The following is a 56,205-nucleotide window of genomic DNA, read 5'->3' on the forward strand; positions in this document are numbered from 1 at the left end:
CCCGGCGGGGGCGGGGGGCCCCCCCCGCCGATGACCCATTGATCCGGGCGGGGGGCCGATCTTCACGGATCGGCCCCCGGCCGTGATCTCGTTACCCCGACCCCTCAGACACGCTCGTCCCCCTGGAGCACTCGAACAAGTGGCCAGCACAGAGGCAGAATTCAAGACGGGCGGCCCGGCGGTGTCCGGCCCGTCGATCGTCCCGCCCGGCCCGGCCCGGCTCGCGCTGATCGCGATCACGGTGGCGGTGCTGGCGCAGACCCTGCGCTTCTCGCTCCCGCAGCTCGACAACTTCGCCGACAGCGCCGGCATGGGCGTCGCCGGCGTCGCGGTGCTGATCGTCTACCTGGCCGGATTCGCCGCGCCGCTGATCCGCCGCGCCGCCGGGCCGCGCGGCCTGCTGCTCACCGGAGTCGGCGGGCTGCTCGCCGTCCGGCTCCTCGCGCAGCTCATCGACCCGCGCACCTGGCTGGTGTTCATCGGCGCCGCGATCGGCATGATCGCGGTGGCGGCGCTCTACGAGGGCGCCCGCGGCCTGTCCGGGGTCGGGTTCGCCACCGCGACCGTCGCCGGGCTGTCGGCCGACGCGGCCGTCCGGATGTGCTTCGCCACCTGGGACCCGGTGTGGCGGTCCGGGATCGGCCCCTGGATCGCGTGCCTGACGTTCGTCGGGCTCGGCGCGGCCGCCCTGTACCGGGAACTGCGGTCCGGGCCGGTGACGGCCCCCGGCATCTCCTGGCGGGACGCCCTGGGCGCCGCGGCGTTCGGGCCGTTCCTCGCGCTGCAGGTGCTCGTGCTGTCCAGCCCCGCGTTCGTCGCGTCGTCCGGCTGGCGGTCCCTGACGGCGGCGCACGTCACGATCGTCGTCGGGCAGGGCCTCGCGCTCGCGTTCCTCGCCTCCGGCCTCGCGGTGCGGGCGGTGCCGGGCGGCGTGTGCGTGCTCGGCGGGACGGTGCTGGGCGTCGGCGCGGGCGCCGTCGCCGGCACGTACGCGATCTCCGGGATCGAGGTCGTCCCGATCGTGATCCTCGGCCAGGTGCTGTCGGCCTGGCTGCTGGCCGTCGCGTGCCGGGCGCCGCTGCGCCGCGCCGGGACGGGCGGCTCGGTGCTGCGGATCGACGTCGGCGCGGCCCTCGGCGGCTTCCTCATCGCGGTGATCCTCGTCCCGTACCAGGTCAGCGCGCTGCTGCCGATGCCGTTCCCGAACAACCTGCTGCCCGGCGTCGCCGGGATCGCGCTGGGCGCGCTCGCGGCGATCACCGCCGCCCGCGGCGGCCCGCTGCCCGCGCGCGCCCCGCTGCGGGCGCTCACCGCCGGGGCCGCGTCCCTCGCGCTGCTGGCCGGCACGGTCGTCTTCACGGTCGCCGTCCCGGACGGGACGGCGCAGGCGGCGCCCGGCGAGGGCCGGGTCCGGATCATGAGCTACAACGTGCACGATGCGGTCAACCAGGACGGCCGGCTCGACCCCGAGGGCATCGCCCGCACCATCGAGCAGCAGAAGCCGCAGGTCGTCCTGCTGCAGGAGGCCGGGCGGGGCTCGCTGCTGTCCGGCACCGCCGACGTCGGGGTGTGGCTGTCGCGGCGCCTCGGCATGAAGCTGATCTGGGGGCCCGCCGCCGACGGCCAGTTCGGCAACGCGATCCTCACGTCGCTGCCGGTCGTCAGCTCCGGGACCGCCCGCATGCCGAAGGGCGACTGGTCGCAGATCCGCGGGTACGTGTGGGCGCGGCTCGGCGTCGGCGAGACCACGATCGACGTGTGGTCCACGCACCTCGAGGGCGGCGACGACAACGGCGACGTGCGCGAGCTGCAGATCGCGGCGCTGCTGCGCGCGTGGGGCGGCGCGCCCCGCACGGTGATCGGCGGCGACTTCAACACCGGCCCCGGCAGCCCCGAGCTGTCGCGGATGACGCGCGGCACCGACCTGCGCACGGCCGTGATCGGCGCCGACCCGGCCCCGACCACCCCGGACGGGGACCGGCACGACTGGATCTTCGGTTCGGACGGCATCCTGTTCTCCGACTACGACGTGCCGAAGTCCGACGCGTCCGACCACTACCCGGTCGCGGTGACCGTCCGGATCCAGCGGTAGCGGCGGGGGCGGGCCGCTAGGGTCGTGCGCATGAGCGACGCGACGGCCGTCATCGAGGCGGCCGGCCCCCCGGACGCCGGGGAGATCCTGACCGTCCAGCGGGCCGCCTACCTGACCGAGGCGCAGCTGTACGGCGACCCGTTCATCCCGCCGCTCGTGGAGTCGCTCGACCAGATCCGCGCGGCCCTGCGGGACGCCGACGGGCTGGTGCTGAAGGCGGTGCTGGACGGACGTCTCGCCGGTGCCGTCCGCGCCCGGTTCAACGACCGGACGTGCCTGGTCGGGCGCCTCGTCGTGGCGCCCGACCTGCAGGGCCGCGGGATCGGCGGGCGGCTCCTGCGGGCGGTCGAGGACGCGGCGGCGGGCCGCGCCGACGCGTGCGCGCTCGCCACCGGCCACCTCAGCGACGGGAACCTGCGGCTGTACCGGCGGGTCGGCTACCGGGAGACGCGCCGGGAGCGGGTCGCCGCGCACCTCACGTACGTGCACATGCGCAAGCCCCTCGAACCCGTGGAGGCCGCGCCGCCCGCGGCGGGCGGGACCGCCGCCCCGGCCGCGCCGGCCGGGGCCTAGGGTTCGTTCCATGCTGAAAGTGGGACTCACCGGCGGAATCGGGTCGGGCAAGAGCGAGGTGTCGGCGCGGCTGAGCGGTCACGGCGCGGTGGTGATCGACGCCGACCGGATCGCGCGGGAGGTCGTGGAGCCCGGCACGCCCGGCCTGGCCGCGGTCGTCCGCGAGTTCGGCGACGGCGTGCTGCTGCCGTCGGGCGGGCTCGACCGCGCGAAGGTCGGGTCGATCGTGTTCCACGACGCCGACCGCCTCGCCGCGCTCAACGCGATCGTCCACCCCCTGGTGGGGGAGCGGATGCAGGAGCTCATGGACGCCGCCCCCGCCGACGCCGTGGTGGTCTACGACGTCCCGCTGCTGGTCGAGAACGGGCTCAAGGGCATGTACGACGTCGTCGTGGTGGTCGACGCCCCCGAGGAGGCGCAGCTCGACCGGCTGACGTCCCGCCGCGGCATGACGGAGGCCGACGCGCGCGCCCGCATGGCGAACCAGGCGTCGCGGGACGAGCGCCGCGCCGTCGCCGACCACGTCATCGACAACTCGGGCGATCTCGAGAAGCTGCACGCGCAGGTCGACGCCCTCTGGGAGACCCTCGCCGCCCGCGCCGCGCGGGCCTGAGCCGCCGCCGCGGCGGAGGTCTTGCGGCGGAGGTCCGTGCCCCTTTTCCGCCCGAGGCGCACGGTCCGGCGGGCGGCCGGTCCGGGCGATCTGTCGCCTTCGTCACGGGCGGCCGGTGGCATGCGGCGCGCCGCTATAGGCTCGTCGCTATGCACCCCGGGGGATGGTGGCGGACGGCGTGGGCGACGCGGCGTTCGCGCGCGCTCGACGTCGTCATCGCCGTGTCGGCGGCCGCCGCCGACGCCGTGCTCCTGTGGTTCACGCCCCAGCAGGACTTCTGGCTCCCGCCGTGGGCGGTCTCGGCGGCGAGCGTCGTCGTGGGGCTCGCGCTGATCGTCCGGCGGCTGCATCCGGTCGGGCTGGCGGTGTTCGTGGTGGCGTTCAGCACGGTCACCGGCGGCGGCGCGCTCGGCTTCCTCATCATGCTCTACTCGCTGGCCGCCTACGCGATCTCCCGGCGGACGATCGTGTCGGTCGCGGTCGTCGGGTACGTCCTGTCGGTCGTGTTCCCCGCCCCGGCGACCGGCACCGACTCCATCGGCGTCCGCGCGATCTACGCGGTCGCGTTCATCGCCGTCCCGGTCCTGCTGGGCCTGTACATGGGGGCGCGCAAGCAGCTGCTGGCGTCGCTGCAGGAGCGGGCGGCTCGGCTGGAGCGCGAACGCCACCTTCTCGCAGAGCGCGCGCGGGGCGAGGAGCGCACCCGTATCGCGCGGGAGATGCACGACGTGGTGGCCAACCGGATCAGCGTCATGGTGGTGCACGCCGGGGCGCTGCGGGCGATCGCCGCCCGCGACCCCGCCCGCGCCGCCGAGACCGCCACCGTGATCGGGGACATGGGCCGGCAGGCCCTGGACGAGCTGCGGCACGTCATCGGGGTCCTGCGGCAGGGCGAGGAGGTCCTCCCGCAGGAGAACACGACGCTGGAGCACGTCCGGGAGCTGGTGGGGCAGTCGGGCGCCGCGGGGCTGCGGGTGGACCTGGCCGTGCAGGGCGAGGAGCGGCCGATGCCGCCCGCCGTGGGACGCACGGTGTACCGGCTCGTCCAGGAGGCGCTGACGAACGTCCACAAGCACGCGGGCGCCGCCGACACCCGGGTGGCGCTCGTCCTGCAGCCCGAGGCCGTCGAGGTGGAGGTCGTCAACGGCGTCCCGACGGCGGCGCCCCAGCACGCGCTGCCGAGCGGCGGGAACGGCCTGGTGGGGATGCGGGAGCGGGTCACGGCCCTCGGCGGCGGGTTCGAGGCCGGGCCGCTGGACGGCGGCTGGGCGGTCCGCGCGCGGCTGCCGCTGCCCGCGTCCTAGCGGCCGGGCTCCGGCGGCGGCGCCGTGGGAGCGCGCCCAGGGAACGGCGTGCGACCTGGGGCCCGGCCGCTCGGATACCGAATGTCGGACCCCCTGAATACAGTGGGGAAGAGACCAGGGGAGGGGACGAATGCGGCCTGTCACGGATCTGCGGCGCCGTGTGGCGCCGTTCGAGGTCGTCACCGAGATGACGCCGTCGGGCGACCAGCCGCAGGCGATCGCCGAGCTCGCCGCACGCGTCGACCGCGGCGACAAGGACGCGGTGCTGCTCGGCGCGACCGGCACCGGCAAGACCGCCACGATCGCGTGGCTGATCGAGAAGCTGCAGCGGCCCGTGCTCGTCATGCAGCCGAACAAGACCCTCGCCGCCCAGTTCGCCAACGAGCTGCGCGAGATGCTGCCCGGCAACGCCGTCGAGTACTTCGTGTCGTACTACGACTACTACCAGCCCGAGGCGTACATCCCGCAGACCGACACCTACATCGAGAAGGACTCCTCGATCAACGACGAGGTCGACCGGCTGCGGCACTCGGCGACGAACTCGCTGCTGACGCGGCGCGACACCGTCGTCGTCGCGTCCGTGTCGTGCATCTACGGCCTCGGCACCCCGCAGGAGTACGTCGACCGGATGGTGCGGCTGCACGTCGGGCAGGAGATCGACCGGGACGAGCTGCTGCGCAGGCTCGTGGAGATGCAGTACTCGCGCAACGACCTCGCGTTCACCCGGGGCACGTTCCGGGTGCGGGGCGACACCATCGAGATCATCCCGCAGTACGAGGAGCTCGCCGTCCGGATCGAGATGTTCGGCGACGAGATCGAGAAGCTCGCCACCCTGCACCCGCTGACCGGCGAGGTGATCACCGAGGACGAGGAACTGTACGTCTTCCCCGCCTCCCACTACGTCGCCGGCCCGGAGCGGATGGAGCGGGCGATCCGCGACATCGAGGCCGAGCTCGAGACGACCCTCGCCGAGATGGAGCGGCGGGGCAAGATGCTCGAGGCGCAGCGGCTGCGGATGCGCACCAACTACGACATCGAGATGATGCGGCAGGTCGGCACCTGCTCCGGCATCGAGAACTACTCGCGGCACATCGACGGCCGCGGCGCCGGGACGGCGCCCAACACCCTCCTCGACTACTTCCCCGAGGACTTCCTGCTCGTCATCGACGAGTCGCACCAGACCGTCCCGCAGATCGGCGCGATGTACGAGGGCGACGCGTCCCGCAAGCGGATGCTGGTCGAGCACGGGTTCCGGCTGCCGTCCGCGATGGACAACCGCCCGCTGAAGTGGGAGGAGTTCCTCGAGCGGATCGGGCAGACGGTGTACCTGTCGGCGACGCCCGGCCCGTACGAGATGGGACGCGTGCAGGGCGACGTCGTCGAGCAGGTCATCCGGCCCACCGGGCTGATCGACCCCGAGATCGTCGTGAAGCCGACGAAGGGGCAGATCGACGACCTCGTCCACGAAATCCGGGAGCGGACCGAACGCGACGAGCGCGTCCTGGTCACCACGCTCACCAAGAAGATGGCCGAGGACCTCACCGACTACCTGCTCGAACTCGGCATCCAGGTCCGGTACCTGCACAGCGAGGTCGACACCCTCCGCCGCATCGAGCTGCTCCGCGAGCTGCGCGCCGGCGACTTCGACGTGCTGGTCGGCATCAACCTGCTCCGTGAGGGCCTCGACCTGCCGGAGGTGTCGCTCGTCGCGATCCTCGACGCCGACAAGGAGGGCTTCCTCCGCTCGGACACGTCCCTCATCCAGACGATCGGCCGCGCCGCGCGGAACGTGTCCGGGCAGGTCCACATGTACGCCGACACGGTCACCCCGTCGATGGAACGGGCGATCGACGAGACCAACCGGCGGCGCGCCAAGCAGCAGGCGTACAACACCGAGCACGGCATCGAGCCGCGGGCGCTGCGCAAGCGGATCGCCGACATCCTCGACTCTCTCGCCCGCGAGGACGCCGACACCGAGACGCTCATCGGCGGCGCGGGTCGGCAGCAGTCCCGCGGCAAGGCGCCCGTCCCCGGGCTGGCGTCCCGCACCGCGGAGGTCGGCCGGCACGCCGCCGACCTGGTGGGGGAGCGGCCCCGCGAGGAGCTCGAGGGCCTCATCGAGCAGATGACCGAGCAGATGCACCAGGCCGCCGCCGACCTGCAGTTCGAGCTCGCCGCCCGGCTCCGCGACGAGATCAAGGAGCTCAAGCGGGAGCTCCGCGAGATGAAGGAGGCCGGCGTCAGCTGACCCGGCCCGGACGGGCCCGCACGCCGCGGGCCCGTCCGGTGCGCGTCACATGTGGGTGCCGCCGTCGATGCGCAGCTCGGTGCCGGTGACGAACGCGCCGTCGTCGGACGCCAGCATCGCGACCACGCCCGCGACCGTCTCGGGCCCCGCGAAGCCCTTGCCGATGGCCGGCGCCAGCTTCACGAACAGGCTCATGTCGGCGTCGTCCGGCAGCCCGGGGCCGCGCCCGGTCGTCATGCCGCTGCTGATCGAGCCGGGCGCCACCGCCACGGCCCGCAGCCCCTGCTTGGCGTACTCGCTCGCCAGCACGTGCGTGAACGACTGGATCCCGCCCTTGGACGCCGCGTACGCCGCCATGTAGGGGTGCGCGAAGCTCGCGGACGTCGAGCTGAAGTTCACCACCACGCCCCGGCCGGACTCCAGCAGCGCGGGCAGCGCCTCCCGCGTCACCAGGAACGTCCCGGTGAGGTTCACCCGCAGGACGGTGTTCCAGAACTCGAGCGTCGTCTCGTGCGTGTGCGCCGAGCGCAGGATCCCGGCGGCGTTGACGAGCGCGTCCAGGCCGCCCAGCTCCCGCACGGCGTCCCCGACGCCCGCCCGCACCGCGTCCTCGTCCGCGACGTCCATGCGCGCCGTCGTGAGCCGGTCCGCGTGCCCGGCCGAACCGGCGCGCTTCGCCGTCTCGGCGAGCCCCTCCTCGTTCACGTCGAACGCCGCGACGCGCCCGCCCTCGGCGAGGATCCGCAGCACGGTGGCCTGCCCGATGCCCGAGCCCGCACCCGTGATGATCACCCGGCGGCCGTCGAACCGCTCCATGTCGTCCTCCCTCTGCATGGAATGTCTACATGGCACAACGTGCCACACTGAGACTTTATGCCTAGAGTGGGGATGTGAACCTCACCGAGCGTCGCAAGGCCGCCACCGAGCTGGAGATCGCGCGCGCCGCCGCGTCCCTGTTCGCCGAGCGCGGCTCGGGCGGGACGACCGTCGAGGCCATCGCCGACCGCGCCGGCCTCTCGCTGCGCACCTTCTACCGCTACTTCCCCACGAAGCAGGACGCCGTCGCGCCGCTGCTGTCCATCGGCGCCCAGCGCTGGCTGGACCTGCTCGCCGCGACGCCGCCCGACATCCCCACCGTCCGCGCCCTCGAGGGCGCGGCCGAACGGGCGCTCACCACCGCCGACGCCACGACCGCCGAGTCCTACGGCTGGACGCGCGGCCTGCTGCGCGCCGCCGACGGCGACCCCGCGCTCCGCGCGGTGTGGCTCCGCGTGAACGACGAGTCCGAGCGGCGCCTCGTCCGGATCCTCGCCGACCGCGCGGACGGCGCCGACCCCCTCGAGGCGCGCGTCGCCGCCGCTGCCGCGACCGCCGCCATCCGCATCGCGGTCGAGACCTGGGCGCGCGGCGACGCCCCGCCCACCGGCCCCGGCTCCCCCGCCGCCCTCGCCGTCCGCTGCATGCGAGAACTCACCGCCGGCCTCCGCCCGACCCCCCGACCCTGAACCCCCGCAGACCACGGGACGTCGGCGCGAGGTGCGAGCCCGAGCCGTGAGCGGCGGGGAGCCCGGCCCCAGCCGCGGGACGTCGGGCGCGGGGCGTGAGTCGCGTGTCGCGCCGTGGGGCGAGGGGGTTGCGGGCGGGTGGGTCAGGCGGGGGTGAAGGTCATGATCGTGCGGTCTTCGACGGGGCGGTAGCCGAGGCGGCGGTAGATGGCGTTGCTCGTCGGGTTGGCGAGGTCGGTGAACAGGACGACCTCGCGCGCGCCGGTGTCGAGGGCGGAGCGGGTCACGGCGGCGGTGACGGCGGCGCCGTAGCCGTTGCGGCGGTGCTCCGGGGGCGTGTAGACGGGCGCGACGCGGGCCATCCCGGCGACGATCCGGGTGCGCGCGGCCATCGACACCGGCGTCCCGCCGCGTTCCCACAGGGCGAGGCCGCCGGTGGCGATGCGGTCGTCGAGGGCGGCGAGGTTCGCCGGGCCGTGCTCCTCGTCCTCCTCGCTGAACGCGACGAACCACGCGCCGGCGACGTCGCGGTCGGCGGCGGTCGCGATCCGGGCCGTGCCGGGCGGCGCCGGGTCGGGGGCGGCGAGCGTGCCGAGCCGGTAGAGGCGCTGCCGCATGGTGACGCGGGCCGAGCCGCCCGTCCGGCGCCGCCAGGCGTCCGTGAACGCCTCGGCGGTCTCCGGGTTGGCGTGCACGCCGCCGACGGGCTCCGGCAGGACGCCCGCGAGTTCGCGGGCCGCGTCCGGCGGGCAGCCGAGCAGCGGCGGGCGCGGCGGCGTCCACAGCGCGATGCCCTCGACGCGGCCGTCGCGGGTCCAGGAGGCGAACAGGACGTCCTCGCGGTCGCCCGGTTCCTGGGCGCGCATGGTGGCGGTGACCGTGAGCGCCACCGTGTGGACGGCCGGGTCGGCGTGCATGAACGGTCCGGCGTCGGCGAGGAAGGTGTCGAGATCGCGCGTCAGCGTCCAGCCCATCGCCCCAGTCTGGACGACGCCGTACCGCTCGTGCACCCGGATATCCGATCGTCCCCCGGGACCCCGGCGCCCTACGATCGCGCCATGGACTTCGAGGTGCGGACGGCGCGCGACGCGGACCTGGCGGCCCTCCCGGAGATCGAGCGGGGCGCGGACGGGGTGTTCGGGCAGGTCGGCATCGTGTTCCCGCCGGGCCCCACCGTGATCGAGGAGCTGATCGGGACGGACGCCGACATCATCGTCGCGGGCGACCCGCCGGTGGGCTTCGCCGCGGTCCGGGACGTCGACGGCGCGGCCCACCTGGAACAGATCGCGGTCCGCGCCGACCTCACCGGCCGGGGCATCGGCGTGCCGCTGCTGCGGGCCGTCCTCGCGCGCGCGGCGGACGCCGGGGCGCCGGGTGTCGGCCTGCTGACGTTCCGGGACGTCCCGTGGAACATGCCCTGGTATGAGCGGCACGGGTTCGCCGAGCTGCCCGCGGAGCGCTGGGGGCCGGGCCTGCGGGCGCACTGGGACGCCGAGATCGAGGCGGGCCTGCACCGGCTGGGCCCGCGCGTGGTCATGTGGGCGCCGGTCCGCTGACGCGCCGCCGCCTCCGCCGCAGCAGCCGGTAGCCCGTCCACACTGTCAGCAGCAGCAGGAGCAGCGCGACGATCGGGGCGAGGATCGCCAGCAGGCTCATGCCCAGCGACGCGGTGTCCTCCGCCGTGCTGACGACGGGCGCGCCGAAGCCGAACGTGCCGCCGTCGATCACCGGGCGCACCGACGCCTTGACCGCGTGCACCGCCAGCGCCGCCACGATGCCGAGCACCCAGCCGAGCCAGGCGTGCTCCTGCATGAACGACGACGTCTCGATCCGCGCGTCCACCCGCTCCGCCGCGTCCGTGGCGGCGAACACCGCCCCGCCCGCCGCCGGACGGACGAGCGTCTGCACGGCGTCGTTGACCGTGTCGACCGCCGGGATCTTGTCCAGGACGACCTCGGCGGCGAGCAGCACCGCGAGCCCCGCGAGGATCCAGCCGTTCGTCAGCCACCCGAACTCGGCGGGCAGCCGGACCAGGTCGGTGAAGCGGGCCAGGAGCCCGACGACGAGCATCGGGATGTAGGCGTTCAACCCGGCGGCGGTCGACAGGCCGAGGCCGGTCAGGGTCGCGAGCATCGTCCAAGGCTCCCCGTATCGTTGTGGTCCTAGGACGTGGGCGCCCCCATCCGGGTTCCGGGCGGAGGCGTCCGGCACAAGAGGACAGGGGGGACGATGACGAGCCCGGGGGCGTGGCTGCGAGGTCTGCGAGGACGGCTCGGCGATCGGACGCTCTCCGCGGTGGCGCTGGTCGCGCTGCTGGCCCTGGCGGTCGTCCCGCTGGTGGCGCTGCCGGCGGTGCGGTGCGAGGTGTTCGGGAGCGGCTGCCGCGAGCCCGCACCGGACGTCCGCGCGGACCCGGTCGTCGCGGAGAAGCCGTCCGTCACCCCCGTCCAGGCGGCCGTGCGGGGCGGGTACGTTGCGCTCGGCGACTCCTACTCGTCCGGCCTCGGCGCCGAGGGCACCGTCGCCGACCGCAACCCGCTGAACCGCTGCCAGCGGACGTCCGAGGCGTACTACCACGGGGTCGCGGCGGCGTTCGAGTTCGCCGGGGGCAGCGCGTTCTGGGCCTGTTCCGGGGCGACCACCGACGACGTCCTGGACGGCAAGGGCGGCGAGCCCCCGCAGATCGGCCGGATCGGCGCCGGCACCAGCCTGATCACGCTCAGCATCGGCGGGAACGACGTCGGCTTCTCCAAGATCCTCGCGGGCTGCGTGGTCAAGCTGCCGTGGAGCGACGCCTGCACCGAGCAGGGCGTCGACATCGCCGCGCGGATGGCCGGGCTGCGGCAGGAGCTGCCCGCCCTGATCGACCGGCTGCGGGAGCGGGCGCCGCGGGCCCGGATCGTCCTGATGGGCTACCCGAAGGCGTTCTCGGAGGTGGCGGGCGCGGCCGGCGACAACATCACGGTCGGAGACCAGCGGTGGCTGAACGCCCGCACCTACGAGCTGGGGAAGCTGATCGAGAAGACGGCCGCCGAGGCCGACGCGGAGATCGCGGCGACGGGCGCGCCCGGCAGCGTCGAGTTCGTGGACGCCTACAGCGCGTTCGCCGGCCACGAGGCGGGCAGCCGCGACCCGTACATGAACGGGCTGACCGTCGACCTGGCCGCGTTCAAGGCCGAGCCGCGCAGCTTCCACCCGACCGCGAAGGGCCACGACGCCCTCGCGCGGCTGTTCGTCGAGCAGATCAAGAAGGGGCCCGGCCGCCCCCTCACCTGAGCCGGGTCGCCGAGTCGTCCGGCGACGCCCAGGTCACCCGGTTCGCGTGAACCGTGTGACGGTCCCCGGCGGAACGGGCATGTAGGGACCGAACGGGAGGTTCCGATGTCCGTCACGCTGGCCCTCGCCGGAGATACGATGCTGGGGCGGGGCGTCGCCGAACGCGTCGCCGCCGACCCGGACGGCCTGTTCTCCGGCGGGGTGCGCGACGCCGTCGCCGGGGCCGACCTCGCCGTCCTGAACCTCGAATGCTGCGTCTCCGACCGCGGGCGGCGATGGGACCCGGCGCACAAGGCGTTCCACTTCCGCGCGCCGCCGGCCGCCGCCGAGGTCCTCGCCGGCCTCGGCGTCGACTGCGTCACGCTCGCGAACAACCACGCCCTCGACTACGGCCCCGACGCCCTGTCCGACACCCTCGGCCACCTCACCGCCGCGGGCGTCCGGACCGTCGGCGCCGGACGGACCCGGGACGAGGCGCGCACACCGGCCGTCCTGGAGTGCGGCGGCCTGCGCCTGGCGGTCGTCGGCGTCACCGACCATCCCGCCGACTTCGCCGCCGCGCCCGACCGGCCGGGCGTCGCCCACGCCGACCTCGAATCCGGCGCGCCCGCGTGGCTTCTCGACCTCGTCCGGGATCTCCGCGCCTACCACGACGCCGTCCTCGTCACCCCGCACTGGGGCCCGAACATGACGTCCGAGCCGCTCCCGTACGTACGGCGGGCCGCCGCGGAGCTCCTGGAGGCGGGCGCCACGCTGGTCGCCGGGCACTCCGCCCACGTGTTCCACGGCGTCGCCGGCCCGGTCCTGTTCGACCTCGGCGACTTCATCGACGACTACGCCGTGAACGGATTCCTCCGCAACGACCTGGGGCTGCTCTTCCGCGTCACCCTGGACGAACGCGGCCCGTCCGGCATCGAGGCGATCCCGCTCAGCCTCGACTACGCCGGCACCCGCCTCGCCGACGGCGCCGACCGCGCCTGGATCGCGGGCCGCCTCACCGAGGCCTGCGCGGCGTTCGGCACCGAGGTCGCGGCCCGCGGCGCGCGGGGGCCGCTGACCATCGCGCCCTGAGGGCCGCGCGACGTCCCGCTCACGGCCGGAGGACGATCGAGCGCGCGGGACGCCTTTGCCGACGGCGTCCGCTTCGTGGGGCTGTCCGGGCTGACCGAGCCGTCGCTGCCGGCGCAGTCGGTCTGCGACGCGCTCGGCGTCGACGAGGGCGCCGAGCCCGCGGCGGCCCGGCTCGCCGACCATCTGGCGGACCGGTCGCTGCTGCTCGTCCTCGACACCTGCGAGCACCTGGTGGACGAGTGCGCGATGCTGGCCGAGGCGCTGCTGGCGGCCGCGCCCGGGCCGCGCGTCCTGGCGACCGGCCGGCAGCCGCTGGACGTCATGGGCGAGTGCGCCTTCCCGGTCGCGCCGCTGGCCCGGCCGAAGACGGCCGCGATCGCCCCGGCGGGACCGGCGGCCCGCGAAACCGAAGCGCCGCCGCGGTCTCAGCGCAGGTCGCCGGCCTCGTGCAGCCGGTCGAAGATGATCTGGTCGACGGGGGAGACCCGGTCGCGGTCGCGGTACGACAGCCAGCCGACCTCTTCGATCTCGTTGCGCGGGACGGGCGTGCCGCGGTGGTCGGCGGTGTAGCAGGTCATCCGGACGGTGACGCCGCACGCGTGCCCGTGCGCCTGCGCCCGGAACGTCCCGAAGTGCCGGACGGTGTCGGGCTCGATGGCGACGGCGAGCTCCTCCTCGATCTCGCGGACGAGGGTGTCGAGGTCGGTCTCGCCGGGCTCGCGCTTGCCGCCCGGGAGGTAGTACACGTCCTTGCCGCGCGATCGGGTGCTGAGGATCCTCCCGTCCTCCAGATGAATCCACGCGATCTTGTCGATGGTCTTGATCAACCCGGTTCCCCCGTCGGTCGCCGTCGTTCGTCCCCCGCCTCCATCATCGCAATTCTCACGACCCGGCGCCGTCGGGTTCCGGGCCGCGGCCGCCCCGAATCGCGCCGGGAGCGGACGTCCCGCACGGCGACGGCCGTGCCGGGGCGGGGCCGCCGGCCTCCGCGCCTTACTCCCGCGCTGTCGTTTTGACTCTTCCGGTTAACGTAACCTGACCGCAAAGCAACCCCCTGACCAGCGCAAACCCCTGCTCGGCAGATGGACGGCGCCGCTGAGCAACTCCCCGGCAGACCCCTTGACGGAGGCCCCCTTGTGCGACTTCGACGAGCCTGACCTCTTCACGGACGAGTCCCTCATCGACGACCCCCACCCCCACTACGACCGCCTGCGGGGGAAGTGCCCGGTCCGGATCGAGCCCCACCACGGCGTGGCCGCGGTGACCGGCTACGACGAGGCCGTCGCGGTCTTCCGGGACCACGCGGGCTACTCGTCCGTCAACGCCGTGACCGGGCCGTTCCCGCCCCTGCCGTTCGAGCCGGAGGGCGACGACATCGGCGCGCTGATCGAGAAGTACCGCGACCACTTCCCGATGAACGAGCACCTGGTGACCCTGGACCGTCCGCAGCACACCGCGCACCGGGCGCTGCTGCGCAAGCTGCTGACCCCGCGGCGGCTGCAGGAGAACGAGGCGTTCATGCGGCGCCTGGCCGACCGCCAGATCGACGAGTTCCTCGACCGGGGCCGGTGCGAGCTGATGGGCGACTACGCCAAGCCGTTCTCGCTGCTCGTCATCGCGGACCTGCTGGGCGTGCCGGAGGAGGACCACCGGAGCTTCCGGGCGCAACTCGCGAGCGGGTCGGCGCCGCTGGAGAACGGCGAGGTGCCCATCGCCAACCCGCTGGAGTTCCTGGAGGAGCGCTTCACCTCCTACGTCGAGGACCGCCGCCGCGAACCCCGCGAGGACGTGCTGACCTCGCTGGCCACCGCCCGCTTCCCCGACGGCACGCTGCCGGAGGTGGCCGACGTGGTCCGGGTCGCCTGCTTCCTGTTCGCGGCCGGGCAGGACACCACGGCCCGGCTGCTCACCTCCGCGTTCCGGATCATCGCCGACCGGCCCGACCTGCAGCGGCTGCTGCGGGACGAGCGCGACCGCGTGCCCGCGTTCGTCGAGGAGACGCTGCGGATGGAGAGCCCGGTCAAGAGCGGCTTCCGGCTCGCCCGGACGCCCATGACGCTCGGCGGCGTCGACGTCGCCCCCGGGACCACGGTGATGGTGCTCAACGGCGCGGTGAACCGCGACCCCGCCCGGTTCGAGTGCCCGCACGAGTTCCGCGTCGACCGCCCCAACGTGCGCGAGCACCTGGCGTTCGGGCGCGGCGTCCACTCCTGCCCGGGCGGTCCCCTCGCCCGCATCGAGGCCCGCGTCAGCATCGAGCGGTTCCTGGACCGCACGTCCGGCATCGCCGTCGTCGAGGCCGAGCACGGCCCGCCCGGCGACCGCCGCTACTCCTACGAGCCGACCTACATCCTGCGCGGCCTCAACGAGCTGCACCTCGAGTTCGCGCCGGTCACGGCGCCGTGAGCGCGGGGCCGGACGGGCCCGGGCGGGCGCGGCCGGTCAGCCCTCGGTGATCCGGTTGAGGCGGTCCACGGCGTCGGCGAACTCCTGCACCATGTCGTAGACCACCTGGCGGGCGGGCTTGACGGTGTTCATCAGCCCGACGCACTGGCCGACGAAGTAGTTCGCGAGCTGCCGGGCCCCCGGGTTGCCGGACTCGGCGACCTTGTTGATCTGCCGCATGGCGCCCTCGGCGACGATCATCTGCAGCGGCATGCCGAGGGCGCCGGGGCTCGCGGGGCCCTCCCACTCGTCCGTCCAGGCCGACCGGAGTTGCCGGGCGGGCTTGCCGGTGCGGGACCGGGAGCGGATCGTGTCGCGGGACGTCGCGGCGAGCATCTTCTCCTTGACCGGGGGCGGGGTCTCGGCCTCCTCGGTGGTGAGCCACACCGAGCCGCACCAGACGCCGGACGCGCCGAGGGCCAGGGACGCGGCCATCTGCCGTCCCGTCGCGATCCCGCCCGCCGCGAGGACGGGCACCGGCGCGACCTCGTCGACGATCTCGGGGACCAGCACCATCGTGGAGATCTCGCCGGTGTGCCCGCCGGCCTCGCCGCCCTGCGCGACGATGAGCTCGGCGCCCGCGGCGACCTGCCGGCGGGCGTGCTCGGCGGTGCCGACTAGCGCGGCGACCGGGACGCCCGCCGCGCGGGCCTTCTCCACCATGAGCGGCGGGGGAGTGCCGAGCGCGCTGGCGATGAGCCCGATGGGATGGGCGAGGGACACGTCGATCAGCTCGGACGCGCCCTTCTTCGTCACCTGCGTGCCGCCGCGGGCGTTCGCGCGCTTCGCCTTCTCGAAGTCCGGCAGCGGGACGTCGTACTTCTCGAACAGGCCCGCGAGGAAGGTCCAGTGCTCCTCGGGGATCGCGGCGAGCATGTCGTCCAGCCCGCCGCCCCGCTCGGCCGATGCGTCGATCTTGCCGGGGACGAGGACGTCCACGCCGTACGGCCGTCCGCCGACGTGGTCGTCGATCCAGCGGAGCTCCTCCTCGAGCCGGTCGGGCGTGTAGGCCACCGCGCCGAGGACGCCGAAGCCGCCCGCGTTGGTGACGGCGGCGACGACGTCGCGGCAGTGGCTGAAGGCGAACAGCGGGAACTCGATGCCGAACCGGCGGCAGACCTCGGTGTCCATGCCGGGCACGCTAGCGGACCGAATGTTATTCGGTCTAGGGGCGGAACAGCATGTAGGACTCGCCCTCGCCGGGGGCCGTGAACTCCGCGCGCAGCGGCAGTCCCGCGCGCAGCTCCGCGCGGTCGACGCCGTCCAGCCGGGCGTGCAGCCACGGCCCCTCGGCCAGCTCCACCAGCGCCAGGAACGCCGGGGGCGGGACGCTGCCGTCCGCGGCGGGGCGCCCGTGCGTGACGGTCCACGTGACGAGCGACGCGTCGCCGCTCGCCTCCGCCCAGTTCAGCTCGTCCGTCCCGCAGCCGGGGCAGTCGCCCGCGTCGGGGGGCAGCCAGCGGTCGCAGGCCGCGCAGTGCTTGATCACGAGCCGGCCGGCGGCGGCGCCGTCGAAGAACGGGTCGGTGCGGCCGTCGCGCCGCAGAACGCCGATGTCCATCGGGTCAGGCTCCCTTCGGGTGCGGGCTGACGATCAGCGTGGAGTGGTGGTCGAGGATGCCGCCGTTGCCGCTGACGAGGATGACGTCGTTGGCGGGCGCCTGCCGTTCGCCGCCGTCCCCCCGGGCCTGGATCACGGCCTCCGACAGCGGCGTCATGCCCCACATGTAGTACGCCGACAGCTGCCCGCCGCCGGTGTTGGTCGGCAGCGACCCGCCCGGGCCGAGGGCGCCGGACGCGGCGAACGCGCCGCCCTCGCCCTTCGCGCAGAAGCCGTAGTCCTCGAGCGACACCAGGACCGTGTACGTGTAGCAGTCGTACAGCTCGCACACGGTGACGTCCGACGGGGTGATCCCGGCCATCTTCATCGCGGTGGCGCCGGACGCGGCGGCGCCGGTGGTCAGCCCCCACTCGCTGCCGCGCTCCTTGCGGTGCCCCGGGTGGCCCTGCCCCCATCCCCACAGGTGGACGGGCGGACGGGCGAGATCGCGCGCCCGTTCGGCGGACGTGACGATCACCGCGATCGCGCCGTTGGAAACCAGGCAGCAGTCGAGCAGGTGCAGCGGCTCGGCGACCCAGCGGGAGCGCTGGTGGTCGTCGAGGGTGATCGGGTCGCGCATCTGCGCGAGCGGGTTGCGGGTCGCCCACTCCCGCGTCGCGACGGCGATCGCGCCGAGCTGCTCGCTGGTGGTGCCGTAGCGATCCATGTGCCGCTGCGCCGCGAGCGCGTAGAACGCGTTCACGCTGCGCAGGCCGAGCGCGGCCGTCATCCCGCCGAACCCGTACCACTCGCGCGCGTCGCGGTGGTACGCCGCGCCGGACGACTGCTTCGGCTTGAGCGGCGCGTCCGCGAAGACGCACGCCACCGCGGACGCGGCGCCGCTGCGCACCGACATCGCCGCGTAGGAGATCATCGCCCCGGCGGTCGCGCCGAACGCGTTCATCTGCGTCAGCAGCCGCAGGTCGCGCAGCCCCAGCGTCTCGGCCAGCTCGATGCCGGGGGAGCCCCCCAGCCCGTGGCTGACGATCAGCCCGTCCACCTCGCCCGGCGCGAGGCCCGCGTCGGCCGCGGCGAGCCGCACCGCGTCCGCGGCGAGCCGGCGGGGGCTGCGTCCGTACACCTTGCCCAGCTCGGTCATGCCGAGCCCTGCGATCGCCGTGCCGTCACCCATCGGTCGTGCATCCCTCCCGCGTGTCCATCCGGCCACGGTACCGAATCGCGTTCGGTGCGGGATCGGCCGGGGCGGCGCGGAAGGTGCTCCGGTACGCCTGCGGGGACGCGCCCACGGCGCGCGCGAAGTGGGCCCGCAGCGTCACCGCCGACCCGTACCCGCACTCGGCCGCGACCCGCTCGACCGGCAGGTCCGTCGTCTCCAGCAGCTGCTGGGCCCGCCGCACCCGCGCCCGCGCGAGCCACCGCAGCGGCGTCGTCCCCGCCTGCTCCCGGAACCGGCGGCTGAGCGTCCGCACGCTGACGGACGTGTGCCGCGCGATGTCGTCCAGCGTCAGCGGCCGGTGCAGATTCGCCTCCAGCCACGCCAGGACGGGCTGCAGCGCCGTGCCGGCGTCCGCCGGGTCCGCGTGCCGGATGAACTGCGCCTGCCCGCCGTCCCGTTGCGGCGGCATGATGATCCGGCGGGCGGTGCGGGCGGCGGCCGCCGCGCCGTGGTCCCGGCGGACGACGTGCAGGCACAGATCGATCCCCGCCGCGACGCCGGCCGAGGTCAGCACCGCGCCCTCGTCGATGAACAGCACGGCCGGGTCGACCTCGACCTCCGGGTACCGCCGGGCCAGCCGCCGCGCGTACATCCAGTGGGTCGTCGCGCGCCGCCCGTCCAGCAGGCCGGCGGCGGCCAGGACGAACGCGCCGACGCAGATGCTCGCGACGCGCGCGCCCCGGGCCGACGCGTCCCGCAGCGCGTCGAGCACCTCGCCCGGCGGATCGTACGGGTCGTCGTGGCCCGGCACGACGATCGTGTCGGCGCCCGCGAGCGCGTCGAGCCCGAACGGGGCCTCCACCCGCATCCGGCCGAGCACGCCCGACGTCGCCGCGCCGTCCGGCCCGGCGCACACGCGCACCTCGTACAGCGGGACGCCCAGGTCGGTGGTGGTCGACCCGAACACCTGCCCCGGGACGGCCAGGTCGAACGGGACGACCCCGTCCAGGGCGAGGACGGCGACGATGTGCGCTCTCGGGGGCGTCATGGCCAGAACGTAGCGCACATCGGCAAGATGGCCACTGTCGGGAGGACGGTCGCCCGGCGGACGATCGGCGGTGTCCACCGACACCCGACCGAGGAGCCGCCATGGCCGACTTCTTCTCCGAGTTCGACGCCCCCGACACCGACCTGACCCGCAAGGCGTACGACCACGTCTTCTCGACCGGGACCGAGACCATCGCCGCGCACAGCGTCCGCACCTACCTGTTCGGGCGGGCGCACGGGGAACGGCGAGGGCTGCGCCCGGGCGCCGACTACGACGACGAGGCGCTGCTCCTCGCGTGCCTGCTGCACGACGCCGGCCTGACGGCGGAGGCGGACGCGCGCACCCGCTTCGACGTGGACGGAGCCGACCTCGCCGCGTCGTTCCTGCGGAAGAACGGGCTCGCGGAGGAGCGCGTCCGGCTCGTGTGGGAGGCGATCGCGCTGCACACCAGCGCGGGCATCGCGCACCGGATGCGTCCCGAGATCGCGCTCACCCACCTTGGCGCCGGCACCGACGTCGCCATGCTCGGCGCGGACGCCCTCCCCGACGGGCTCGCCGACCGGGCGCACGCGGCGTTCCCCCGGCTGGGCGGGAGCATGGAGCTCCTCGACGCGATCGTCGGCCAGGTCGCCCGCCACCCGGGCAAGGCGCCGCAGGGCTCGTTCCCCGCCGAGCTCGCCCGGCAGGGCGGCGTCGAGGCGGCCGAGCCGAGATTCACCGACGTCGCCGCGCAGGCGTGGCCGGGAGTCGCCTGACCCGACGCCGTCCCATGCGCGGGCGCTTCCCGCATCGGACGTCCGCCCGCGCCCCCGAAGCCGGGGGACGCGGGCGGACGTGACGTGAGGCAGGTGTCGGGAGGCGGGCGTCAGGAGGCCAGGACGGCCTGCAGGAAGTCCCGCGTGCGCTGCTCGGTGGGCTCGCCGAAGATCTGGTCCGGCGGGCCCTCCTCGACGATCTGGCCCTGGTCGAACATCAGGACCCGGTCCGAGATGTCCCTGGCGAAGTGCATCTCGTGCGTGACGCACAGCATCGTCAGGTCGCTCTCGCGGGCGATGTCCCGCAGCAGGTCCTGGACGCCGACGACCAGTTCGGGGTCGAGCGCCGACGTGACCTCGTCCAGCAGCAGGACCTTGGGCTGCATGGCGAGGGCGCGCGCGATCGCGACCCGCTGCTGCTGGCCGCCCGACAGCCTGCTCGGGTGGGCGTTCTCCTTGTCGGCCAGCCCGACCAGGTCCAGCAGGCCGCGGGCCCGCTCGACGGCCTCGTCCTTGGACACGCCCAGCACGCGCACGGGCCCCTCGGTGAGGTTGCGCAGCACGTTCATGTTGGGGAACAGGTTGAACTGCTGGAACACCATGCCGACCTGCTTGCGCATCTCGTGCAGGTGCTTCTCGTTGGCCGGGACGAGCTTGCCCCCCTTGTCCATGTGCCAGAGGGTGTTGTCGCCGATCCAGATGACGCCCTCGTCGAGCTTCTCGAGCGTCATCAGCAGCCGCAGGATCGTGGTCTTGCCCGACCCGGACGGCCCGATGAGCGTTACGCGCTCGCCTGGCCGCACGGTGAAGTCGAGTTCGCGGAGCACGACGTTGCCGCCGAACCGCTTGACCACCTTCTCGAAGCGGATGCCGGGCGCGTCGGACGCCTTGCCGGCGGCCGTGCCCGGGGCCTCGCCCTTCTGCGCGGAGACGCCCTCGGTCTCGTCGGGATTCGGGGCTTCCGGTGCGGTGTCAGTTGGTGGCATAACGCGTCTCCAGGCGGCGGACGATGATCGAGGAGATCACGCTGACCAGGACGAAGATCAGTCCGGCGACGGTCAGCGGCTCCAGGTACTTCAGGGTCTTGGCCCCCTCGTCGAACGCGACGAAGAGCACCTCGTGGACGCTGATCGCCAGCAGCATCGGGGTGTCCTTGAACGTCGCGATCAAATAGTTCCCGAGGGTCGGGATGACCCGCCGGACCGCCTGCGGCAGGATCACGTCCAGCCACACCCGCGACCTCGGCAGGTTGAGCGCGGTGCACGCCTCCCACTGGCCCTTCGGGATGTCGGCGATGCCCGCCCGGTACACCTCCGCCGTGTAGGTGGAGTAGTGCACGCCCAGCGTGATGATCCCGGCGGTGAGCGACTCGAGCGTCAGGCCCCAGTCCGGGAAGACGAAGTAGACGAAGAACAGCTGCGGGATCAGCGGCGTCGACCGGATGAACTCGGTCACCCACCGGACCGTCTGCCGGACGACCACGTTCGGCGCCCGCCGCAGCAGCGTCCACACCAGCCCGAGGACGAGGGCGATCGCGTACGCGATCAGCGTCGCCAGGACCGTGACCCGCAGTCCTTCGAGCAGCGCCGGGAAGACGTCCACGGCGTACCCGGTGTCCCACTGCATCAGCCGGTCACCCCCGCCCCGGGGGCGCCCGCCGCGACGGACTTCAGCGACGGCTCGTTGCCGCCGCTGCGGCCGAGCATCCGGTCGACGCGGCGTTCCGCGAAGCGGACGAACAGCTGCAGGAGCTGCGCGATCACGAAGTAGAACACGAGGACGACGGAGAAGACCGTGATGGTGTCACCCAGGCTGCTCTGCAGGTTCTTCGACACCCGCGTCAGGTCGACCAGGCCGATCAGGGAGACGATGGCCGTCGCCTTCATCAGCTCGATGAGCAGGTTGCCGAACGGCGGCAGCATGAGCGCGACGCCCTGCGGCAGCAGGACGCGCACCATCCGCTGGAAGGGCGTGAAGTTCAGCGCGATCGCGGCCTCGTACTGGGCCTTGGGCACCGCGTTGAGCGCGCCGCGCACCACCTCCGCGCCGTACGCGCCGACGTTCAGGCCGAGCGCGAGCACCGCCGCGAGCATCGGGGTGAACCGGAAACCGACGAGGGGCAGCGCGTAGAAGAACCAGTACAGCAGCACCAGCGCCGGCGTCCCGCGGAAGAACTCCACGTAGACGCGGTTGAGCACCCGCACCCACGTGTGGCGCGAGGTGCCCGCCAGGCCGAAGGCCAGGGCGAGCACCAGCGCCAGCAGGGCGCCCAGGACGGTGAGCTGGACGGTCGTGACGGCGCCCTCGAGCCACTGGTCGTTGCTGAGGACCTCGGACACGGGTCAGCCCTTGCAGAACTTGGCGGCGGTGTCGCCCGCGGCGGGCATCTCCGCCTCGGTGAAGCCGAACGGCTGGAGGATCGGCAGCAGCTTGCCGCCGTCCTTCAGCTTCTTCAGCTCCCCGTTGAAGGCGTTCAGCAGCTCGGTGTCGGCCTTGCGGAACGCGAAGGCGCCCGCACCGAACTGCTCCTTGCCGTCGACGACGGGCGTGAACGCGTCGGTGACCTCGAAGCCCTCGCCCTCGTGCTTGGACAGCAGGTCGGCCAGCGAGATGCGGGTCAGCCAGATCGCGTCGATCCGGCCGGACTTCAGGCCCGAGTAGGCGCTCGCCTGATCTGGGAAGGTCTGGACGTCCTTCACGCCGAGGCTCTCGGCGTAGCCCTGCTCGACGGCGCCGGTCAGCACGCCGACCTTCGCGTTCTCGGCCGCGAGGGTCTTGCCGTCCGTCAGGCCCATCGGGTTGCCCTCCTTGACCATGAGGGCGCTCTTCGCGACGTACTCGGGGTCGGAGAACGCCACCGACTGGCAGCGCTCGGGAGTGATGAACATGCCGGCGGCGATGACGTCGAAGCGCTTGGCGTTCAGCCCGCCGATCAGGCCGCCGAAGTCGACCTGGACTCCCTCCATCTCCTCGATGCCGAGGTTCTTGAAGATGACGCGGGCGAGCTCGGGGGCCTCACCGGTCAGCTTCCCGGAGCTGTCGGTGAAGCCGTAGGGGGCCTCGTTGGCGAAGCCGACCTTGATCTTGCCGGCGTCCTTCGCCTTCTGGAGGGTGCCGCCGCCGCTCACCTCGGCCTCCGGGTCCGTCGTGGAGCAACCCGCCGCGGCGAGGGGCACCGCGGCGGACAGCAGAACGGCGGAGCGGAGGAAATCGCGTCGTGAGGAAGTCATCGTTGAACTCCTGCGTGGGGGGTGGTGTGCGTTGCGCCCGCGGAGACGATATGCCTCCGCGGGCGCAACTACCTCGGTCGGGTTATGGAATTGTTACGCCCACCGGGTCAGTCGCGAACGGGGGTGAAGTCGCGGGCGCCGATGAACGTGGGGCGGGGTGAAGGCGCCGAGAAGGGCTCGACGCACGTGTTCTCCACACTGTTGAACACGATGAACACGTTGGAGCGCGGGAACGGCGTGATGTTCCCGTTGGAGCCGTGCATGCAGTTGCAGTCGAACATCGTCGCCGAGCCGGCGGGCCCGGTGAACAGCTCGATGCCGTGCTTGTCGGCGAGGATGGAGAGGCTGTTCGGGTCGGGGGTGCCGATTTCCTGGCTGCGCAGGGACTCCTTGTAGTGGTCGGCGGGAGTTTCCCCGACGGCCGCCACGAACGTCTTGTGCGAGCCCGGCATGATCATGAGGGCGCCATTGTGCACGAAGTTCTCGGTCAGCGCGATGGAGATGCTCACCGCGCGCATCCGAGGCATGCCGTCCTCCGCGTGCCAGGTCTCGAAGTCCGAGTGCCAGTAGAAGTCCTTACCGGTGAAGCCTGGCTTGTAATTGACCCGGCTCTGGTGAACGTAAACGTCCGAGCCGAGAATTTGCCGGGCCCGGCCAACGACCCGCGGGTCCTTGACCAGTGCGTTGAAGACTTCGCTGATCTTGTGGACCTCGAAGATGGACCGGACCTCGTCGGACCCGCGCTCGGTGACCGTGCGCTCGTCGGCCAGGATCTCCGGGTCGGCGGACAGCCGGCGCAGCTCGGCGCGGTAGTCCTCGACCTCCTCCGGCGCGAGCAGCTGGTCGACGCTCAGGAACCCGTTGGTCTCGAAGGAGTCGAGCGTCGCCTCGTCGATGGGACCGTCGCTCGGACTGCCGTAGACGACCGGATCCTGGCGGTACAGGAGCGCGGCCTCGGTCCCCTTGCGGGTGGGGTAGGCGTCGTCGATCGTCGGGTGGCTCTCGATGATGCTCATGCGTCCTCCTCTGTGAGCAGCGGATAGACCCCGTTCTCGTCATGGACCTCCCGGCCGGTCACGGGCGGGTTGAACACGCAGACCGTCTTGACGTCCGTGTGCGCCCGCAGGGTGTGGTGCTCGTGCCCGTCCAGCAGGTACATGACGCCGGGCTCGATACGGTGCTTCTCACCGTTCTCGTGGTTGATCAGCTCCCCTTCGCCCTCGATGCAGTAGACGGCCTCGATGTGGTTCGCGTACCACATCTTCGTCTCGGTCCCGGCGTACAGGACGGTCTCGTGCATCGAGAACCCCACGCCCTCCTTGGCCAGCACGAAGCGGCGGCTGTGCCATGTGGGCGCCTGAACATCGCGCTCGGTGCCGATGATCTCCTTCAGGGAACGAACGATCATTGATCTCCTCTTTCGATCGCGGGGGGCAGCCGCTGACGGCCCCTCAGTGCGCCCGTGCGGGACGGGCGCCGGACCCCGTACGGGACGGTCGGTCAGACCGTCACGGTCGTGCGGACGGCCTCGACGGAGTCGGCGATGATCTCCAGGCCGCGGCTCAGCTCGGCCTCGGTCACGGTGAGCGGCGGCAGCAGCTTGACCACCTCGCCCTCCGGACCGGACGTCTCCATCAGCAGCCCGCGCTTGAACGCCTCGCCGCAGACCTTCGGGGCCGTCTCCGGGTCCTTCATGACCAGGCCCCAGGCCAGGCCGCGGCCGCGCACCCCGTCGATGGCGCCGGCGTGCGACAGCGCGATCTCCTCGAGGGCGGTCTGGACCTGCTGGCCCTTGGCGAGGGTCTGCTTCTCCATGCCCTGGCCGGTCCAGTAGTCCTCCAGGGCGCCGACGGCGGTGACGAACGCGGGGTTGAAGCCGCGGAACGTCCCGTTGTGCTCGCCGGGCTCCCAGACGTCCAGTTCGCGGCGCATCAGCGTCACCGCGAACGGCAGCCCGTAGCCGCTGAGCGACTTGGACAGGCAGACGATGTCCGGGGTGATCCCGGCCTCCTCGAACGAGAAGAACGGGCCGGTGCGGCCGCAGCCCATCTGCACGTCGTCGACGATCAGGAGGATCTCGTGCCGGCGGCACAGGTCCTGCAGGCCGCGCAGCCACTCGGCGGTGGCGACGTTGATGCCGCCCTCGCCCTGCACCGTCTCGACGATCACCGCGGCGGGCTTGTCGAGGCCGCTGCCGCTGTCGTCCAGCATCGTGTCGAACAGCAGGAAGTCGGGCGTGCGGCCGTCGAGGTAGTTGTCGTAGGGCATCGCGACGCCGTGGCCGAGCGGCACGCCGGCCCCGGTGCGCTTCATCGAGTTGCCGGTGACCGCCAGCGCCCCCAGCGTCATGCCGTGGAAGGCGTTGGTGAAGCTGACGACCGTCTCGCGGCCGGTGTACTTGCGGGCGAGCTTGAGGGCGGCCTCGACCGAGTTGTTGCCCGCCGGGCCGGGGAACTGGACCTTGTAGTCCAGCCCCCGCGGGGACAGCACGTACTCGTTGAACCGTTCCAGGAAGTCCCGCTTGGCCGTGGTGTACATGTCCAGGCTGTGGACGATCGCGTCGCTCGCCAGGTAGTCGATCAGGCGGCGTTTCAGCTGCGGGTTGTTGTGCCCGTAGTTCAGCGTTCCCGCACCGGCGAAGAAATCGAGGTAGGTGCGGCCGTTCTCATCGGTCATGTGGCTGCCCTGGGCGCTGGTGAACACCGTGGGCCAGCTCCTGCAGTAGCCGCGGACTTCCGATTCCATACGGGCGAAAGTGTCCATGATCTGCCTCCGGCAGGTTGGGATGGAGTGAGCAGCGGGATGTCGGATCGTGCGTCAGTCGGCGGCCGTGAACGGGCCGATCCGGAAGAGCACCTCGGGCTCGTGTCCCCCGTCGGGGAAGTGCTCCGCGCCGAACAGCGGACTGCGGACGAGTTCGCATCCCCGGGCCCGCGCGAACGACTCGAACATCGCGGTCGACGCGGCGTTGTCCGGGGTGACGGTGGCCTCCATGTACCGGTGGCCGCGGCCGGCGAGGCGGTCGGCGAGGTCGTCGAGCATGCGGCGGGCCAGGCCCTGCCCGCGGTGGTCGTGGTCGACGGCGACCTGCCAGACGAAGAACGTGTCGGCGCTGGACGGACGGGTGTAGCCGGTGATGAAGCCGCAGGCCGAGCCGCCGTCGCGGGCGACGACGGAGGTGTCGGCGAAGTCGCGGCACCAGAGCGTGTAGCTGTACGGCGAGTTGACGTCCAGGACCTTGGAGTCCCGGGCGAGCCGCCACATCTCGGGCCCGTCGGTAAGGCTGGGCTCCTGGAGTCGCACGTCCTCGTTCGTCTCGTTCGCGTCCGGGCGTCGGGTCGGTGTTTCCAGGGATTGCGCTGCCATGTCCAGGCAACTTAGCGAATCTCGGCCCGTGATCGCAGAGGAATGTTATCTGCGAGATGTTTAGCCAGGCTGCGCAGTGGGTATGGTGATACGCTTAACAATTTCTAGTGAAATTAAGTCGGTGCGGCGTCACCGCTGAGGCGCCATTTCCCTGCGATACGCAGGAGGTACTGCCGACCGCGCGTCCGGAGGCGTCGATCGCCTTCCTGAACGGAAGCTTAATGTCCTGTCATCGCTTGCAGAGGCATTTTGTGTATCGGTTGTGTGAGGTAAGTCACATAGATTTAACGTCAACGGCCCGGGTGCGGTGGGCGTCACGTCGGCCGGCCCCGGGAGGGCCTCTCATCACTCCTGGTGGGGCGGGTGGGAGCGGTGGCGCCGGCGCGGGTTCTGGGAGGGGCGCGGGCTGTCCCGCAAGCCCCCGAAGGGCTTACCTCGACGTCAGGGTGAACGCACGCACAGGTAAGGCGATCGCAGGTTTCGGACGTTCAGGACGTCCGCCGCAGGGGGTTCTGGACACCGCGGGCCGAACCTGTTTCGGACGGGCCGCAACAGCGCTCAGTGAGGAACCGTAAACGGAGGGACCGGCGCCGGGACGCCGGAGAGGGGATGCGGGGACGGGCCAGGGCGGTCCGAGGCCCGTCCGGCGGCTCAGCGGGTGCGGGCGAACCTGTCGGTCGCCTCGATCAAATGGTGGAGGATTCCCGGCTCACTGTAGGCGTGCCCGGCGTCGTCGACGATGTGGAAGTCCGCCTCCGGCCACGCGCGGTGCAGATCCCACGCCGTCGCGACGGGCGTGCACACGTCGTAGCGGCCCTGCACGATGACCGCCGGGATGTGCCGGATCTTGTCCACGTCCCGGATCAGCTGGTCCTCCTCGAAGAACCCCTCGTTGACGAAGTAGTGGTTCTCGATCCGGGCGAACGCCACCGCGTAGTCGGGCTCGCCGAAGCCGCCCGCCAGCTCCTCGTCGGGGCGCAGCGTGAGCGTCGACCCCTCCCACGTCGACCAGGCGCGCGCGGCCGCCACCCGCACGTCGCGGTCGGACGAGTTGAGCCGCTCGTGGAACGCGGAGATGAGGTCCTCGCGCTCGTCCTCCGGGATCGGCTCGACGTACCGCTCCCACAGGTCGGGGAAGATCAGCGACGCGCCCTCCTGGTAGAACCAGTACAGCTCGAACGGCCGCAGCGTGAAGATGCCCCGCAGCACCAGCTCGGTGACGCGCTCCGGGTGCGACTGCGCGTACGCCAGGGCCAGCGCGCTGCCCCAGCTCCCGCCGAACACGAGCCAACCGTCGATCCCCAGGTGCTCGCGGAGCCGCTCCATGTCGGCGACCAGGTGCCAGGTGGTGTTCGCCTCCAGCGACACCTCCGGGTCCTTGGCGTGCGGCTCGCTCCGGCCGCAGTTGCGCTGGTCGAACAGCACGATCCGGTACGCCTCGGGATCGAACTGCCGGCGGTGCGCAGGGCTGCACCCGCCGCCCGGGCCGCCGTGCAGCATGACGGCGGGCTTGCCGTCCGGATTGCCACATACCTCCCAGTAGATGCGGTTGCCGTCACCCACGTCGAGCAGCCCGGACTCGTACGGCTCGATCGGCGGGTACAGGGTGCGAAGCTCCATGGCCCGGAATTCTCGCACCCGCGCGCGCCCGCGCGTGCGCCCGACCCCGAAAGCCCCCACCCCGCCCCGCGCAGCCGCCCGTGTGGCCGTCCGTGCGGCCGTGCCGTGCAGTCGTGCGGTGCGGTCGTGGTCGGGCGGCCATGCGGACGGGGGTGGTGGGTGCTCGGGAGGTTTCGGGCTCGGTGTGTTCGTTCGTCCGGTCTTCGCGGGGCGTGCCGGGGTGGCGTTCGGGTGTGAGTCATGGCACCGTCCGGGGAAGCCCGCAACGGACCCGCGCGGGACCGTGATAGGGGGTTGATCAGGCGCGCTGCGTGCGTGAACGCCGGATCGGGACCACGAAACTAAACCCCAAACTGGGCAAACGTTTCGCCGGTCCGGACTAGAGTGCCTTCCGTGAGCGAAGCGACGAGCCTGCGGGCGAGGAGTGAAGCGAGCGCCATGTCCACGGGCGGCCCCGCGCACACGACGTGCACACCAGCCCCGCGAACGCGGCCCCGTGCCGCCAGTCGAGGAGAGCAGTGAGCGAGCTGAACGGATCGGGTGGTTCGCGCGGAGTCCCGGACCCGGGCTCCCCCTGGCCCGCGATGGGACGCGACCCGTCGCGCGGGTCGGACGTCTCCGTGCCTGCCGCCCAGCAGCCGATCCAGATGACCAAGTCGGACCCGCCCGGCGACACCGTCCGGCCGGAGCCCGAGCAGCCCGAGGCGCAGCCCTGGGACATCGTCGAGCGGCTCCGCCAGATGGCCGACCTCATCGGCGACGCCCTCGCCGCCGGGGAGCGCAAGGTCTCCGAGGCGCAGAACGACGCCGCCTCGCAGGTCTCGGCCCTGCAGGCGGAGAAGGAGTCGGCGCAGCGGGACGCGGCCGCCGCGTGGGGCGAGGTGCAGCGTGCGCGGGGACAGGCCGAGGAGGCCGACCGCCGCGCCGTCGAGGCCGAACGCCGCGTCACCGAGGCGCAGAACGAGGCCGCCTCGCAGGTCTCGGCCGTCCAGGCGGAGAAGGAGTCGGCGCAGCGGGACGCGGCCGCCGCGTGGGGCGAGGTGCAGCGTGCGCGCGGGCAGGCCGAGGAGGCCGACCGGCGCGCCGTCGAGGCCGAGCGCAAGATCGCCGAGGCCGAGCGCCGCGCCACCGAGGTCCAGAACGAGGCGGTCACCCAGATCGCGGCCCTCCAGACGGAGAAGGAGGCCGCCCAGCGCGACGCGGCCGCCGCCTGGAACCAGGCCCAGCAGGGACGCGCCCAGGCCGACCAGGCACGCGGACAGGCCGAGCAGGCCCGCGTCCAGGCCGACCAGGCGCGCGCGCAGGCCGAGCAGGCCCGCACCCAGATGGAGCAGGCGCAGGGCCAGGCCGCGCAGGCGCGGGCCCAGGCGGAGCAGGCCGAACGCCGCGTCGCCGAGGCGGAGGCGACCGTCCGGCAGGCCATCCAGCAGCGGGACGCCATGAGCGAGGCCCGCGACGACGCCCTGCGCGCCGTCGAGGACGCCGTCGGCGGCCGCCGTGCGGCCGAGGCCGACCGCGACCGCGCCGCCGAGCAGGCCGCCGAGCTGTCCCGGGCGCTGGAGACCGCGCACGCCGAGCTGACCGCGCTGCGCGCGAAGGTGTCCGACGCGGAGATGACCGCGCAGAACCTGCAGCACGCCGTGGTCGCCGCCGGCAAGGAGGCCGACGAGACCCGGCGCCGCGCCGAGGCCGCCGAGCGCCGCGCGCAGGAGAACGACCGCCGCGCCCAGGACGCCGAGCGCCGCGCCCAGGAGTCCGAGCGGCGCGCCACCGACGCGCAGCGCCGCGCCGAGGCCGCCGAGGCCGAGCGGCAGCAGGCCCTCGACACCGCCGCCCAGTCGCTGGAGGCGGCCAAGAAGGCCGAGCGCGAGCGCGACGCCGCCGCCAAGGGCCGCGAGGACGCCGAGCGGGCCCGCGAGGCGGCCGTCCAGGGCCAGGCCCGCGCCGAGTCCGAGCTCACCCTGGCCCGCGGCCGCGCCGACCAGGCCGGCCGGGAACGGGACAAGGCGGTGGCCGGGATGCGCCAGATGGCCGCCGAGCGCGACGCCGTGGCCGAGAAGCTCGCCGAGCGCGACCAGTGGGTCGACCAGCTGGCCCAGGCGGTCACCGAGCAGCGCGCCGCGATCGCCGAGCTGTCCCAGGAGCGCGACGCCGCCAAGAACGCCGCCGACCAGGCGCGCTCGCTGATCGACGAGCTGACCCGCCAGCTCCGCACGATCATGCCCACCGCGGCCACGCCCCGCCTCTGACGCACGGAAGACCGAACGGGACGGTGCGACCGCGCCGTCCCGTTCGTCGTCACGACCCGGCCCGCCCCTCGGATCGAGCCGCCGCCACAGAGCCACTCCGACCGCCGCGACGCCTCAGGGCCCGGATTGTCGGCATCGTGCGGGGCCGCCCGCGCCGCCTCGGGGGGCGGACTGTCGGCGGTGGGGGCCGCACCTGCCGCTCGGGGGCGGGCGGCATGATGTCGGGTTCGGCGCCCGCCGTGCGGCGGGCCATCGGGGCGTGTTCGGTGGTGGGTGCGTTCGGACGGTTCGGCCCCTGACCAGGAGCGGGGCGCTGCCGGACGTTCGCCCTCCGGACACCTCACCGGCGCGCGGCTGTTATCCTGGTGGCCCGTGGACAGTGAGCCTTTTCCAGGCTCAACGCGGTACCGTCCGCATCGCAACGACCACGGGAGCGCCTTCTTGCCTTCGGCAGCCACTGGTAGAACTCGTCCTACCAAGCATCTCTTCGTCACCGGCGGTGTCGCCTCCAGCCTCGGCAAGGGTCTGACGGCGTCCAGCCTGGGCCGGCTACTCACCCTCCGCGGCCTGCGGGTCACCATGCAGAAGCTCGACCCCTACCTCAACGTCGACCCCGGCACGATGAACCCCTTCCAGCACGGCGAGGTCTTCGTCACCGACGACGGCGCCGAGACCGACCTGGACATCGGGCACTACGAGCGCTTCCTGGACACCGACCTCCACGGCTCCGCGAACGTCACCACCGGCCAGGTGTACTCGAACGTCATCGCCAAGGAGCGGCGCGGGGAGTACCTCGGCGACACCGTGCAGGTCATCCCGCACATCACCAACGAGATCAAGGACCGGATCCGCGGCATGGCGGACGGCTCCGACGGCGCCGAGGTCGACGTCGTGATCACCGAGGTGGGCGGGACGGTCGGCGACATCGAGTCGCAGCCGTTCCTGGAGGCCGTCCGGCAGATCCGGCACGAGATCGGCCGCGAGAACTGCTTCTTCCTGCACGTCTCGCTGCTGCCCTACATCGGCCCGTCCGGCGAGCTGAAGACCAAGCCCACGCAGCACTCGGTGGCCGCGCTGCGCTCCATCGGCATCCAGCCCGACGCGATCGTGTGCCGCTCCGACCGGCCGATCACCGACGGGCTCAAGCACAAGATCAGCATGATGTGCGACGTCGACCGCGACGCGGTCGTCTCCGCCGTCGACGCCGCCAGCATCTACGACATCCCGAAGGTGCTGCACGCCGAGGGGCTCGACGCCTACGTCGTCCGCCGCCTCGACCTGCCGTTCCGGGACGTCGACTGGGGCGCGTGGGACGAGCTGCTGCGGCGCGTCCACCGGCCCGCGCACGAGGTCACCATCGCCCTCGTCGGCAAGTACATCGACCTGCCCGACGCGTACCTGTCGGTCACCGAGGCGCTCCGGCACGGCGGGTTCGGCAACGACGCCAAGGTCCGCATCCGCTGGGTGAAGAGCGACGACTGCGAGACGCCCGAGGGCGCCAAGCGCGAGCTGGACGGCGTGGACGGCGTGCTGATCCCCGGCGGGTTCGGCGTCCGCGGCATCGAGGGCAAGCTCGGCGCCGTCCGGCACGCCCGCGAGAACGGCGTCCCGCTGCTCGGCATCTGCCTCGGCCTGCAGTGCATGGTGATCGAGGCGGCCCGCAACCTCGCCGGGATCCCCGGCGCGGGCAGCGCCGAGTTCGACGCGACCACCGCCGACCCCGTGGTGGCGACCATGGCCGACCAGCTCGACGTCGTCGCCGGCGAGCGCGACATGGGCGGCACGATGCGGCTCGGCCTCTACCCCGCCGACCTCGCCGAGGACTCGATCGTCCGGGAGCTGTACGGGGAGTCGAAGATCTCCGAGCGGCACCGGCACCGGTACGAGGTGAACAACCTCTACCGCGACCGGCTGGAGGAGTCCGGGCTGCGGTTCAGCGGCCTGTCGCCGGACGGCCGGCTCGTCGAGTACGCCGAGCTGCCCCGCGACCGGCACCCGTTCTTCGTCGGCACGCAGGCGCACCCGGAGTTCCGCTCCCGGCCGACCCGCCCGCACCCGCTGTTCACCGGCCTGATCGCCGCCGCGATCGGCTACGCCGGGGAGCACGGCCGAGGCCGGGCGCACGGCGCCGTGACCGCGCCGTGAGCGGCCTCGGCCCGGACGACGTCCGAGACCGCCCGGAGCGCTGGCGCGTCGTGGAGGAGACCACGGCCTTCAAGGGGCACGTGTTCAACGTCCGGCGCGACCGGGTGGAGATGCCGCGCGGCGACGGCAGCGAGGTCGTCGGGCGGGACGTGATCGAGCACCTCGGGTCGGTCGGCGTGATCGCGCTCGACGACCGCGACCGCGTCCTGCTCGTCCGCCAGTACCGGCACGCGGTCGGGCGGCTGCTGTGGGAGGCGCCCGCCGGGCTGCGGGACGTGGCCGGGGAGCCCCTGCACGAGCTCGCGCGGCGCGAGCTGCTGGAGGAGGCCGGGTACCGGGCCGAACGCTGGGACACCCTCGTCGACGTGTACCCGTCGTCCGGAATGTCGGACGAGCGGGTCCGCATCTTCCTCGCCCGCGACGTCACCGAGGTCCCCGCCGACCAGATCGACTTCGAGCGGATCCACGAGGAGGCCGACATGCCCGCCGTGTGGGTGCCGCTCGACGAGGCCGTCCGGAAGGTCCTCGCCGGTGAGGTGCACAACATGATCGCCACGACCGGCATCCTCGCCGCGCACGCCGCCCGCGCCGCCGGGTTCGCCGGGCTGCGGCCGGTCGACGCGCCCGAGGGCTGAGGCCATCAACGCCCCCTCGCGCCGCGCGAGGGGGCATGATGGGCGGGTCCCCATCGGCCGCCACCGCCGGAAGAGGTGCCGCACTGTCTCCGCGCACGACCCGCCGCAGCACCGGACGCCCCCCGGCCGAGCCCGCCCCCGACCACGCGGCCCCTCGCGGACCGGACGACCCGGTCGCCGAGGCCGTCCCGGCGGGCACGGGGACGGCCGCGCCGGCGTCGCCGCTGGCGGCGGCCGTCGACGCCTACCTGGGGCATCTGGCGGTCGAACGCGGTCTGGCCGCCAACACGCTCAGCGCCTACCGCCGCGACCTCAGCCGGTACCTGCGGGTGATGCGGCTGATGGGCCGCACCGCCGTCGACCAGATCACCGAGCACGACGTCCGCGGCTTCCTGCTCGTCCTGCGCGAGGGCGACCCCGACCATCCGCCGCTGTCGGCGGGCTCGGCGGCGCGCGCGCTCGTCGCCGTCCGCGGCCTGCACCGGTTCGCGCTGCGCGAGGGCCTCGCCCCGGACGACCCCGCCCACGGCGTCAAACCGCCGACGCCGCCGCGCCGCCTCCCGAAGGCGATCTCCGTGCAGGACGTCGAGCGCCTGCTCGCCGCCGCGTCCGGCTGGTCCGCCGCGGACGGCCGCACCGCCCGCGGCCTGCGGGACCGCGCCCTGCTGGAGCTGCTGTACGGGTCGGGCGCCCGGATCTCCGAGGCCGTCGGGCTGGACGTCGACGACCTCGACCTCGCCGAGGGCGTCGCCCGCGTGGCCGGCAAGGGCGGCAAGGACCGCGTCGTCCCCGTGGGGGACTACGCCGTCCGCGCCGTCGACGCCTACCTCGTGCGGGCCCGTCCCGAACTGGCCGGGGCGGGACGGGGCGGCCCCGCGCTGTTCCTGAACGCCCGCGGCGGGCGGCTGTCGCGGCAGGGCGCGTGGATGGTGCTGCGCGCCGCCGCCGAGCGGGCCCAGCTGTCGGACGTCTCGCCGCACACCCTCCGGCACTCGTTCGCCACCCATCTGCTGGACGGCGGGGCGGACGTGCGCGTCGTCCAGGAGTTGCTCGGGCATGCGTCGGTGACCACCACTCAGGTCTACACTCTCGTCACGGTGCAGCTCCTGCGCGAGGTGTACGCCACCTCGCACCCCCGTGCGAGGAGCGCCTGACCGGCCGCCTTACCGGGCGGGAATTCTCGGTGATGCGGCACCGACAAATACCGACGATCGGCGCGCGTCGCCTTGTGAGGGCATGGTAGGGGGCCATAGAGTCCCCGTTCTGGACGGCATTTCCGGCCGCCGGGGAGGGATCTGGTGACCAGCACGAACGGTGCGGACGGGCTGTCCTCCGCCACCATAGAGACCGATCCGAGTCGGGCCCTCGGCCCGACTCAGCGACCCGTGCCCGAATTCCCGGAACCTGAGATCCTGGCCGAGCACGGGCCCGCGCGCATCGTCGCCATCTGCAACCAGAAGGGCGGCGTCGGCAAGACCACGACGACGATCAATCTGGGCGCCGCGCTCGCCGAGTACGGCCGCCGCGTCCTGCTCGTGGACTTCGACCCGCAGGGCGCCCTGTCGGTGGGCCTCGGCAAGGGGGACCCGCGCCAGCTCGACGTGACGATCCACAACCTGCTGCTCGAGGCCGACACCGAGTGGGAGGACGTGGTCATCGATACCAGCGTCGAGGGCATGGACCTCCTACCGAGCAACATCGACCTGTCGGGGGCGGAGGTACAGCTCGTCCACGAGGTCGGGCGCGAGTACATCCTGCAGCAGGCGCTGAAGTCCGCCATCCCGCACTACGACTACATCCTGATCGACTGCCAGCCGTCGCTCGGCCTGCTCACGGTCAACGCGCTGGCGGCCAGCGAGGGCGTGCTGATCCCGCTGGAGTGCGAGTACTTCGCGATGCGCGGCGTCGCGCTGCTGATGGAGACGATCGAGAAGGTGCAGGGCCGGATCAACCCGACCCTGGTCATCGACGGCGTGCTCGGCACCATGTACGACTCGCGCACGCTGCACACCCGCGAGGTGCTCGGGCGGATCGTCGAGGCGTTCGGCGAGAAGGTGTTCCACACGGTCATCAACCGGACCGTGCGCTTCCCCGACGCGACCGTCGCCGGCGAGCCGATCACCTTCTTCGACCCCAACTCGATGGGGGCGAACGCCTACCGCGCGCTGGCGCGCGAGGTCCTCGCCAAGTGGGCCGCCTAGCCCGACCCGAGCGACGGGACGCGTAAAAGTGAATCAGTACGGGGCGCCGCCCGTGCCGCCGCCGTCGCCGCCCGGGCACGGCGGCGGACCGTCGAGGAACGCCATCGTGATCGTGGTGGCCGTGGCCGTCGTGGCCATCGTCCTGGTGGCCGCCGGTGTGTTCCTGGCGATCCGTTTCGCCGGCACGCAGGAGCGCGGGGCCGGGTCGTCCGGTGCGGCGCCCGACCGCCCCGTGGAGCTGCGGATGCCGCTGGAGTTCACGCAGGTCGCCGACGAGCGGCCGGGGCGCCCGTGCCCGTCCGGGTTCCTGCCCGACGGCACCGCGGACGGCTGCCTCCTGCTGCAGTCCGGCGGCTTCCAGGTGGCGCGCGTCGACGCGATCAAGTCCGCCCCGCCGGAGGCGTCGACGACGTGGGGGGTCGAGGTGACGCTCACCGGGGACGACGCGAAGGCCTTCGCGCGGCTGACCGAGAAGGCCGCGGCGGAACCGGCCGGGACGCCCGGCCGGCGGATCGCCGTCGTGGTCGGCGGCGAGATCGTCTCGGCGCCGGTGGTGATGCAGCCCATCACCGACGGCGAGGTCCTGATCAGCGGTGACTTCACCCAGACGCAGGTCGACGGCCTCATCGAGCGCATCACCGGCGGCTGACCGGCGTCCGGACCGCCCGCCCCGGCCCCGAACGTGCCCGCGCACCCGCCGCGGCATGGGACGATGTGGCCGGTGGACGGCGTGGCGGAACGGGGGGAGGAGCGGGTGGGCTCCGCTACGGTGAGCGACGTGGAGGAGACGCCCCCGGAGACGACGCCGCCGGACGCGCCGCGACCCGGGCCGGACGACGGTGCGGAGACCGCCGAGGAGGGCGGGTTCCACGTCCACCTGGACAACTTCGACGGGCCGTTCGACCTGCTGCTCGGGCTGATCTCCAAGCACAAGCTCGACATCACCGAGGTGTCCCTGCACAAGGTCACCGACGACTTCATCGCGCACATCCGGTCCCACGGCAAGGACTGGGACCTCGACCAGGCCAGCCACTTCCTGCTGGTCGCCGCGACCCTCCTGGACCTCAAGGCCGCGCGGCTGCTGCCGTCCGGCGAGGTCGACGACGAGGAGGACCTCGCCCTGCTGGAGGCCCGCGACCTGCTGTTCGCGCGGCTGCTCCAGTACCGCGCGTACAAGGAGGTCGCGCAGGTCTTCGCGGCGCGCATCGCCGAGCACGGCCGCCGCCACCCCCGCCTCGTCCCGATGGAGCCGCGGTTCGCCAACCTGCTGCCCGACGTGCTCCTCGGCCTCGGCCCGGACGAGTTCGCCCGGCTCGCCGCGCGCGCGATGGCGCCCAAGGCGCCGCCGTCGGTGTCCGTCGAGCACATGTACCAGCCGAAGGCGAGCGTCAAGGAGCAGGCGGAGATCGTCGTGGCGATGCTGCGGCGGCTGCGCAACACGACGTTCCGCGTGCTGGCGGCCGACGCCGACGGCACCTACGAGGTCGTCGCGCGGTTCCTGGCGCTGCTCGAGCTGTACCGGGAGCAGGCCGTCGCGTTCCGCCAGGACGAGCCGCTAGGCGAGCTGCACGTCGCCTGGACCGGCACCGACGAGGGCGACGTCGCGGTCGGCGACGACTACGAGGGCGCCCCGAGACCCGCCGAGGGCGCCGACGGCGCCCCGCGGGACCCCGGAGACGGGGAACCCGGGGACGCCGAGGAGACGGGGGACGCCGAGAACGCCGAGGACGCGGGGGACTCCGCGGGCGCCCGCGACGACGATGAGGGGGGACGATGACCCAGGAACCGATCACCGCCGAGCCCGGCGGCCCGCTCGACGCCCCGGACGGCCCGACCCTGCACGCCGCGATCGAGGCGATCCTGCTGGTCGTCGACGAGCCCGTCGCCGAGATCACGCTCGCGCAGCTGCTGGAACGGCCCCGCCCGCAGATCGCGGCGGCCGTCCGGGAGCTGGCCGCGGAATACACCGCGCAGGGTCGCGGGTTCGACCTCAGGGAGGTCGCCGGCGGCTGGCGGTTCTACACCCGGGACGTGTGCGCCCCGGTCGTGGAGCGCTTCGTGACGGACGGGCGGCAGGCGCGGCTCACCCAGGCCGCGCTGGAGACCCTCGCCGTCGTGGCGTACCGGCAGCCGGTGAGCCGCGCGCGCGTGTCGGCGATCCGCGGCGTCAACAGCGACGGCGTCATGCGGACGCTGGCGCTGCGCGGCCTCATCGAGGACGCCGGCCAGGACCCGCAGTCGCAGGCGCACCTGTACCGCACCACCGGGTACTTCCTGGAGCGGCTGGGGCTGCGCGACCTCGACGAGCTGCCCGAGCTCGCCCCCTACCTGCCCGACGACCTGCCCGACGAGATGGTCGAAGACCGACCGACATGATCGAAGACCGACCGAGCTGATCGATGATCGAGGAAACGTGAGCGAGAACGAAGGCGTGCGGTTGCAGAAGGTCCTGGCCGAGGCCGGGATCGGCAGCCGCCGCCACTGCGAGGAGCTGATCGGCGAGGGCCGCGTCACCGTGAACGGCAAGAAGGTGTTCCGGTTCGGCGAGCGCGTCGACCCGGACCGCGCCGTCATCCACGTGGACGGCCGGCGGGTCGAGACCCGCTCCGAGATGCGGTACTACATGATCAACAAGCCGCGCGGCGTGGTCAGCACGATGGCGGACGAGCGGGGCCGCAAGTCCCTCGCCGACTACGTGGAGGTGCCCGAGCGGCTGTTCCACGTCGGCCGGCTCGACACCGACACCGAGGGGCTGATCCTCCTCACCAACGACGGGGAGCTGTCGCACCGGCTGACCCACCCGAGCTACGGCGTGTTCAAGACCTACCTCGCCGAGATCCACGGGCCCATCCCGCGCGACCTCGGCAGGCGCCTGAAGGCCGGGGTGACGCTGGAGGACGGGCCCGCGAAGGCCGACAAGTTCCGGATCTTCGACCAGGTCGGCCGCCGGGTGCTCGTGGAGATCACCCTGCACGAGGGGCGCAAGCACATCGTGCGGCGGCTGCTGAAGGAGGTCGGTTTCCCGGTGCAGCAGCTGGCCCGCGTAGAGTTCGGGCCCATCAAGCTGGGGCAGCTGAAGCCGGGCGGGATGCGCGCGCTGACCGTCCGGGAGGTCGGCGAGCTGTACAAGGCCGTCGGGCTGTAGCCGCGGGCGGACGACGACGAGGAGGGGAGTGCAGGTGGCGGTACGCGCGGTCCGCGGGGCGACGCAGATCGACGCCGACGACCGGGACCAGATCCTGGAGGCGACGACGGAGCTGGTGAACGAGGTGATGAGCCGCAACGCGCTCGGCACCGACGACGTCATCAGCGTGATCTTCACCGTGACGCCGGACATCACGGCGGAGTTCCCGGCGCTCGCCGCGCGCAAGCTCGGGTTCCACGAGGTGCCGCTGCTGTGCGCGACGGAGATCGGCGTCCCGCACGCCCTCCCGCTGGTGATCCGGCTGATGGCGCACATCGAGACGGACCGGCCGCGCTCGGACGTCCAGCACGTGTACCTGCGCGGGGCGACCGCCCTCCGGCTCGACATCGCGCAGTGACGCGCACGCACGCGCAACAGGCGGGACATCGCAGTGAATAGGGTGACGGCGTGAAAGACGAACTGGCGGACCTGCGGATCATCGTGGTCGGCACGGGCCTGATCGGCACCTCGATCGCCCTGGCCGCCCGGGAGCGGGGCGCCGAGGTGCTGCTGACCGACCGGGACGCGGCGGCGCTGGAACTGGCCGTCGAGCTCGGCGCCGGGCGGGCGCTGCCGGACGGCGCCCCGGACGGCCCCGCCGACCTGGCCGTCCTCGCGGTGCCGCCCGCCGCCGTGGCGGTGACGCTGCTGGACGCGCAGAAGCGCGGCCTCGCGTCCGTCTACACCGACGTGGCGAGCGTGAAGGCGCTGCCGCTGGCGCAGGCGGCCGAGCTGGGCTGCGACATGTCGGTGTTCGTGCCCGGCCATCCCCTGGCGGGCAGCGAGCGGTCCGGGCCGGGCGCCGCCCGCGCGGACCTGTTCCTCGGCCGCCCGTGGGCGCTGACCCCCGGGCCGGAGGCCGACCCGGACGCCGTGGCGCGGGTGAGCGCGCTGGCGCGGGCCTGCGGCGGGATGCCCGTCACGGTGGACGCGGCCGAGCACGACCGGGCGGTCGCGCTGGTGTCGCACGGCCCGCACGTGGTGTCGGCGGCGGTCGCGGCCCGGCTGACGGGCGCCGACGACACGGCGCTCGGCCTCGCGGGCCAGGGCGTCCGGGACGTCACCCGGATCGCCGCCGGGGACCCGAAGCTGTGGATCGGGATCCTGGCCGCGAACGCGCAGCCGGTCGCGGACGTCCTGGAGGGCGTGGCGACCGACCTCGCGGTGGCCGCGTCGCTGCTGCGGGACGGCAGCGAGGGCGCCGCGGCGCACGTCGCCGACCTGCTGCTGCGCGGCAACGCGGGCCGGTCCCGCATCCCGGGCAAGCACGGCGGCGACCAGTCCGCGTACACGCCCGTCCAGGTGGTGATCCCGGACCGTCCGGGCGAGCTCGCGATGGTGTTCCAGGCGGCGGGGATCGCCGGGGTCAACATCGAGGACGTGACGATCGAGCATTCGCCGGGCCGCCCGCTGGGCGTCCTGGAGCTGTCGGTGGCCCCCGAGGCCGCCGACCGGCTCGCCGACGAGCTGCGCGCCCGGGGCTGGTCGGTGCCGGGCCGGCCCACCGGGGGCTGAGCCGCCCGCGACACGGCGCCGGGGGTGGCCGCGGGCCGGTAGCCTGATGCGCCGGGGCTCGTACGGGGGACGCGCACGCCGCGCTGCGGCGGGACGAGCGCCGCCCGTTCGCCCGACGGCCGCGCCGTGGGGCGCTCCGACGAACAGAGAAAGGGAGCGATCGTGCCGCTCGTCATCGCCATGGACGGACCCTCCGGGTCGGGCAAGTCGAGCGCCTCCAAGGGCGTGGCCCGCGCGCTGGGCCTGCGTTACCTGGACACCGGTGCCATGTACCGCGCCATGACCTGGTGGATGCTGCGCGCCGGGGTGCCGGTGGAGGACGCCGGCGCCGTCGCGGCCCGCGCGCTGGAGCCGGCGATCGAGGCGGGCACCGACCCGGACGCGCCGACGATCGCGGTGGACGGCGAGGACGTGTCCGGGCCGATCCGCACCCGCGAGGTGACCAACGCGGTCAGCGCGGTCAGCGCCGTCCCGGCGGTCCGCACCCGGCTCGTCGACCTGCAGCGCGAGATCATCGGTGCGGGCGGCATCGTGGTGGAGGGCCGCGACATCGGCACGGTGGTCGCGCCGGACGCCGCGGTGAAGGTGTTCCTGACCGCGAGCGAGGAGGCCAGGGCGGAGCGCCGGGCGAAGGAACTGGCGGCCGACCCGGGCGCGTCGGTGCGGGTCACGCAGGCCGAGCAGGCCCGCCGGGACCGGATCGACTCGACCCGGAAGGCGTCGCCGCTGACGAAGGCGGCCGACGCGCACGAGATCGACTCGACCGAGCTGGGGCTCGGCGAGGTCATCGAGGCGGTCGTCCGCCTCGCCAAAGAGCGGGAGTGAGCGGGCCGTACGGCGCCCGCCGGGGAAGCACAGTGAGCGAATACGAGATCGATACGGTCGACATGGAGACGGTCGACGTCGGCGCCGAGGTCGGCGCGGACGAGGGGCCGGCGCCGGTGGTGGCGGTCGTCGGCCGCCCGAACGTCGGCAAGTCCACGCTGGTCAACCGGATCCTGGGGCGCCGCGAGGCCGTCGTCGAGGACGTCCCGGGCGTCACCCGGGACCGGGTCGCCTACGACGCGACGTGGAGCGGGCGGCGGTTCACCGTCGTCGACACCGGCGGCTGGCTGCCGGACTCGTCCGGGCTGGCCGCGGCGATCGCCGAGCAGGCCCGGCTGGCGGTCGACCTCGCCGACGTCGTGATGTTCGTGGTCGACGCGACCGTGGGCGCCACGGACGTCGACGAGGCCGTGGTGGAGATCCTGCGGCGCGCGGGCAAGCCGGTGGTGCTGGTCGCGAACAAGGTCGACGACGCGGGCGCCGAGGCGGACTCGGCGCTGCTGTGGTCGCTCGGCATCGGCGAGCCGCACCCGGTCAGCGCACTGCACGGGCGCGGCAGCGGCGACCTGCTGGACGCGGTCCTGGAGGCGCTGCCCGAGGAGCCGCCGGCCGAGACGTTCGCGGAGGCGGGCGGCCCGCGCCGGGTGGCGCTGCTGGGACGTCCGAACGTCGGCAAGTCGAGCCTGCTGAACAAGCTCGCGGGGGAGAACCGCGCGGTCGTCGACGCGGTCGCCGGGACGACCCGCGACCCGGTCGACGAGCTGATCGAGCTGGGCGGCCGGGAGTGGCGGTTCATCGACACCGCCGGGATCCGGCGGCGGCACCGGGAGAACCAGGGCGCCGACTTCTACGCGACGCTGCGGACGCAGTCGGCGCTGGAGCGGGCCGAGGTCGCGGTCGTCCTCGTCGACGCGGGGGAGCCGCTCGCCGAGCAGGACCTGCGGATCATCTCGATGGTGATCGAGTCGGGCCGCGCGCTGGTCATCGCCTACAACAAGTGGGACCTGCTGGACGAGGAGCGCCGCCACTACCTGGAGCGCGAGATCGACCGGCAGCTGCACAACGCCCGGTGGGCGCCGCGGGTGAACATCTCCGCGAAGACCGGACGGCACGTGGAGAAGCTCGTCCCCGGGATCGACACGGCCCTGGAGGGCTGGGGCACCCGGGTGCCGACGTCCAAGCTGAACCAGTTCTTCGCCGACCTGGTGAACTCGCACCCGCACCCGGTGCGCGGCGGGAAGCAGCCGAGGGTGCTGTTCGCGACGCAGGCGGGCGTGCGCCCGCCGCGGTTCGTGCTGTTCACGTCCGGGTTCCTCGAGGAGGGGTACCGGCGGTTCATCGAGCGCCGGCTGCGCGAGGAGTTCGGCTTCGAGGGCACCCCGCTGGACGTCACGATGAAGATCCGCGAGAAGCGCGGGAAGGGCCGCAAGTAGGCCCCGACCCCGATCACGGCCCGTCCGGGTCCTTCCCCGGGCGGGCCGCGACGTGTCAGGATGCAATCAGCGGGCGCGAGTAAGTTGTCCATTACTCGAGGGGTGCTTACGTGAAGCTGCTGTTGTTCCTTTCCTGTGCCGTCGCGTGCGTCGCGCTGAGCTTCGCCTGGCGGGAACCGTGGATCGGCGGCGTCGGCCTGCTGTTCGGGTTCCTGGCCATGTTCACCGACCGCGACGACGTCCAGGTGGACGACGAGAAGCGCAGCTACGAGACGACGAAGGCCGTCCGCAACATGCGCGGCGGCAACCGCTAGAAGGGCTCGGACCCGCGCTCACCGGCCACCGGGCGGTCGCCGGACGGCGGCCGGTTCTCCCGGGCGTACCGGCCGAACGTCATGGGCTGCGTCGTCCGCTCCGCCGGTTCCGGACGTCCGGAACCGGACGGCTCGCGGGCGTCGGGCGGCCCGTGCGGCCCGGACGGTGCGTGCGGTGCGTGCGGTTCCGCGTGCGGGCCGGCGTGCGCCGCCTCCCGGACGCCGACGACGGCGAAGCGGCCGAGCGCGAGCGCGGCCAGGAACACCACGACGACGCCGAGCGCGGTGAAGCCGGCGAGTTCCGCGGCGAGCCGCCGCCCCTCGCCCGTCCCGAGCGGCGCGCCGACGCCCCGCCCGTCCCAGAGCACCGCGACCTGCCGTCCGACGACGAACCAGGCCCCGCCGAGGGCCGCGAGCCACGCTCCGGCCATCGCGACCGCGCGGTTCGCGCTCGCGAGCACGATGAGGCCGCCGATCCCGGCCGCCGCGGCGGGCGCCACCGACAGCAGCAGCCGCTCGTCGGAGTAGACCCACGGCTCGTCCGGCGCGAATCCGAAGCCGGCGTAGGGCCCGGCGAAGGGCAGGAGCCCGCCCCACAGGCCCGCCAGCACGAGCAGCGTCCCGCTGAGGGCGCCCCGGCTGCGGGGTATCCGCATGGTCCCAGTCATGATCGATCCCTCCTGACCGGGCTCCGATGGAATTTGAACTCCCTTTACCCGTGGTCGCGCCCTCCACACGGCCGCGAGCGCCGGCACGGCCCGAGGGGGCGCCGTGCGGTCAGACCGCGCGGGAGTGCAGGTCGGGGTGGTCGGGGTCGATGTGCCAGCTGACGATCCGGGTCGGGCGGATGCGGATCAGGTCGTCGCTGAAGAAGCCCCGGCCGATGTGCATGGTGCCCTTGACCAGCTCGGCGACGCCGCGGATCTCGACGCCGCGGCCCCAGCCGGGCTTGACGGCGTCGGGGTCGTCGGCCGGGGCCATGTCGTCGACGAGGAACGACACGTGCGGGGCGGCCCGCACGTTGCGGTACTTGCGGCTGTTCGCGTTGTCGGGGCCGCCGATGTCGATGGTGCCGTCGTCGTTCAGCCGGAAGCCGACCGGCCGCGTCTGCGGGGCGCCGTCGGGGCCGATCGTGGACAGGCGTCCGAGGCCCTGCGCGGCGAGGTAGGCGCGTTCGGCGGCGGTGAAGGGATCGGTGATGGTGTCCATGCCACGACGGTAGAACCTCAAGTCTGGTCGAGGTCAAGTGTTCGTCGCATGTGCCGGTCGAATTCTTGATACGACTCGCAATCTCTGGATGATCTGCCGAATGGGTCTCGAATCTGCGAGGCACTAGGGTTGCCGCGTGACGACATTCGGGATCGGCGAGGCCGCGGTGCTGCTGGGCGTGAGCACGGACACCGTGCGGCGGTGGGTGGACGGCGGGCGGCTCCCGGCCGCACGGGACGAGCACGGGCGCCGGCGGGTGCCCGGGCCCGAACTGGCGGCGTTCGTCCGGGACCAGGCGCGCGGCGGCCTCGGGGAGCACGGCGAACGGTCCTCCTCGGCGCGCAACCGCATGCGGGGCATCGTCACCGAGGTGATCCGCGACGGCGTCATGGCGCAGGTGGAGATCCAGGCCGGCCCGTTCCGGGTGGTGTCGCTGATGAGCCGCGAGGCGGCGGACGAGCTGGGGCTCGCGGCGGGCGTGGTCGCCGAGGCCGTCGTGAAGTCCACCAACGTCGTCGTCGAGCTGCCCGACGCGGGCTGAGGGGGAGACGTGTTCCAGCGCATCACGGCCGCCGCCGGATCGCTCGCCCTGCTCGCCGCCATCGCCGGATGCGGCGAGGTGGACGACGCCTCCGGGGACGGCGGCGGACGGACGCTGACCGTGTTCGCCGCGGCGTCGCTCACCGAGACGTTCACCGAACTGGGGGAGGAGTTCGAGGAGTCCCACCCCGGGACGGACGTCCGCTTCGGTTTCGCCGGGAGTTCGACGCTCGCCCAGCAGATCACCCAGGGCGCGCCCGCGGACGTGTTCGCCTCCGCCAGCCCCGCGACCATGAAGACGGTGACGGACGCCGGCGACGCGGCCGGCGACCCGCGGGTGTTCACCACGAACCGGCTCGTCATCGCGGTCCCCAAGGACGATCCGGGCCGCGTGCGGACGGTCGGCGACCTGGCGCGCGACGGACTGCGGGTCGTCCTGTGCGCCGAGCAGGTGCCGTGCGGCGCGGCGGCGCGCACGGCGCTGGGCGCGGCCGGGGTGGCGGTCGAGCCCGTGTCGCGGGAGAAGGACGTCAAGGCCGTGCTGACCAAGGTGCGGCTCGGGGAGGCCGACGCCGGACTCGTCTACCGCACCGACGCGAAGGCCGCCGGAGGGGACGTCACGGGCATCGAGTTCGCGGCGGCGGCCGAGGCCGTCAACGAGTACCCGATCGTCCGGGTCGCGCACGCGCCGCAGCCGGGGCTCGCGCGGGAGTTCATCGACCTCGTGACGGGGCCGCGCGGCCGGGCCGTGCTGGGCCGGACCGGATTCCAGGCGCCGTGACCGCACCGGACACCGTCCCGGGCCGCCCGCCGCTGGTCCTGGTGCTGCCCGCGCTCGCCGGGCTCGCGTTCCTCGTGCTGCCGCTCGCCGGGCTGCTCGTCCGCGCGCCGTGGTCGACGCTCGGCACCCGGCTGGCGCGGCCGGAGGTCCTGGACGCGCTCGAACTCTCGCTGGTCACCGCGACGATCGCGACCGTGCTGTGCGTGCTGTTCGGCGTGCCGCTGGCGTGGACGCTCGCGCGCGTGCCGTTCCCCGGCGTCCGGCTCGTCCGGGCGCTGGTCACGGTGCCGCTGGTGCTGCCGCCGGTGGTCGGCGGCGTCGCGCTGCTGCTGGCCGCCGGGCGGCGGGGGATCCTCGGCGGCCCGCTGGAGTCGCTGGGGATCACGCTGCCGTTCACCACGGCCGGGGTGGTGCTCGCGCAGGCGTTCGTCGCCATGCCGTTCCTCGTGATCAGCGTCGAGGGGGCGCTGCGCGCCGCCGACCTGCGCTACGAGGAGGCGGCCGCGACCCTCGGCGCCACCCGCTGGACGACGTTCCGCCGCGTCACGCTGCCGCTCGTCGCGCCGGGCGTCGCGGCGGGGGCGGTCCTGTGCTGGGCGCGCGCGCTGGGCGAGTTCGGCGCGACGATCACGTTCGCGGGGAACTTCCCCGGCGAGACCCAGACGATGCCGCTGGCCGTCTACCTCGCGCTGGAGACCGACCCGCAGGCCGCGATCGTCCTCAGCCTGGTGATGCTCGCGGTGTCGGTCGTGGTGCTGGCCGCCCTCCGCGACCGCTGGACGGGCGCGTCATGACCGGCGGGACGGGTGCAGGCGCGGACGCGGGGGCGGCCGGGGCGGGCCTGGACGCGCGGGTGGTCGTGCGGCGCGGCGGGTTCGCCCTCGATCTGCCGCTGGCGGCCGGGCCCGGCGAGGTCGTGGCGCTGCTCGGGCCGAACGGCGCGGGGAAGAGCACGGCCCTGCGGGCCCTCGCCGGGCTCGTCGCGACGTCCGGCGGGCACGTGCGGCTGGACGGCGCCGACCTGCGCCCGCTGCCGCCCGAGCGCCGCCGCATCGGCATGGTGTTCCAGGACTACCTGCTCTTCCCGCACCTCAGCGCCCTCGACAACGTCGCGTTCGGGCCGCGCTGCGGGGGCGCCCGGCGCCGCGAGGCGCGGCGGGTCGCGGCCGAGTGGCTGGAGCGCGTGGGCCTCGGCGCGTACGCGTCGGCCAAGCCGCGCGAGCTGTCCGGCGGCCAGGCGCAGCGCGTCGCGCTCGCCCGCGCGCTGGCCGTCCGTCCGGGCCTGCTCCTGCTCGACGAGCCGCTCGCCGCGCTCGACGCCCACACCCGGATGGAGATCCGGGCGGCGCTGCGCCGCCACCTCGCCGGGTTCGCGGGCGCGGCGGTGCTCGTCACCCACGATCCGCTGGACGCGATGGTCCTGGCCGACCGCATCGTCGTGGTCGAGGACGGGCGGCCCGTGCAGGAGGGCGAACCGGCGGAGGTCGCGCGGCGGCCCCGCACCGACTACGTCGCGCGCCTCGTCGGGCTGAACCTCTACCGGGGGACGGCCGAAGGCGGCCGCGTCGTGCTGGGTGACGGTTCTCACACTCTGGACACTGTGGAGTCACTCACCGGTCAGGTGTTCGTGGCCTTCGCGCCATCGGCCGTGGCGCTGTACCGGACGCGCCCGGACGGCAGCCCCCGCAACCTCTGGAAGGCCCGCGTGGGAACGATCGAACGGCACGGGGACCGGGTGCGGGTACGGCTGGCGGGCGACGCCATTACGGCCCTCGCGGACGTCACCCCCGCGGCGGTCGCGGAGCTCCAATTGTCGGAAGGCAGCCCGATATGGGCGGCCGTCAAGGCCACCGAGACGCACGTTTACCCAGCTTGAGGGCGGTTATGTCCTGGTTTGGGATGAGACGTCCGGGCCGCCCGTAGTCTGGTGATATCAATCACAAAAGGGGTCGGGAAGACCCAAAAACCGACGGGATTGGTCCAGACCAAATGGCAAAAACCGAGGGTCTTGTTCATCATGCAAAGATCCTGCGAACAGCTGAAGGAGTAGCCCGTGTCCATCCAGGTCCCCGGCCTCGACCAGGCCCCTACCGGTCACACCGAACTGATTGACTGGGTACGCGGGATCGCCGAGCTGACCAAGCCCGACCGCGTCGAGTGGTGCGACGGCTCGGACGACGAGTGGGAGCGGCTCACCGGCCTGCTCGTCGAGCAGGGCACGCTCACGCGGCTCGACCCGGCGAAACGACCCAACAGCTTCTACGCGGCCTCCGACCCCACCGACGTGGCCCGCGTGGAGGACCGGACGTACATCTGCTCCGAGAAGGAGGAGGACGCCGGTCCCACCAACAACTGGATCGCCCCCGGCGAGATGCGCGAGACCCTGAACGGGCTCTTCGACGGCTGCATGAAGGGCCGCACCATGTACGTGGTGCCGTTCTGCATGGGTCCGCTCGGCGGTGAGATCTCCCAGCTCGGCGTCGAGATCACCGACTCCGCCTACGTCGCGGTGTCGATGCGGATCATGACCCGGATGGGCGCGGGCGCCCTGCGGCTGATCGAGGAGCGCGGCTCGTTCGTCAAGGCCGTCCACTCCGTCGGGGCCCCGCTGGAGCCCGGCCAGCAGGACGTCAAGTGGCCGTGCAACTCCACGAAGTACATCACGCACTTCCCCGAGACCCGTGAGATCTGGTCGTTCGGTTCCGGGTACGGCGGCAACGCCCTGCTCGGCAAGAAGTGCTACGCGTTGCGGATCGCCTCCACGATGGCCCGCGACGAGGGCTGGATGGCCGAGCACATGCTCGTCCTCAAGCTGACCCCGCCGGACGGCGAGACCCGCTACGTCGCCGCCGCGTTCCCGTCCGCCTGCGGCAAGACCAACCTCGCCATGCTGGAGCCGACGATCCCCGGCTGGAAGGTCGAGACGATCGGCGACGACATCGCCTGGATGCGGTTCGGCGACGACGGCCGCCTCTACGCGATCAACCCCGAGGCCGGCTTCTTCGGCGTCGCGCCCGGCACCGGCGAGAGCACCAACGCCAACGCCGTGAAGACCCTGTGGGGCAACAGCATCTTCACCAACGTCGCCCTCACCGACGACGGCGACGTGTGGTGGGAGGGCCTGACCGACGAGCCCCCGGCGCACGTCACCGACTGGAAGGGCAACGACTGGACGCCCGAGTCGGAGACGCCCGCCGCGCACCCCAACGCCCGGTTCACCACCCCGGCGGGGCAGTGCCCGATCATCGCGCCCGAGTGGGAGGACCCGAAGGGCGTGCCGATCTCGGCGATCCTGTTCGGCGGCCGCCGCGCCACCGCCGTCCCGCTCGTCACCGAGTCGTTCGACTGGCAGCAGGGCGTGTTCCTCGGCGCCAACGTGGCGTCGGAGAAGACCGCCGCCGCCGAGGGCAAGGTCGGCGAGCTGCGCCGCGACCCGTTCGCGATGCTGCCGTTCTGCGGCTACAACATGGGCGACTACTTCGGCCACTGGCTCGACATCGGCAAGGCCACCGACGCCGAGAAGCTGCCCCGGATCTACTACGTCAACTGGTTCCGCAAGGACGCCGACGGCAAGTTCATCTGGCCCGGCTTCGGTGAGAACAGCCGCGTGCTGAAGTGGATCGTCGAGCGCCTCAACGGCAAGGCCGACGCGGTCAAGTCCCCGATCGGGCACCTGCCGACCAAGGAGTCGCTGGACACCGAGGGCCTCGACATCGACGACGCCGCCCTCGACACCCTCCTGACGGTCGACCCCGAGGTGTGGAAGGAGGAGGCCGCGCTCGTCGTGCCGCACTTCGAGACGTTCGGCGACCACACCCCGAAGGCCCTGTGGGACGAGTACCACAGCCTGGTGCGCCGCCTGGAGCACTGACCCGCACGGCGCCCCCGAGCGCGGCGCCTCCCGCACGGCATCGCGCGCCCGCCGCCCGGCACGTCCGGGCGGCGGGCGCCGCCGTCGCGCGTGCTTGCCCCGCTTTCCTGCGGGAACGGGCGGTGTGACCGTTCCCCGAGTCCGGGAGGCAGGCGTGTTCGACCTCATGACCCGCCACTGGTGGGTGCTGGCGCTGCGCGGCCGGCGGCCGTACGGCGAGCCGTTCCCGCGCCCGCACTAGCCGCCCGCGTCCGGATCGGCCGCGCCATCGGGCACCCGGGTCCGGCGTTTAGGATGCGGAGCATGACGCGGCTGGAATTCCGGGTGCACGAACTGACCGTCGGCCAGCTCGCCGAGCGCAGCGGCGTGGCCGTCTCCGCCCTGCACTTCTACGAGTCCAAAGGACTGATCAGCAGCCGCCGGACGGCCGGGAACCAGCGCCGGTTCAGCCGCGACACGCTCCGCCGGGTCTCCTTCATCAAGGTGTCCCAGCGGGTCGGCATCCCGCTCGCCGAGATCCGCGAGGCGCTCGCCACGCTGCCCGAGGGGCGCACCCCGACCGTCGACGACTGGGCGCGGCTGTCCCGGCACTGGCGCGGCACCCTGGACGACCGCATCGCCCAGCTCGAGAAGCTCCGCGACGACCTCACCGACTGCATCGGCTGCGGCTGCCTCTCGATCAGCAAGTGCGCCCTCGCGAACCCCTACGACCGCCTCGGCGACGAGGGCCCCGGCCCCCGCCGCCTGCTGACCGGCTCCGCCCGCGCGCCCCGCACCGAGGAGCCCGCCGGGAACGGCGCCCGTCCGGCGCGCGACGAGGACGCCTGCGCCCCCGTCTGCACGCCCCCCGAGTAACGCCCACGCTGCTCCCCTCGCCGGTCCGCTCCCGGACGAGCGAGGGCCCTCAGCGGTCGCGGCGGCGGGCGTCGTGGCCGTGCGGGTCGAGGCGGCGCGGCATCGGCTCCCGCCCGGCGGGCTGCGTCGGCGGCGGCTGCGCCGCGACCGGCTCGATCGGCAGCTCGACGGGCTCCTCGCCCAGCGTGAACGGCTCGCCGTGGTGCCACAGCTTGATGCCCCGGCCGTCCAGCAGGTCGTAGCGGGCGGACTCGGCGGTCACGGTCACCCGCACGAGGCTGCCCCGGTACCGCATCCGGAACGTCAGCCGGCTGATCCCGCCGGGCAGCCGCGGCGCGAACCGGAGCCGCCCGCCGCCCGCCCGCATCCCGCCGAACCCGGCGACGAGGCCGTTCCAGGCGCCCGCCATCGACGCGAGGTGCAGCCCGTCGCCGGTGTTGCGGTTCAGGTCGTGCAGGTCCATCAGGGCGGTCTCGCCCAGATAGTCGTGCGCCAGCTCCAGCTGGCCGACCTCGGCGGCGATGACGGCCTGCGTCTGCGCCGACAGGGACGAGTCCCGGACGGTCAGCGCCTCGTAGTACGCGAAATTGCGGGCCTTCTGGTCGTCGGTGAACGCCTGCCCGCACAGGTGCAGCGCCAGCACCAGGTCGGCCTGCTTGACCACCTGCTTGCGGTACAGGTCGAAGTACGGGTAGTTCAGCAGCAGCGGGTAGTGGTCGGGCTTCGTCGCGGCGAAGTCCCAGCGGGCGTGGTTGGTGAACCCCTCGCTCTGCGGGTGCACCCCGAGCCGCTGGTCGTAGGGGATCAGCATCGCGGCGGCGGCGTCCCGCCACGACGCGGCCTCCTCGGCGTCCACGCCGAGCCGCTCGGCGACGTCCGGGTGCCGCATGGCCGTCTCGGCGGCCTCCTGCAGGTTCCGCCGCGCCATCAGGTTCGTGTAGACGTTGTTGTCGGCGATCGCGCTGTACTCGTCCGGCCCGGTGACGCCGTCGATGCGGAACACCCCGCCGACGTCGTGGTGGCCGAGGCTCCGCCACAGCCGCGCCGTCTCGACCAGCACCTCCAGGCCGACCTCCCGCTCGAACTCGACGTCCTGCGTGACGTCCACGTACCGGACGACCGCGTCGGCGATGTCGGCGTTGATGTGGAACGCGGCGGTGCCCGCCGGCCAGTACCCCGAGCACTCGTGGCCCCGGATCGTCCGCCAGGGGAACGTGGCGCCGCGCAGGCCGAGCTGGCGGGCGCGCTCGCGGGCCAGCGGCAGGATCATGTGCCGCCACGCGAGGACGTCGGCGGCCGCGTCCGGCAGGGTGTAGGTGAGCACCGGCAGGACGAACGTCTCGGTGTCCCAGAACGTGTGCCCGTCGTAGCCGGGCCCGGTGAGGCCCTTGGCCGGGATCATGCGGCGTTCGGCGCGCGCGCCCGCCTGCAGCACGTGGAACAGCCCGAACCGGACGGCCTGCTGGATCTCGGCGTCGCCCTCCACCTCGACGTCCGCGCACTGCCAGAACGCGTCGAGGAACTCGCGCTGCTCCGCCAGCAGCCCCTCCCAGCCGGTCTGCCGCGCGCCCGCGAGCGCCCCGACGACCTGGTCGTGCAGCGCCGGGCGGGACCGCTGGCTCGACCACCCGTAGGCGATGTACTTGACGATCCGGAGCCGCTGCCCCGGTTCGATGCGCGTCGCGACCGTCAGCCGGCCCACGTCCGGGGAGCTCTCGGTGTCGACCGACATCGCCTCCGGGCCCTCGATGTCGTGCGACATCCCCGCCGCCATCCGCAGGTCGCTCTCCCGCGTGCAGTGCAGCAGCAGCACCTTCTTGCCGTTGGCGACGTGCTCCTCGCTGACCAGCGGGCTGTCCAGGATCGCCGACGCGCGCGGGTCCTTCCCGCCGCCGGGCAGCGCCTCGTTCGCCACGAGCTCGGACTGCACGACGATCCGGATCGCCTCGTCCACCGGCTCCACGTCGTAGCAGATCGCCGCGATGGCCCGCTGCGTCAGCGACACCAGCCGCACCGAGCCGACCCGCACCCGGCGGCCCGCCGGGGACGTCCACTCCACGTTCCGGGTGAGCGTCCCGGCGCGCATGTCGAGGACGCGCTCGTGATGGTGCACCCGGCCGTAGCGGACGTCGAACGGCTCGTCGTCCACCAGCAGCCGGATCACCTTGCCGTTGGTGACGTTGATGACCGTCTGCCCCGACTCGGGATAGCCGTAGGCGCTCTCGGCGTGCGGCAGCGGCCGCTGCTCGTAGAACGAGTTCAGGTAGGTGCCCGGCAGCCCGTGCGGCTCGCCCTCGTCGAGATTGCCGCGCAGGCCGACGTGCCCGTTGGAGAGCGTGAACACCGACTCGCTCTGCCGCAGCCGGTCGAGCCGCAGCTCGGGCTCCCGCACGCACCACGGTTCGACCACGAAGACCGGACGGTCGACGCTCGCCTGCCCTTCCGGGATGTTCACGCGCTCCCCTTCCGCGTCCCGTCCTGCATGAGCTCCGCGAGATCGCCCACGACGACGTCCGCGCCGCGCTCGGCCAGCTCCCGCGCGTGCGCCCCGCCGACCCGGTCGACCCCCACGACGTGCCCGAACCCGCCGGCCCGTCCCGCCTCCACGCCCGCGAGCGCGTCCTCGAACACCGCCGCGCGCGCCGCCGGGACGTCCAGTTCCCGCGCGGCGGCGAGGAACATGTCGGGGGCGGGCTTGCCCGGAAGGCGCCGCTCGGCCGCGACGACGCCGTCCACCCGGGCGTCGAACAGGCCGGTGATCCCGGCCGCCGCCAGCACCTGGACGGTGTTCGCGCTGGACGACACGACGGCCGTCCGCAGCCCGGCGTCCCGCACCGCCCGCACGTAGTCGATCGACCCGTCGAACCGCTCCACGCCCTTCTCCTCGATCAGCTCGAGGACGAGCGCGTTCTTGCGGTTGCCGAGCCCCCGGATCGTCTCGGCGTCCGGCGGGTCGTCCGGGTCGCCCTCCGGCAGCTCGATGCCGCGCGACTCCAGGAACGACCGCGTCCCGTCCTCGCGTTTCTTGCCGTCCACGTAGGGGCCGTAGTCCTTCGCGATGTCGAAGGGGACGAACGGCTCCCCGGTCCGGCCGGCCCGCTCCCGCAGGTACCCGTCGAACATCTCCTTCCACGCGGCCGCGTGCACCGACGCCGTCCGCGTGAGCACGCCGTCCAGGTCGAACAGACACGCCGCGGTCCCGTCAGGAAGCCCCAGCATCGCACCCCCACTCGCTCGTGATCCCGTCGTTCGTCACGTGCGACCCGTTCCCGTGGGGAATAAGGGCATGCGGGCACGGTGCTCGAACGGGGGATCGCGATCTTGCGTACCCGCCCGCGGTCAGGGTCGCACACGACAAGGAGAGATCACATGGAGAAGGCGCGGATCGGTGTCACGGGGCTCGCGACGATGGGCCGCAACCTGGCCCGGAACCTGGCCGGACACGGCCATCCGGTCGCGGTGCACAACCGCACGCCGTCCCGGACGAAGGAGCTGGTGGAGCAGTTCGGCGACGAGGGGACGTTCCTGCCGGCCGAGTCGGCGGAGGCGTTCGTCACGTCGCTGGAGCGGCCCCGCAAGCTGGTGATCATGGTGAAGGCGGGCCCGGCGACGGACGCGGTCATCGAGGAGTTCGCGCCGCTGCTCGAACCCGGCGACATGATCGTCGACGGCGGCAACGCGCACTTCGCCGACACCCGCCGCCGCGAGGCCGACCTGCGCGAGCGCGGCATCCACTTCGTCGGCACGGGGATCTCCGGCGGCGAGGAGGGCGCGCTGCACGGGCCGAGCATCATGCCGGGCGGGTCCGCCGAGTCCTACGCGTCCCTCGGCCCGCTGCTCGAGGACATCTCCGCCCACGTCGACGGGACGCCCTGCGCCGTCCACGTCGGCCCGGACGGCGCCGGGCACTTCGTGAAGATGGTCCACAACGGCATCGAGTACGCCGACATGCAGCTGATCGCCGAGTCCTACGACCTGCTGCGGCACGCCGCCGGGCTCGCCCCCGACGAGATCGCCGCGGTGTTCCGCGAGTGGAACACCGGCCGCCTCGAGTCGTACCTCATCGAGATCACCGCCGAGGTCCTCGCGCACACCGACGCCGCCACCGGGCGCCCGTTCGTCGACGTCGTCCTCGACCAGGCCGAGCAGAAGGGCACCGGACGCTGGACGGTGCAGAGCGCGCTCGACCTCGGCGTCCCCGTCGGCGGCATCGCCGAGGCCGTGTTCGCCCGGTCGGTGTCCGGCCACGCCGCGCTGCGCGAGGCAGCCCGCGACCTGCCCGGACCCGCCCGCGCCGGGGCGCAGACGCTGCCCGGCGTCCCCGACGCGATCGAGAAGGCCCTCTACGCGTCCAAGATCGTCGCGTACGCGCAGGGCTTCCACGAGATCCAGGCGGGCAGCGCCGAGTACGGCTGGAACATCGACGCGGGCGCGATGGCGACGATCTGGCGCGGCGGCTGCATCATCCGCGCCCGGTTCCTCGACCGGATCCGCGCCGCCTACGAGGCCGACCCGGGGACCCCGACGCTGCTGACCGACGCGCACTTCGCCGAGGCGCTCGGCGACGCCCAAGAGGCGTGGCGCAACGTCATCGCGATCGCCGCGAAGCACGGCGTCCCCGTGCCCGGCTTCTCCGCCGCCCTGGCCTACTACGACTCGCTGCGCGCGCCCCGGCTGCCCGCCGCGCTCACCCAGGGCCAGCGGGACTTCTTCGGCGCGCACACCTACCGGCGGGTCGACCGCGACGGCACGTTCCACACCCTCTGGGGCGGCGACCGCACGGAGGTCACGTCCTGACCGCCACTCCTGGCACCCCGGTCACCCCTCGCGCCACTTCGGCGAGTCGAGGGCACCGGCCGCCTGCGGGCCCATCAGCCCCAGGCCGCCGTCCACGAACAGGGACGCGCCGGTGACGTAGGACGACTCGGGACCGGCGAGGAACGCGATCGCGGCGCCGACCTCCTTCGCGTGCCCGGGGCGGGCCAGCGGGTAGCCGGGCCTGCTGTCCGCCTCGGGCGGCCGCTCGTGCTGACCCGTCATCGGCGTCGCGATCTCGCCCGGCGCGACCGTGTTCACGGTGATCCCGTGCTGCGAAAGCTCCAGCGCCAGCACGCGGGCCAGCATCTTCAGCCCGCCCTTCGCGGCGCAGTACGGGCCCGCGCCGACCCTCGGGTACTCCTCGTGGACGCTCGTCACGTTGACGATCCGGCCGCCCCGGCCGCGCTCGATCATCCGCCGGGCCGCCCGCCGCGAGCACAGGAACGCGCCGTCGAGGTCGACCGACAGCACCTCGCGCCACTCGCCGTAGTCCGTGTCGACCAGCGGCCGCATGCTGCCCGTCCCGGCGTTGTTCACCAGGACGCCGAGGCCGCCCAGCTCGTCGGCGAGCTCGTCGATCGCCGCGGAGGCCGCCTCCGGGTCGGTCAGGTCGTGCCGCCGCACCGCCGCCCGCCGTCCCGCCGCCTCCACCTCGGCGACCGTCCCCCGCGCGCCCTCCTCGTCGGACCGGAACGTGATCCCGACGTTGAAGCCGCGCCCGGCGAGCGCGACCGCGGTCGCCTTCCCGATCCCCGAGTCCGCGCCGGTGACGACCGCGACCCTGTCGTAACCGTTCACCGATCGTCCCCGCGCCCGGGTTCGTCGTCCCGCTCGACCCCCGCGGTCGGGTCGCCCGTCCGCGTGCCGTGCTCGTCCTCGTCCTGGTACCCCTCCGCGGCGCTCGCCGTCCCGGGGACGATCCGCTCGTGCGGCCGGTCCTCCCGTCCGGAACCGGCCCCGGGCCCCCGCTCCTCGTCCTTGCGCATGTCCTCGCCTCCTCAGGTCGTCCTCCGCGCCGTCTCCGGCGCCGGATCAGCGGATTCTTGCCGGACGGCGGCGCCCTAACCGCCCGTCCCGGAGGTTCGGCCCGCACTCCGGTTCCGCTCCGGTTCCCGGTCGGCGGGCGATCGGGGGCAGGATGGAGGGGTGAGTCTTATCGATGAGCTTCCCTCCGGAAACGACGCCGACGCCGATTCGCTGTTCGAGGCCTTCGAGCGGTGGGTGTCCGGGCGCGGGATCACGCTGTACCCCGCGCAGGAGGAGGCGCTGATCGAGGTCGTGTCCGGCGCGAACGTGATCCTGTCCACGCCGACCGGCTCCGGCAAGAGCCTGGTCGCGGCGGGGGCGCTGTTCGCCGCGCTCGGCAAGGACCAGGTCGGCTTCTACACCGCGCCGATCAAGGCGCTGGTGTCGGAGAAGTTCTTCGACCTGTGCGAGATGTTCGGCCGCGACAACGTCGGGATGATGACCGGCGACGCCAGCGTCAACGCCGACGCCCCGATCGTCTGCTGCACCGCCGAGGTGCTCGCCAACATCGCGCTGCGGGACGGCGCGCAGGCCGACATCGGCGTCGTGGTGATGGACGAGTTCCACTTCTACGCCGAGCCGGAGCGGGGCTGGGCGTGGCAGATCCCGCTGCTGGAGCTGCCGCAGACCCAGTTCCTGCTGATGTCGGCGACGCTCGGCGACGTCGGGTTCTTCCAGAAGGACCTCACCCGCCGGACGGGACGGCCGACCGCGCTCGTCACGTCCGCGGAGCGTCCCGTC

Annotated in this window: 56 protein-coding genes (1 of these 56 only partly in view); 33 read left to right on the top strand and 23 right to left on the bottom strand. The window is 73.2% G+C overall.

Annotation, left to right across the window (positions count from 1 at the left end):
* Positions 1-139 precede the first annotated feature (139 nt).
* From AB0L25_RS30620 to uvrB, 5 genes are all read left to right on the top strand, one after another.
* Positions 140-2,092, top strand: coding sequence for an endonuclease/exonuclease/phosphatase family protein (locus AB0L25_RS30620; RefSeq protein ID WP_500176205.1), 1,953 nt, complete (start codon positions 140-142; stop codon positions 2,090-2,092).
* Between the two features lie 30 nt (positions 2,093-2,122).
* Complete coding sequence (locus AB0L25_RS30625; protein ID WP_500176206.1) at positions 2,123-2,665, top strand: GNAT family N-acetyltransferase; 543 nt, start codon at positions 2,123-2,125, stop codon at positions 2,663-2,665.
* 10 nt (positions 2,666-2,675) lie between these two features.
* Positions 2,676-3,278 carry a dephospho-CoA kinase gene (gene coaE / locus AB0L25_RS30630; RefSeq protein WP_500176207.1) on the top strand — a complete coding sequence of 201 codons (603 nt, stop codon included), beginning with the start codon at positions 2,676-2,678 and terminating at the stop codon, positions 3,276-3,278.
* 149 nt (positions 3,279-3,427) lie between these two features.
* Positions 3,428-4,582 carry a sensor histidine kinase gene (locus AB0L25_RS30635; protein WP_500176208.1) on the top strand — a complete coding sequence of 385 codons (1,155 nt, stop codon included), beginning with the start codon at positions 3,428-3,430 and terminating at the stop codon, positions 4,580-4,582.
* Between the two features lie 130 nt (positions 4,583-4,712).
* Positions 4,713-6,830, top strand: a complete 2,118-nt coding sequence (uvrB, locus tag AB0L25_RS30640; protein ID WP_500176209.1) for an excinuclease ABC subunit UvrB — start codon at positions 4,713-4,715, stop codon at positions 6,828-6,830.
* 45 nt (positions 6,831-6,875) lie between these two features.
* On the opposite strand, the gene AB0L25_RS30645 is transcribed toward uvrB, so the two are convergent.
* Complete coding sequence (locus tag AB0L25_RS30645) at positions 6,876-7,664, bottom strand: SDR family NAD(P)-dependent oxidoreductase (RefSeq protein WP_500176210.1); 789 nt, start codon at positions 7,662-7,664, stop codon at positions 6,876-6,878.
* A 56-nt stretch (positions 7,665-7,720) separates the two neighbouring features.
* Between AB0L25_RS30645 and AB0L25_RS30650 the strand changes: the two genes are divergently transcribed.
* Positions 7,721-8,335: a TetR/AcrR family transcriptional regulator gene (locus AB0L25_RS30650; protein ID WP_500176211.1), complete on the top strand. Its 615-nt coding sequence runs from the start codon at positions 7,721-7,723 to the stop codon at positions 8,333-8,335.
* Positions 8,336-8,478: 143 nt separating this feature from the next.
* Here AB0L25_RS30650 and AB0L25_RS30655 read toward each other — a convergent pair whose 3' ends face one another.
* On the bottom strand, positions 8,479-9,345 hold the full coding sequence (locus tag AB0L25_RS30655) for a GNAT family N-acetyltransferase (RefSeq protein ID WP_500176212.1): 867 nt from the start codon (positions 9,343-9,345) through the stop codon (positions 8,479-8,481).
* 48 nt (positions 9,346-9,393) lie between these two features.
* Here AB0L25_RS30655 and AB0L25_RS30660 point away from each other — a divergent pair, with 48 nt between their 5' ends.
* Positions 9,394-9,891 carry a GNAT family N-acetyltransferase gene (locus AB0L25_RS30660; protein WP_500176213.1) on the top strand — a complete coding sequence of 166 codons (498 nt, stop codon included), beginning with the start codon at positions 9,394-9,396 and terminating at the stop codon, positions 9,889-9,891.
* Here AB0L25_RS30660 and AB0L25_RS30665 read toward each other — a convergent pair.
* Entirely contained in the window at positions 9,869-10,468 is a 600-nt protein-coding gene (locus tag AB0L25_RS30665) for a DUF4126 domain-containing protein (protein WP_500176214.1), read from the bottom strand. The two genes, AB0L25_RS30660 and AB0L25_RS30665, sit on opposite strands and share 23 nt — an antisense overlap.
* Before the next feature lie 96 nt (positions 10,469-10,564).
* On the opposite strand from AB0L25_RS30665, the gene AB0L25_RS30670 reads away from it, so the two are divergent.
* Positions 10,565-11,611 carry an SGNH/GDSL hydrolase family protein gene (locus AB0L25_RS30670; RefSeq protein ID WP_500176215.1) on the top strand — a complete coding sequence of 349 codons (1,047 nt, stop codon included), beginning with the start codon at positions 10,565-10,567 and terminating at the stop codon, positions 11,609-11,611.
* A gap of 105 nt (positions 11,612-11,716) precedes the next feature.
* Positions 11,717-12,682: a CapA family protein gene (locus AB0L25_RS30675; protein ID WP_500176216.1), complete on the top strand. Its 966-nt coding sequence runs from the start codon at positions 11,717-11,719 to the stop codon at positions 12,680-12,682.
* A 425-nt stretch (positions 12,683-13,107) separates the two neighbouring features.
* Here the strand turns inward: AB0L25_RS30675 and AB0L25_RS30680 are convergent, their stop codons facing one another.
* A complete protein-coding gene (locus AB0L25_RS30680; RefSeq protein WP_500176217.1) occupies positions 13,108-13,509 on the bottom strand; it encodes an NUDIX hydrolase in 402 nt (133 codons plus the stop codon).
* Between the two features lie 307 nt (positions 13,510-13,816).
* Between AB0L25_RS30680 and AB0L25_RS30685 the strand changes: the two genes are divergently transcribed.
* Positions 13,817-15,088, top strand: coding sequence for a cytochrome P450 (locus AB0L25_RS30685; RefSeq protein ID WP_500176218.1), 1,272 nt, complete (start codon positions 13,817-13,819; stop codon positions 15,086-15,088).
* Positions 15,089-15,124: 36 nt separating this feature from the next.
* Here the strand turns inward: AB0L25_RS30685 and AB0L25_RS30690 are convergent, their stop codons facing one another.
* Genes AB0L25_RS30690 through AB0L25_RS30705 form a run of 4 tightly spaced genes read right to left on the bottom strand, consistent with a single transcriptional unit; the run spans position 15,125 to position 18,892 of the window.
* Positions 15,125-16,258: an NAD(P)H-dependent flavin oxidoreductase gene (locus AB0L25_RS30690; protein WP_500176219.1), complete on the bottom strand. Its 1,134-nt coding sequence runs from the start codon at positions 16,256-16,258 to the stop codon at positions 15,125-15,127.
* A gap of 34 nt (positions 16,259-16,292) precedes the next feature.
* Complete coding sequence (locus AB0L25_RS30695) at positions 16,293-16,688, bottom strand: Zn-ribbon domain-containing OB-fold protein (RefSeq protein ID WP_500176220.1); 396 nt, start codon at positions 16,686-16,688, stop codon at positions 16,293-16,295.
* A 4-nt stretch (positions 16,689-16,692) separates the two neighbouring features.
* The gene (locus AB0L25_RS30700; protein ID WP_500176221.1) at positions 16,693-17,859 is read right to left on the bottom strand and encodes a thiolase family protein; all 1,167 of its coding nucleotides are present in this window, start codon (positions 17,857-17,859) and stop codon (positions 16,693-16,695) included.
* On the bottom strand, positions 17,852-18,892 hold the full coding sequence (locus AB0L25_RS30705) for a GlxA family transcriptional regulator (protein WP_500176222.1): 1,041 nt from the start codon (positions 18,890-18,892) through the stop codon (positions 17,852-17,854). Before AB0L25_RS30705 ends, AB0L25_RS30700 begins: the two co-directional genes overlap by 8 nt.
* Before the next feature lie 101 nt (positions 18,893-18,993).
* Here AB0L25_RS30705 and AB0L25_RS30710 point away from each other — a divergent pair, with 101 nt between their 5' ends.
* Complete coding sequence (locus tag AB0L25_RS30710) at positions 18,994-19,647, top strand: HD domain-containing protein (protein WP_500176223.1); 654 nt, start codon at positions 18,994-18,996, stop codon at positions 19,645-19,647.
* A 110-nt stretch (positions 19,648-19,757) separates the two neighbouring features.
* Here AB0L25_RS30710 and ehuA read toward each other — a convergent pair whose 3' ends face one another.
* The 9 genes from ehuA to pip form a co-directional block, all read right to left on the bottom strand.
* Positions 19,758-20,633 carry an ectoine/hydroxyectoine ABC transporter ATP-binding protein EhuA gene (gene ehuA / locus AB0L25_RS30715; RefSeq protein WP_500176224.1) on the bottom strand — a complete coding sequence of 292 codons (876 nt, stop codon included), beginning with the start codon at positions 20,631-20,633 and terminating at the stop codon, positions 19,758-19,760.
* Positions 20,620-21,273: an ectoine/hydroxyectoine ABC transporter permease subunit EhuD gene (gene ehuD, locus AB0L25_RS30720; RefSeq protein ID WP_500176225.1), complete on the bottom strand. Its 654-nt coding sequence runs from the start codon at positions 21,271-21,273 to the stop codon at positions 20,620-20,622. Before ehuD ends, ehuA begins: the two co-directional genes overlap by 14 nt.
* Positions 21,273-21,986, bottom strand: coding sequence for an ectoine/hydroxyectoine ABC transporter permease subunit EhuC (gene ehuC, locus AB0L25_RS30725; RefSeq protein ID WP_500176226.1), 714 nt, complete (start codon positions 21,984-21,986; stop codon positions 21,273-21,275). The genes ehuD and ehuC overlap by 1 nt, the downstream gene beginning before the upstream one ends.
* Positions 21,987-21,989: 3 nt before the next feature.
* Positions 21,990-22,877 (bottom strand): ectoine/hydroxyectoine ABC transporter substrate-binding protein EhuB, encoded by an 888-nt coding sequence (gene ehuB, locus AB0L25_RS30730; protein WP_500176227.1) that lies wholly within the window; start codon positions 22,875-22,877, stop codon positions 21,990-21,992.
* Positions 22,878-22,984: 107 nt separating this feature from the next.
* Positions 22,985-23,893 (bottom strand): ectoine hydroxylase, encoded by a 909-nt coding sequence (gene thpD / locus AB0L25_RS30735; RefSeq protein WP_500176228.1) that lies wholly within the window; start codon positions 23,891-23,893, stop codon positions 22,985-22,987.
* Positions 23,890-24,285, bottom strand: a complete 396-nt coding sequence (locus tag AB0L25_RS30740) for an ectoine synthase (RefSeq protein ID WP_026405913.1) — start codon at positions 24,283-24,285, stop codon at positions 23,890-23,892. Before AB0L25_RS30740 ends, thpD begins: the two co-directional genes overlap by 4 nt.
* Before the next feature lie 92 nt (positions 24,286-24,377).
* The gene (gene ectB, locus AB0L25_RS30745; protein WP_500176229.1) at positions 24,378-25,640 is read right to left on the bottom strand and encodes a diaminobutyrate--2-oxoglutarate transaminase; all 1,263 of its coding nucleotides are present in this window, start codon (positions 25,638-25,640) and stop codon (positions 24,378-24,380) included.
* Positions 25,641-25,694: 54 nt separating this feature from the next.
* Complete coding sequence (ectA, locus tag AB0L25_RS30750) at positions 25,695-26,243, bottom strand: diaminobutyrate acetyltransferase (protein WP_500176230.1); 549 nt, start codon at positions 26,241-26,243, stop codon at positions 25,695-25,697.
* 651 nt (positions 26,244-26,894) lie between these two features.
* A complete protein-coding gene (pip, locus tag AB0L25_RS30755) occupies positions 26,895-27,863 on the bottom strand; it encodes a prolyl aminopeptidase (RefSeq protein WP_500176231.1) in 969 nt (322 codons plus the stop codon).
* Between the two features lie 518 nt (positions 27,864-28,381).
* On the opposite strand from pip, the gene AB0L25_RS30760 reads away from it, so the two are divergent.
* The 14 genes from AB0L25_RS30760 to AB0L25_RS30825 all read left to right on the top strand — a co-directional run bounded on the left by AB0L25_RS30760 (position 28,382) and on the right by AB0L25_RS30825 (position 42,364).
* On the top strand, positions 28,382-30,112 hold the full coding sequence (locus AB0L25_RS30760) for a hypothetical protein (protein WP_500176232.1): 1,731 nt from the start codon (positions 28,382-28,384) through the stop codon (positions 30,110-30,112).
* A gap of 441 nt (positions 30,113-30,553) precedes the next feature.
* The gene (gene pyrG, locus AB0L25_RS30765) at positions 30,554-32,257 is read left to right on the top strand and encodes a CTP synthase (protein ID WP_500176233.1); all 1,704 of its coding nucleotides are present in this window, start codon (positions 30,554-30,556) and stop codon (positions 32,255-32,257) included.
* Complete coding sequence (locus tag AB0L25_RS30770; protein WP_500176234.1) at positions 32,254-32,892, top strand: NUDIX domain-containing protein; 639 nt, start codon at positions 32,254-32,256, stop codon at positions 32,890-32,892. The genes pyrG and AB0L25_RS30770 overlap by 4 nt, the downstream gene beginning before the upstream one ends.
* 38 nt (positions 32,893-32,930) lie before the next feature.
* Entirely contained in the window at positions 32,931-34,046 is a 1,116-nt protein-coding gene (gene xerD, locus AB0L25_RS30775) for a site-specific tyrosine recombinase XerD (RefSeq protein ID WP_500176235.1), read from the top strand.
* 186 nt (positions 34,047-34,232) lie between these two features.
* The gene (locus AB0L25_RS30780; protein ID WP_500176278.1) at positions 34,233-35,093 is read left to right on the top strand and encodes a ParA family protein; all 861 of its coding nucleotides are present in this window, start codon (positions 34,233-34,235) and stop codon (positions 35,091-35,093) included.
* Between the two features lie 106 nt (positions 35,094-35,199).
* Complete coding sequence (locus AB0L25_RS30785) at positions 35,200-35,742, top strand: SecDF P1 head subdomain-containing protein (protein WP_500176236.1); 543 nt, start codon at positions 35,200-35,202, stop codon at positions 35,740-35,742.
* A 129-nt stretch (positions 35,743-35,871) separates the two neighbouring features.
* A complete protein-coding gene (locus AB0L25_RS30790; protein ID WP_500176237.1) occupies positions 35,872-36,870 on the top strand; it encodes a segregation and condensation protein A in 999 nt (332 codons plus the stop codon).
* Positions 36,867-37,469 (top strand): SMC-Scp complex subunit ScpB, encoded by a 603-nt coding sequence (scpB, locus tag AB0L25_RS30795; RefSeq protein ID WP_500176238.1) that lies wholly within the window; start codon positions 36,867-36,869, stop codon positions 37,467-37,469. Before AB0L25_RS30790 ends, scpB begins: the two co-directional genes overlap by 4 nt.
* 37 nt (positions 37,470-37,506) lie before the next feature.
* A complete protein-coding gene (locus tag AB0L25_RS30800; RefSeq protein WP_500176239.1) occupies positions 37,507-38,238 on the top strand; it encodes a pseudouridine synthase in 732 nt (243 codons plus the stop codon).
* 34 nt (positions 38,239-38,272) lie between these two features.
* Entirely contained in the window at positions 38,273-38,635 is a 363-nt protein-coding gene (gene aroH / locus AB0L25_RS30805) for a chorismate mutase (RefSeq protein WP_500176240.1), read from the top strand.
* A gap of 50 nt (positions 38,636-38,685) precedes the next feature.
* A complete protein-coding gene (locus AB0L25_RS30810; RefSeq protein ID WP_500176241.1) occupies positions 38,686-39,792 on the top strand; it encodes a prephenate dehydrogenase in 1,107 nt (368 codons plus the stop codon).
* A 162-nt stretch (positions 39,793-39,954) separates the two neighbouring features.
* The gene (gene cmk / locus AB0L25_RS30815; protein ID WP_500176242.1) at positions 39,955-40,617 is read left to right on the top strand and encodes a (d)CMP kinase; all 663 of its coding nucleotides are present in this window, start codon (positions 39,955-39,957) and stop codon (positions 40,615-40,617) included.
* Between the two features lie 32 nt (positions 40,618-40,649).
* Positions 40,650-42,050, top strand: coding sequence for a ribosome biogenesis GTPase Der (gene der, locus AB0L25_RS30820; RefSeq protein ID WP_500176243.1), 1,401 nt, complete (start codon positions 40,650-40,652; stop codon positions 42,048-42,050).
* 110 nt (positions 42,051-42,160) lie between these two features.
* Positions 42,161-42,364, top strand: coding sequence for a hypothetical protein (locus AB0L25_RS30825; RefSeq protein WP_500176244.1), 204 nt, complete (start codon positions 42,161-42,163; stop codon positions 42,362-42,364).
* On the opposite strand, the gene AB0L25_RS30830 is transcribed toward AB0L25_RS30825, so the two are convergent.
* Positions 42,361-43,032: a hypothetical protein gene (locus AB0L25_RS30830; protein WP_500176245.1), complete on the bottom strand. Its 672-nt coding sequence runs from the start codon at positions 43,030-43,032 to the stop codon at positions 42,361-42,363. The genes AB0L25_RS30825 and AB0L25_RS30830 overlap by 4 nt on opposite strands.
* Positions 43,033-43,141: 109 nt before the next feature.
* Positions 43,142-43,573, bottom strand: coding sequence for a PPOX class F420-dependent oxidoreductase (locus tag AB0L25_RS30835; protein ID WP_500176246.1), 432 nt, complete (start codon positions 43,571-43,573; stop codon positions 43,142-43,144).
* 136 nt (positions 43,574-43,709) lie between these two features.
* Here AB0L25_RS30835 and AB0L25_RS30840 point away from each other — a divergent pair, with 136 nt between their 5' ends.
* The 6 genes from AB0L25_RS30840 to soxR all read left to right on the top strand — a co-directional run bounded on the left by AB0L25_RS30840 (position 43,710) and on the right by soxR (position 49,620).
* Positions 43,710-44,114 carry a TOBE domain-containing protein gene (locus AB0L25_RS30840; RefSeq protein WP_500176247.1) on the top strand — a complete coding sequence of 135 codons (405 nt, stop codon included), beginning with the start codon at positions 43,710-43,712 and terminating at the stop codon, positions 44,112-44,114.
* A 9-nt stretch (positions 44,115-44,123) separates the two neighbouring features.
* Positions 44,124-44,894 (top strand): molybdate ABC transporter substrate-binding protein, encoded by a 771-nt coding sequence (gene modA, locus AB0L25_RS30845; protein WP_500176248.1) that lies wholly within the window; start codon positions 44,124-44,126, stop codon positions 44,892-44,894.
* The gene (locus AB0L25_RS30850; protein WP_500176249.1) at positions 44,891-45,688 is read left to right on the top strand and encodes an ABC transporter permease; all 798 of its coding nucleotides are present in this window, start codon (positions 44,891-44,893) and stop codon (positions 45,686-45,688) included. Before modA ends, AB0L25_RS30850 begins: the two co-directional genes overlap by 4 nt.
* Positions 45,685-46,770, top strand: a complete 1,086-nt coding sequence (locus AB0L25_RS30855; RefSeq protein ID WP_500176250.1) for an ABC transporter ATP-binding protein — start codon at positions 45,685-45,687, stop codon at positions 46,768-46,770. The genes AB0L25_RS30850 and AB0L25_RS30855 overlap by 4 nt, the downstream gene beginning before the upstream one ends.
* A 177-nt stretch (positions 46,771-46,947) precedes the next feature.
* Complete coding sequence (locus tag AB0L25_RS30860) at positions 46,948-48,765, top strand: phosphoenolpyruvate carboxykinase (GTP) (protein WP_500176251.1); 1,818 nt, start codon at positions 46,948-46,950, stop codon at positions 48,763-48,765.
* Between the two features lie 303 nt (positions 48,766-49,068).
* The gene (gene soxR / locus AB0L25_RS30865; RefSeq protein WP_500176252.1) at positions 49,069-49,620 is read left to right on the top strand and encodes a redox-sensitive transcriptional activator SoxR; all 552 of its coding nucleotides are present in this window, start codon (positions 49,069-49,071) and stop codon (positions 49,618-49,620) included.
* A gap of 49 nt (positions 49,621-49,669) precedes the next feature.
* Here soxR and AB0L25_RS30870 read toward each other — a convergent pair whose 3' ends face one another.
* Together AB0L25_RS30870 and AB0L25_RS30875 are read right to left on the bottom strand one after the other, a co-directional pair.
* Positions 49,670-52,075 (bottom strand): glycoside hydrolase family 65 protein, encoded by a 2,406-nt coding sequence (locus AB0L25_RS30870; RefSeq protein ID WP_500176253.1) that lies wholly within the window; start codon positions 52,073-52,075, stop codon positions 49,670-49,672.
* Positions 52,072-52,839 (bottom strand): HAD family hydrolase, encoded by a 768-nt coding sequence (locus AB0L25_RS30875; protein ID WP_500176254.1) that lies wholly within the window; start codon positions 52,837-52,839, stop codon positions 52,072-52,074. The genes AB0L25_RS30870 and AB0L25_RS30875 overlap by 4 nt, the downstream gene beginning before the upstream one ends.
* A 150-nt stretch (positions 52,840-52,989) precedes the next feature.
* On the opposite strand from AB0L25_RS30875, the gene gnd reads away from it, so the two are divergent.
* Positions 52,990-54,417: an NADP-dependent phosphogluconate dehydrogenase gene (gnd, locus tag AB0L25_RS30880; protein ID WP_500176255.1), complete on the top strand. Its 1,428-nt coding sequence runs from the start codon at positions 52,990-52,992 to the stop codon at positions 54,415-54,417.
* 21 nt (positions 54,418-54,438) lie between these two features.
* Here gnd and AB0L25_RS30885 read toward each other — a convergent pair whose 3' ends face one another.
* Together AB0L25_RS30885 and AB0L25_RS30890 are read right to left on the bottom strand one after the other, a co-directional pair.
* A complete protein-coding gene (locus tag AB0L25_RS30885; RefSeq protein ID WP_500176256.1) occupies positions 54,439-55,236 on the bottom strand; it encodes an SDR family oxidoreductase in 798 nt (265 codons plus the stop codon).
* Positions 55,233-55,424, bottom strand: a complete 192-nt coding sequence (locus tag AB0L25_RS30890) for a hypothetical protein (protein ID WP_500176257.1) — start codon at positions 55,422-55,424, stop codon at positions 55,233-55,235. The genes AB0L25_RS30885 and AB0L25_RS30890 overlap by 4 nt, the downstream gene beginning before the upstream one ends.
* 160 nt (positions 55,425-55,584) lie before the next feature.
* Here AB0L25_RS30890 and AB0L25_RS30895 point away from each other — a divergent pair, with 160 nt between their 5' ends.
* Positions 55,585-56,205 carry the 5' portion of a DEAD/DEAH box helicase gene (locus AB0L25_RS30895; protein ID WP_500176258.1) on the top strand. The gene runs 1,884 nt beyond the window's last position, so 621 of the gene's 2,505 nt are visible here — the first part of the coding sequence; its start codon is at positions 55,585-55,587; its stop codon lies off the right edge, out of view.

The sequence above is a fragment of the Spirillospora sp. NPDC052242 genome, assembly GCF_040679555.1.
Lineage (GTDB): Bacteria > Actinomycetota > Actinomycetes > Streptosporangiales > Streptosporangiaceae > Spirillospora.

What these genes read in the sequence shown, in the direction of transcription:
- AB0L25_RS30625 (WP_500176206.1), top strand. Translation starts at nt 2,123, where the DNA reads ATGAGCGACGCGACGGCCGTCATCGAGGCGGCCGGCCCCCCGGACGCC.
- coaE (WP_500176207.1), top strand. Translation starts at nt 2,676, where the DNA reads ATGCTGAAAGTGGGACTCACCGGCGGAATCGGGTCGGGCAAGAGCGAG.
- AB0L25_RS30635 (WP_500176208.1), top strand. Translation starts at nt 3,428, where the DNA reads ATGCACCCCGGGGGATGGTGGCGGACGGCGTGGGCGACGCGGCGTTCG.
- uvrB (WP_500176209.1), top strand. Translation starts at nt 4,713, where the DNA reads ATGCGGCCTGTCACGGATCTGCGGCGCCGTGTGGCGCCGTTCGAGGTC.
- AB0L25_RS30645 (WP_500176210.1), bottom strand. Translation starts at nt 7,664, where the DNA reads ATGCAGAGGGAGGACGACATGGAGCGGTTCGACGGCCGCCGGGTGATC.
- AB0L25_RS30660 (WP_500176213.1), top strand. Translation starts at nt 9,394, where the DNA reads ATGGACTTCGAGGTGCGGACGGCGCGCGACGCGGACCTGGCGGCCCTC.
- AB0L25_RS30665 (WP_500176214.1), bottom strand. Translation starts at nt 10,468, where the DNA reads ATGCTCGCGACCCTGACCGGCCTCGGCCTGTCGACCGCCGCCGGGTTG.
- AB0L25_RS30670 (WP_500176215.1), top strand. Translation starts at nt 10,565, where the DNA reads ATGACGAGCCCGGGGGCGTGGCTGCGAGGTCTGCGAGGACGGCTCGGC.
- AB0L25_RS30675 (WP_500176216.1), top strand. Translation starts at nt 11,717, where the DNA reads ATGTCCGTCACGCTGGCCCTCGCCGGAGATACGATGCTGGGGCGGGGC.
- AB0L25_RS30690 (WP_500176219.1), bottom strand. Translation starts at nt 16,258, where the DNA reads ATGGACACCGAGGTCTGCCGCCGGTTCGGCATCGAGTTCCCGCTGTTC.
- AB0L25_RS30695 (WP_500176220.1), bottom strand. Translation starts at nt 16,688, where the DNA reads ATGGACATCGGCGTTCTGCGGCGCGACGGCCGCACCGACCCGTTCTTC.
- AB0L25_RS30700 (WP_500176221.1), bottom strand. Translation starts at nt 17,859, where the DNA reads ATGGGTGACGGCACGGCGATCGCAGGGCTCGGCATGACCGAGCTGGGC.
- AB0L25_RS30705 (WP_500176222.1), bottom strand. Translation starts at nt 18,892, where the DNA reads ATGACGCCCCCGAGAGCGCACATCGTCGCCGTCCTCGCCCTGGACGGG.
- AB0L25_RS30710 (WP_500176223.1), top strand. Translation starts at nt 18,994, where the DNA reads ATGGCCGACTTCTTCTCCGAGTTCGACGCCCCCGACACCGACCTGACC.
- ehuA (WP_500176224.1), bottom strand. Translation starts at nt 20,633, where the DNA reads ATGCCACCAACTGACACCGCACCGGAAGCCCCGAATCCCGACGAGACC.
- ehuD (WP_500176225.1), bottom strand. Translation starts at nt 21,273, where the DNA reads ATGCAGTGGGACACCGGGTACGCCGTGGACGTCTTCCCGGCGCTGCTC.
- ehuB (WP_500176227.1), bottom strand. Translation starts at nt 22,877, where the DNA reads ATGACTTCCTCACGACGCGATTTCCTCCGCTCCGCCGTTCTGCTGTCC.
- thpD (WP_500176228.1), bottom strand. Translation starts at nt 23,893, where the DNA reads ATGAGCATCATCGAGAGCCACCCGACGATCGACGACGCCTACCCCACC.
- AB0L25_RS30740 (WP_026405913.1), bottom strand. Translation starts at nt 24,285, where the DNA reads ATGATCGTTCGTTCCCTGAAGGAGATCATCGGCACCGAGCGCGATGTT.
- ectB (WP_500176229.1), bottom strand. Translation starts at nt 25,640, where the DNA reads ATGGACACTTTCGCCCGTATGGAATCGGAAGTCCGCGGCTACTGCAGG.
- ectA (WP_500176230.1), bottom strand. Translation starts at nt 26,243, where the DNA reads ATGGCAGCGCAATCCCTGGAAACACCGACCCGACGCCCGGACGCGAAC.
- pip (WP_500176231.1), bottom strand. Translation starts at nt 27,863, where the DNA reads ATGGAGCTTCGCACCCTGTACCCGCCGATCGAGCCGTACGAGTCCGGG.
- xerD (WP_500176235.1), top strand. Translation starts at nt 32,931, where the DNA reads ATGGGCGGGTCCCCATCGGCCGCCACCGCCGGAAGAGGTGCCGCACTG.
- scpB (WP_500176238.1), top strand. Translation starts at nt 36,867, where the DNA reads ATGACCCAGGAACCGATCACCGCCGAGCCCGGCGGCCCGCTCGACGCC.
- AB0L25_RS30830 (WP_500176245.1), bottom strand. Translation starts at nt 43,032, where the DNA reads ATGACTGGGACCATGCGGATACCCCGCAGCCGGGGCGCCCTCAGCGGG.
- AB0L25_RS30835 (WP_500176246.1), bottom strand. Translation starts at nt 43,573, where the DNA reads ATGGACACCATCACCGATCCCTTCACCGCCGCCGAACGCGCCTACCTC.
- AB0L25_RS30855 (WP_500176250.1), top strand. Translation starts at nt 45,685, where the DNA reads ATGACCGGCGGGACGGGTGCAGGCGCGGACGCGGGGGCGGCCGGGGCG.
- soxR (WP_500176252.1), top strand. Translation starts at nt 49,069, where the DNA reads ATGACGCGGCTGGAATTCCGGGTGCACGAACTGACCGTCGGCCAGCTC.
- AB0L25_RS30875 (WP_500176254.1), bottom strand. Translation starts at nt 52,839, where the DNA reads ATGCTGGGGCTTCCTGACGGGACCGCGGCGTGTCTGTTCGACCTGGAC.
- gnd (WP_500176255.1), top strand. Translation starts at nt 52,990, where the DNA reads ATGGAGAAGGCGCGGATCGGTGTCACGGGGCTCGCGACGATGGGCCGC.
- AB0L25_RS30890 (WP_500176257.1), bottom strand. Translation starts at nt 55,424, where the DNA reads ATGCGCAAGGACGAGGAGCGGGGGCCCGGGGCCGGTTCCGGACGGGAG.